The organism is Sporosarcina sp. FA15 (genome assembly GCF_051550195.1).
GTDB lineage: Bacteria > Bacillota > Bacilli > Bacillales_A > Planococcaceae > Sporosarcina > Sporosarcina psychrophila.
Window position 1 is genome coordinate 2,501 of record NZ_CP188818.1, and the last position, 57,671, is coordinate 60,171.

52 protein-coding genes, 20 tRNA genes, 2 rRNA genes, 1 pseudogene and 1 riboswitch (2 of these 76 running past the window's edge) are annotated in these 57,671 nt (G+C 39.7%); of the genes and pseudogenes, 66 read left to right on the top strand and 9 right to left on the bottom strand.

Annotation, left to right across the window (positions count from 1 at the left end):
- From ACP8HG_RS00010 to ACP8HG_RS00115, 22 genes are all read left to right on the top strand, one after another.
- Positions 1-2,468, top strand: a 23S ribosomal RNA gene (locus ACP8HG_RS00010) (it extends 464 nt beyond the left edge of the window).
- 153 nt (positions 2,469-2,621) lie between these two features.
- Positions 2,622-2,737, top strand: a 5S ribosomal RNA gene (gene rrf / locus ACP8HG_RS00015).
- Between the two features lie 66 nt (positions 2,738-2,803).
- Positions 2,804-2,879, top strand: a tRNA-Val gene (locus ACP8HG_RS00020).
- 24 nt (positions 2,880-2,903) lie between these two features.
- Positions 2,904-2,979 (top strand) — tRNA-Thr (locus ACP8HG_RS00025).
- 6 nt (positions 2,980-2,985) lie between these two features.
- Positions 2,986-3,061: transfer RNA gene (locus tag ACP8HG_RS00030), tRNA-Lys, on the top strand.
- 30 nt (positions 3,062-3,091) lie between these two features.
- A tRNA-Leu gene (locus tag ACP8HG_RS00035) sits at positions 3,092-3,173 on the top strand.
- 8 nt (positions 3,174-3,181) lie between these two features.
- Positions 3,182-3,256 (top strand) — tRNA-Gly (locus ACP8HG_RS00040).
- A 7-nt stretch (positions 3,257-3,263) separates the two neighbouring features.
- Positions 3,264-3,349: transfer RNA gene (locus ACP8HG_RS00045), tRNA-Leu, on the top strand.
- A gap of 21 nt (positions 3,350-3,370) precedes the next feature.
- Positions 3,371-3,447 (top strand) — tRNA-Arg (locus tag ACP8HG_RS00050).
- 26 nt (positions 3,448-3,473) lie between these two features.
- Positions 3,474-3,550 (top strand) — tRNA-Pro (locus ACP8HG_RS00055).
- Positions 3,551-3,631: 81 nt separating this feature from the next.
- Positions 3,632-3,707, top strand: a tRNA-Ala gene (locus tag ACP8HG_RS00060).
- A gap of 22 nt (positions 3,708-3,729) precedes the next feature.
- Positions 3,730-3,803 (top strand) — tRNA-Met (locus ACP8HG_RS00065).
- 7 nt (positions 3,804-3,810) lie between these two features.
- A tRNA-Ile gene (locus ACP8HG_RS00070) sits at positions 3,811-3,887 on the top strand.
- Positions 3,888-3,904: 17 nt separating this feature from the next.
- Positions 3,905-3,997 (top strand) — tRNA-Ser (locus tag ACP8HG_RS00075).
- A 42-nt stretch (positions 3,998-4,039) separates the two neighbouring features.
- Positions 4,040-4,114: transfer RNA gene (locus ACP8HG_RS00080), tRNA-Met, on the top strand.
- Positions 4,115-4,117: 3 nt separating this feature from the next.
- Positions 4,118-4,193, top strand: a tRNA-Asp gene (locus tag ACP8HG_RS00085).
- A gap of 59 nt (positions 4,194-4,252) precedes the next feature.
- Positions 4,253-4,328: transfer RNA gene (locus tag ACP8HG_RS00090), tRNA-Phe, on the top strand.
- A 7-nt stretch (positions 4,329-4,335) separates the two neighbouring features.
- A tRNA-Gly gene (locus tag ACP8HG_RS00095) sits at positions 4,336-4,409 on the top strand.
- Positions 4,410-4,413: 4 nt separating this feature from the next.
- Positions 4,414-4,490 (top strand) — tRNA-Ile (locus ACP8HG_RS00100).
- A gap of 1 nt (position 4,491) precedes the next feature.
- A tRNA-Asn gene (locus ACP8HG_RS00105) sits at positions 4,492-4,566 on the top strand.
- Positions 4,567-4,575: 9 nt separating this feature from the next.
- Positions 4,576-4,666, top strand: a tRNA-Ser gene (locus ACP8HG_RS00110).
- 10 nt (positions 4,667-4,676) lie between these two features.
- Positions 4,677-4,748: transfer RNA gene (locus tag ACP8HG_RS00115), tRNA-Glu, on the top strand.
- Between the two features lie 857 nt (positions 4,749-5,605).
- On the opposite strand, the gene ACP8HG_RS00120 is transcribed toward ACP8HG_RS00115, so the two are convergent.
- Together ACP8HG_RS00120 and ACP8HG_RS00125 are read right to left on the bottom strand one after the other, a co-directional pair.
- Positions 5,606-6,334, bottom strand: coding sequence for a TraR/DksA C4-type zinc finger protein (locus ACP8HG_RS00120; protein WP_438298004.1), 729 nt, complete (start codon positions 6,332-6,334; stop codon positions 5,606-5,608).
- A 184-nt stretch (positions 6,335-6,518) separates the two neighbouring features.
- Positions 6,519-7,430 carry a 1,4-dihydroxy-2-naphthoate polyprenyltransferase gene (locus ACP8HG_RS00125; protein ID WP_187046934.1) on the bottom strand — a complete coding sequence of 304 codons (912 nt, stop codon included), beginning with the start codon at positions 7,428-7,430 and terminating at the stop codon, positions 6,519-6,521.
- Between the two features lie 163 nt (positions 7,431-7,593).
- Here ACP8HG_RS00125 and ACP8HG_RS00130 point away from each other — a divergent pair, with 163 nt between their 5' ends.
- From ACP8HG_RS00130 to ACP8HG_RS00150, 5 genes are all read left to right on the top strand, one after another.
- Complete coding sequence (locus tag ACP8HG_RS00130; RefSeq protein WP_438298005.1) at positions 7,594-8,979, top strand: isochorismate synthase; 1,386 nt, start codon at positions 7,594-7,596, stop codon at positions 8,977-8,979.
- Positions 8,972-10,684 (top strand): 2-succinyl-5-enolpyruvyl-6-hydroxy-3-cyclohexene-1-carboxylic-acid synthase, encoded by a 1,713-nt coding sequence (menD, locus tag ACP8HG_RS00135; protein ID WP_438298006.1) that lies wholly within the window; start codon positions 8,972-8,974, stop codon positions 10,682-10,684. Before ACP8HG_RS00130 ends, menD begins: the two co-directional genes overlap by 8 nt.
- Positions 10,677-11,522 carry a 2-succinyl-6-hydroxy-2,4-cyclohexadiene-1-carboxylate synthase gene (gene menH / locus ACP8HG_RS00140; RefSeq protein ID WP_438298007.1) on the top strand — a complete coding sequence of 282 codons (846 nt, stop codon included), beginning with the start codon at positions 10,677-10,679 and terminating at the stop codon, positions 11,520-11,522. Before menD ends, menH begins: the two co-directional genes overlap by 8 nt.
- Positions 11,519-12,337: a 1,4-dihydroxy-2-naphthoyl-CoA synthase gene (gene menB / locus ACP8HG_RS00145; RefSeq protein ID WP_067206491.1), complete on the top strand. Its 819-nt coding sequence runs from the start codon at positions 11,519-11,521 to the stop codon at positions 12,335-12,337. Before menH ends, menB begins: the two co-directional genes overlap by 4 nt.
- 196 nt (positions 12,338-12,533) lie before the next feature.
- The gene (locus ACP8HG_RS00150; protein WP_438298616.1) at positions 12,534-13,979 is read left to right on the top strand and encodes an o-succinylbenzoate--CoA ligase; all 1,446 of its coding nucleotides are present in this window, start codon (positions 12,534-12,536) and stop codon (positions 13,977-13,979) included.
- Positions 13,980-14,487: 508 nt separating this feature from the next.
- Here ACP8HG_RS00150 and ACP8HG_RS00155 read toward each other — a convergent pair.
- Together ACP8HG_RS00155 and yidD are read right to left on the bottom strand one after the other, a co-directional pair.
- Positions 14,488-15,465, bottom strand: coding sequence for a metal ABC transporter solute-binding protein, Zn/Mn family (locus ACP8HG_RS00155; protein WP_187046939.1), 978 nt, complete (start codon positions 15,463-15,465; stop codon positions 14,488-14,490).
- A 160-nt stretch (positions 15,466-15,625) separates the two neighbouring features.
- Complete coding sequence (yidD, locus tag ACP8HG_RS00160) at positions 15,626-15,856, bottom strand: membrane protein insertion efficiency factor YidD (protein WP_067206498.1); 231 nt, start codon at positions 15,854-15,856, stop codon at positions 15,626-15,628.
- Between the two features lie 101 nt (positions 15,857-15,957).
- Here yidD and ACP8HG_RS00165 point away from each other — a divergent pair, with 101 nt between their 5' ends.
- From ACP8HG_RS00165 to ACP8HG_RS00185, 5 genes are all read left to right on the top strand, one after another.
- On the top strand, positions 15,958-16,407 hold the full coding sequence (locus ACP8HG_RS00165; RefSeq protein ID WP_067206501.1) for a Dps family protein: 450 nt from the start codon (positions 15,958-15,960) through the stop codon (positions 16,405-16,407).
- A 63-nt stretch (positions 16,408-16,470) separates the two neighbouring features.
- Positions 16,471-16,653, top strand: coding sequence for a putative motility protein (locus ACP8HG_RS00170; protein WP_067206503.1), 183 nt, complete (start codon positions 16,471-16,473; stop codon positions 16,651-16,653).
- Between the two features lie 88 nt (positions 16,654-16,741).
- The gene (locus ACP8HG_RS00175; RefSeq protein ID WP_231885774.1) at positions 16,742-17,050 is read left to right on the top strand and encodes a transposase; all 309 of its coding nucleotides are present in this window, start codon (positions 16,742-16,744) and stop codon (positions 17,048-17,050) included.
- A gap of 46 nt (positions 17,051-17,096) precedes the next feature.
- The gene (locus ACP8HG_RS00180; RefSeq protein ID WP_067206508.1) at positions 17,097-17,558 is read left to right on the top strand and encodes an NUDIX domain-containing protein; all 462 of its coding nucleotides are present in this window, start codon (positions 17,097-17,099) and stop codon (positions 17,556-17,558) included.
- Positions 17,548-18,339 (top strand): alpha/beta hydrolase family protein, encoded by a 792-nt coding sequence (locus tag ACP8HG_RS00185; RefSeq protein WP_338653325.1) that lies wholly within the window; start codon positions 17,548-17,550, stop codon positions 18,337-18,339. Before ACP8HG_RS00180 ends, ACP8HG_RS00185 begins: the two co-directional genes overlap by 11 nt.
- 175 nt (positions 18,340-18,514) lie before the next feature.
- Here ACP8HG_RS00185 and pckA read toward each other — a convergent pair whose 3' ends face one another.
- Positions 18,515-20,101, bottom strand: coding sequence for a phosphoenolpyruvate carboxykinase (ATP) (pckA, locus tag ACP8HG_RS00190; RefSeq protein ID WP_187046941.1), 1,587 nt, complete (start codon positions 20,099-20,101; stop codon positions 18,515-18,517).
- A gap of 182 nt (positions 20,102-20,283) precedes the next feature.
- Positions 20,284-20,401: riboswitch (SAM riboswitch) on the top strand.
- Between the two features lie 189 nt (positions 20,402-20,590).
- Here pckA and metK point away from each other — a divergent pair.
- Positions 20,591-21,787, top strand: a complete 1,197-nt coding sequence (metK, locus tag ACP8HG_RS00195; RefSeq protein WP_067206517.1) for a methionine adenosyltransferase — start codon at positions 20,591-20,593, stop codon at positions 21,785-21,787.
- 302 nt (positions 21,788-22,089) lie between these two features.
- On the opposite strand, the gene ACP8HG_RS00200 is transcribed toward metK, so the two are convergent.
- On the bottom strand, positions 22,090-22,602 hold the full coding sequence (locus ACP8HG_RS00200) for a gamma carbonic anhydrase (protein ID WP_067206519.1): 513 nt from the start codon (positions 22,600-22,602) through the stop codon (positions 22,090-22,092).
- Between the two features lie 119 nt (positions 22,603-22,721).
- Between ACP8HG_RS00200 and ACP8HG_RS00205 the strand changes: the two genes are divergently transcribed.
- The 7 genes from ACP8HG_RS00205 to ACP8HG_RS00235 all read left to right on the top strand — a co-directional run bounded on the left by ACP8HG_RS00205 (position 22,722) and on the right by ACP8HG_RS00235 (position 29,519).
- Positions 22,722-23,510: an alpha/beta hydrolase gene (locus ACP8HG_RS00205; protein ID WP_067206522.1), complete on the top strand. Its 789-nt coding sequence runs from the start codon at positions 22,722-22,724 to the stop codon at positions 23,508-23,510.
- A gap of 42 nt (positions 23,511-23,552) precedes the next feature.
- Positions 23,553-24,146, top strand: a complete 594-nt coding sequence (locus ACP8HG_RS00210; protein ID WP_335339517.1) for a histidine phosphatase family protein — start codon at positions 23,553-23,555, stop codon at positions 24,144-24,146.
- 184 nt (positions 24,147-24,330) lie between these two features.
- Positions 24,331-26,331: a methyl-accepting chemotaxis protein gene (locus tag ACP8HG_RS00215; protein WP_438298008.1), complete on the top strand. Its 2,001-nt coding sequence runs from the start codon at positions 24,331-24,333 to the stop codon at positions 26,329-26,331.
- 697 nt (positions 26,332-27,028) lie between these two features.
- A complete protein-coding gene (locus ACP8HG_RS00220) occupies positions 27,029-27,466 on the top strand; it encodes a YusW family protein (protein WP_187046944.1) in 438 nt (145 codons plus the stop codon).
- A 396-nt stretch (positions 27,467-27,862) separates the two neighbouring features.
- Positions 27,863-28,390, top strand: coding sequence for a signal peptidase I (gene lepB, locus ACP8HG_RS00225; protein ID WP_067206530.1), 528 nt, complete (start codon positions 27,863-27,865; stop codon positions 28,388-28,390).
- On the top strand, positions 28,387-28,974 hold the full coding sequence (locus ACP8HG_RS00230; protein ID WP_438298009.1) for an AAA family ATPase: 588 nt from the start codon (positions 28,387-28,389) through the stop codon (positions 28,972-28,974). Before lepB ends, ACP8HG_RS00230 begins: the two co-directional genes overlap by 4 nt.
- Positions 28,971-29,519: a GNAT family N-acetyltransferase gene (locus ACP8HG_RS00235; protein ID WP_438298010.1), complete on the top strand. Its 549-nt coding sequence runs from the start codon at positions 28,971-28,973 to the stop codon at positions 29,517-29,519. Before ACP8HG_RS00230 ends, ACP8HG_RS00235 begins: the two co-directional genes overlap by 4 nt.
- A gap of 283 nt (positions 29,520-29,802) precedes the next feature.
- Here ACP8HG_RS00235 and ACP8HG_RS00240 read toward each other — a convergent pair whose 3' ends face one another.
- The gene (locus ACP8HG_RS00240; protein WP_338653314.1) at positions 29,803-30,336 is read right to left on the bottom strand and encodes a hypothetical protein; all 534 of its coding nucleotides are present in this window, start codon (positions 30,334-30,336) and stop codon (positions 29,803-29,805) included.
- A gap of 551 nt (positions 30,337-30,887) precedes the next feature.
- Between ACP8HG_RS00240 and ACP8HG_RS00245 the strand changes: the two genes are divergently transcribed.
- The 16 genes from ACP8HG_RS00245 to ACP8HG_RS00320 all read left to right on the top strand — a co-directional run bounded on the left by ACP8HG_RS00245 (position 30,888) and on the right by ACP8HG_RS00320 (position 43,730).
- Positions 30,888-31,076 (top strand): hypothetical protein, encoded by a 189-nt coding sequence (locus ACP8HG_RS00245; protein ID WP_067206551.1) that lies wholly within the window; start codon positions 30,888-30,890, stop codon positions 31,074-31,076.
- Between the two features lie 615 nt (positions 31,077-31,691).
- A complete protein-coding gene (locus ACP8HG_RS00250; RefSeq protein WP_438298011.1) occupies positions 31,692-32,129 on the top strand; it encodes a hypothetical protein in 438 nt (145 codons plus the stop codon).
- Positions 32,130-32,485: 356 nt separating this feature from the next.
- Positions 32,486-32,776, top strand: a complete 291-nt coding sequence (locus tag ACP8HG_RS00255) for a hypothetical protein (protein WP_187046949.1) — start codon at positions 32,486-32,488, stop codon at positions 32,774-32,776.
- A gap of 477 nt (positions 32,777-33,253) precedes the next feature.
- On the top strand, positions 33,254-33,823 hold the full coding sequence (locus tag ACP8HG_RS00260; RefSeq protein ID WP_067206558.1) for a hypothetical protein: 570 nt from the start codon (positions 33,254-33,256) through the stop codon (positions 33,821-33,823).
- 112 nt (positions 33,824-33,935) lie between these two features.
- Positions 33,936-34,376 (top strand): terpene synthase, encoded by a 441-nt coding sequence (locus ACP8HG_RS00265; RefSeq protein ID WP_342537701.1) that lies wholly within the window; start codon positions 33,936-33,938, stop codon positions 34,374-34,376.
- Positions 34,377-34,520: 144 nt separating this feature from the next.
- The gene (locus ACP8HG_RS00270; RefSeq protein WP_067206563.1) at positions 34,521-34,820 is read left to right on the top strand and encodes a hypothetical protein; all 300 of its coding nucleotides are present in this window, start codon (positions 34,521-34,523) and stop codon (positions 34,818-34,820) included.
- A gap of 123 nt (positions 34,821-34,943) precedes the next feature.
- Positions 34,944-35,327: a hypothetical protein gene (locus tag ACP8HG_RS00275; RefSeq protein ID WP_187046952.1), complete on the top strand. Its 384-nt coding sequence runs from the start codon at positions 34,944-34,946 to the stop codon at positions 35,325-35,327.
- Between the two features lie 201 nt (positions 35,328-35,528).
- Positions 35,529-36,062 carry a hypothetical protein gene (locus ACP8HG_RS00280; RefSeq protein WP_067206568.1) on the top strand — a complete coding sequence of 178 codons (534 nt, stop codon included), beginning with the start codon at positions 35,529-35,531 and terminating at the stop codon, positions 36,060-36,062.
- Between the two features lie 59 nt (positions 36,063-36,121).
- Positions 36,122-36,985, top strand: coding sequence for a CPBP family intramembrane glutamic endopeptidase (locus ACP8HG_RS00285; RefSeq protein ID WP_438298012.1), 864 nt, complete (start codon positions 36,122-36,124; stop codon positions 36,983-36,985).
- Between the two features lie 905 nt (positions 36,986-37,890).
- The gene (locus tag ACP8HG_RS00290) at positions 37,891-38,193 is read left to right on the top strand and encodes a hypothetical protein (protein ID WP_067206574.1); all 303 of its coding nucleotides are present in this window, start codon (positions 37,891-37,893) and stop codon (positions 38,191-38,193) included.
- Positions 38,194-38,333: 140 nt separating this feature from the next.
- Entirely contained in the window at positions 38,334-38,921 is a 588-nt protein-coding gene (locus ACP8HG_RS00295) for a histidine phosphatase family protein (RefSeq protein WP_438298013.1), read from the top strand.
- 309 nt (positions 38,922-39,230) lie between these two features.
- On the top strand, positions 39,231-39,470 hold the full coding sequence (locus ACP8HG_RS00300) for a hypothetical protein (protein WP_438298014.1): 240 nt from the start codon (positions 39,231-39,233) through the stop codon (positions 39,468-39,470).
- Positions 39,471-39,647: 177 nt separating this feature from the next.
- The gene (locus ACP8HG_RS00305; RefSeq protein WP_067206596.1) at positions 39,648-39,881 is read left to right on the top strand and encodes a hypothetical protein; all 234 of its coding nucleotides are present in this window, start codon (positions 39,648-39,650) and stop codon (positions 39,879-39,881) included.
- Positions 39,882-40,194: 313 nt separating this feature from the next.
- Complete coding sequence (locus tag ACP8HG_RS00310) at positions 40,195-41,397, top strand: IS110 family transposase (protein WP_438298015.1); 1,203 nt, start codon at positions 40,195-40,197, stop codon at positions 41,395-41,397.
- Between the two features lie 994 nt (positions 41,398-42,391).
- Entirely contained in the window at positions 42,392-42,853 is a 462-nt protein-coding gene (locus ACP8HG_RS00315; RefSeq protein WP_438298016.1) for a VanZ family protein, read from the top strand.
- Between the two features lie 274 nt (positions 42,854-43,127).
- Entirely contained in the window at positions 43,128-43,730 is a 603-nt protein-coding gene (locus ACP8HG_RS00320) for a hypothetical protein (protein WP_438298017.1), read from the top strand.
- Positions 43,731-44,451: 721 nt separating this feature from the next.
- On the opposite strand, the gene ACP8HG_RS00325 is transcribed toward ACP8HG_RS00320, so the two are convergent.
- Positions 44,452-44,985 carry an ATP-binding protein gene (locus ACP8HG_RS00325; RefSeq protein WP_187047802.1) on the bottom strand — a complete coding sequence of 178 codons (534 nt, stop codon included), beginning with the start codon at positions 44,983-44,985 and terminating at the stop codon, positions 44,452-44,454.
- A 433-nt stretch (positions 44,986-45,418) separates the two neighbouring features.
- On the opposite strand from ACP8HG_RS00325, the gene ACP8HG_RS00330 reads away from it, so the two are divergent.
- The 10 genes and pseudogenes from ACP8HG_RS00330 to ACP8HG_RS00375 form a co-directional block, all read left to right on the top strand.
- The gene (locus ACP8HG_RS00330) at positions 45,419-47,575 is read left to right on the top strand and encodes an ATP-dependent helicase (RefSeq protein WP_338653301.1); all 2,157 of its coding nucleotides are present in this window, start codon (positions 45,419-45,421) and stop codon (positions 47,573-47,575) included.
- On the top strand, positions 47,572-47,949 hold the full coding sequence (locus tag ACP8HG_RS00335) for a fluoride efflux transporter FluC (protein ID WP_067206613.1): 378 nt from the start codon (positions 47,572-47,574) through the stop codon (positions 47,947-47,949). The genes ACP8HG_RS00330 and ACP8HG_RS00335 overlap by 4 nt, the downstream gene beginning before the upstream one ends.
- On the top strand, positions 47,946-48,308 hold the full coding sequence (locus ACP8HG_RS00340) for a fluoride efflux transporter FluC (protein ID WP_438298018.1): 363 nt from the start codon (positions 47,946-47,948) through the stop codon (positions 48,306-48,308). The genes ACP8HG_RS00335 and ACP8HG_RS00340 overlap by 4 nt, the downstream gene beginning before the upstream one ends.
- A 74-nt stretch (positions 48,309-48,382) precedes the next feature.
- On the top strand, positions 48,383-50,422 hold the full coding sequence (locus tag ACP8HG_RS00345; protein ID WP_438298019.1) for a catalase: 2,040 nt from the start codon (positions 48,383-48,385) through the stop codon (positions 50,420-50,422).
- Between the two features lie 112 nt (positions 50,423-50,534).
- Positions 50,535-51,275, top strand: a complete 741-nt coding sequence (locus tag ACP8HG_RS00350) for a thermonuclease family protein (protein WP_342537712.1) — start codon at positions 50,535-50,537, stop codon at positions 51,273-51,275.
- Positions 51,276-51,606: 331 nt separating this feature from the next.
- On the top strand, positions 51,607-52,443 hold the full coding sequence (locus ACP8HG_RS00355; RefSeq protein ID WP_197485374.1) for a metallophosphoesterase: 837 nt from the start codon (positions 51,607-51,609) through the stop codon (positions 52,441-52,443).
- Between the two features lie 130 nt (positions 52,444-52,573).
- On the top strand, positions 52,574-53,221 hold the full coding sequence (locus ACP8HG_RS00360; protein ID WP_067206628.1) for a response regulator transcription factor: 648 nt from the start codon (positions 52,574-52,576) through the stop codon (positions 53,219-53,221).
- A 175-nt stretch (positions 53,222-53,396) separates the two neighbouring features.
- Positions 53,397-54,584 carry a sensor histidine kinase gene (locus ACP8HG_RS00365; protein ID WP_197485375.1) on the top strand — a complete coding sequence of 396 codons (1,188 nt, stop codon included), beginning with the start codon at positions 53,397-53,399 and terminating at the stop codon, positions 54,582-54,584.
- Positions 54,585-54,620: 36 nt separating this feature from the next.
- Positions 54,621-56,927 carry a glycoside hydrolase gene (locus ACP8HG_RS00370; RefSeq protein ID WP_438298020.1) on the top strand — a complete coding sequence of 769 codons (2,307 nt, stop codon included), beginning with the start codon at positions 54,621-54,623 and terminating at the stop codon, positions 56,925-56,927.
- Between the two features lie 91 nt (positions 56,928-57,018).
- Positions 57,019-57,128, top strand: a pseudogene (locus tag ACP8HG_RS00375) (thermonuclease family protein); the annotation flags it as partial.
- Between the two features lie 223 nt (positions 57,129-57,351).
- Here ACP8HG_RS00375 and ACP8HG_RS00380 read toward each other — a convergent pair.
- On the bottom strand, positions 57,352-57,671 hold the 3' portion of the coding sequence (locus ACP8HG_RS00380) for a hypothetical protein (protein WP_187046964.1). The gene runs 868 nt beyond the window's last position; only the last 320 of its 1,188 coding nucleotides appear in the window; the start codon falls outside the window, past its right edge; the stop codon is at positions 57,352-57,354.

The following is a 57,671-nucleotide window of genomic DNA, read 5'->3' on the forward strand; positions in this document are numbered from 1 at the left end:
CCCAAGGCTAAATACTCCCTAGTGACCGATAGTGAACCAGTACCGTGAGGGAAAGGTGAAAAGCACCCCGGAAGGGGAGTGAAATAGATCCTGAAACCATGTGCCTACAAGTTGTCAGAGCCCGTTAATGGGTGATGGCGTGCCTTTTGTAGAATGAACCGGCGAGTTACGATTCCATGCAAGGTTAAGCAGTGAATGCGGAGCCGCAGCGAAAGCGAGTCTGAATAGGGCGATAGAGTATGGGGTCGTAGACCCGAAACCAGGTGATCTACCCATGTCCAGGGTGAAGGTAAGGTAACACTTACTGGAGGCCCGAACCCACGTACGTTGAAAAGTGCGGGGATGAGGTGTGGGTAGCGGTGAAATTCCAATCGAACCTGGAGATAGCTGGTTCTCTCCGAAATAGCTTTAGGGCTAGCCTCAAACTTAAGAATCTCGGAGGTAGAGCACTGTTTGGACTAGGGGCCCATCCCGGGTTACCGAATTCAGACAAACTCCGAATGCCGATGATTTATGTTTGGGAGTCAGACTGCGGGTGATAAGATCCGTAGTCGAGAGGGAAACAGCCCAGACCACCAGTTAAGGTCCCCAAGTATTCGTTAAGTGGAAAAGGATGTGGCGTTGCCCAGACAACCAGGATGTTGGCTTAGAAGCAGCCATCATTTAAAGAGTGCGTAATAGCTCACTGGTCGAGTGGCGCTGCGCCGAAAATGTACCGGGGCTAAACGAATCACCGAAACTGTGGATTGACATCTTAGATGTCAGTGGTAGGAGAGCGTTCCAAGGGCGTCGAAGCTAGACCGTAAGGACTGGTGGAGCGCTTGGAAGTGAGAATGCCGGTATGAGTAGCGAAAGAAGGGTGAGAATCCCTTCCACCGAATGCCCAAGGTTTCCTGAGGAAGGCTCGTCCGCTCAGGGTTAGTCAGGACCTAAGTTGAGGCCGAAAGGCGTAGACGATGGACAACAGGTTGATATTCCTGTACCACCTCCCCGCCGTTTGAGCAATGGGGTGACGCAGTAGGATAGGGTGAGCGCGCTGTTGGTTATGCGCGTCTAAGCAGTGAGGTGTGGAATGAGGCAAATCCCGTTCCTATAACATTGAGCTGTTACAGCAAGGGGATTTATCCCTGAGTCCCTGATTTCACGCTGCCAAGAAAAGCCTCTAGCGAGGCGGGAGGTGCCTGTACCGCAAACCGACACAGGTAGGCGAGGAGAGAATCCTAAGGTGATCGAGAGAACTCTCGTTAAGGAACTCGGCAAAATGACCCCGTAACTTCGGGAGAAGGGGTGCTCTGGTAGGGTGTTAAAGCCCGAGAGAGCCGCAGTGAATAGGCCCAGGCGACTGTTTAGCAAAAACACAGGTCTCTGCAAAACCGCAAGGTGAAGTATAGGGGCTGACGCCTGCCCGGTGCTGGAAGGTTAAGAGGAGAGGTCAGCGCAAGCGAAGCTTCGAATTGAAGCCCCAGTAAACGGCGGCCGTAACTATAACGGTCCTAAGGTAGCGAAATTCCTTGTCGGGTAAGTTCCGACCCGCACGAAAGGCGTAACGATCTGGGCACTGTCTCAACGAGAGACTCGGTGAAATTATAATACCTGTGAAGATGCAGGTTACCCGCGACAGGACGGAAAGACCCCGTGGAGCTTTACTGTAACCTGATATTGAATTCCGGTGCAGCCTGTACAGGATAGGTAGGAGCCTTGGATTCCGGAGCGCTAGCTTCGGATGAGGCGTTGGTGGGATACTACCCTGGCTGTATTGGACTTCTAACCCATGCCCCTTATCGGGGCAGGAGACAGTGTCAGGCGGGCAGTTTGACTGGGGCGGTCGCCTCCTAAAGAGTAACGGAGGCGCCCAAAGGTTCCCTCAGAATGGTTGGACATCATTCGTAGAGTGCAAAGGCATAAGGGAGCTTGACTGCGAGACCTACAAGTCGAGCAGGGTCGAAAGACGGGCTTAGTGATCCGGTGGTTCCGCATGGAAGGGCCATCGCTCAACGGATAAAAGCTACCCCGGGGATAACAGGCTTATCTCCCCCAAGAGTCCACATCGACGGGGAGGTTTGGCACCTCGATGTCGGCTCATCGCATCCTGGGGCTGTAGTCGGTCCCAAGGGTTGGGCTGTTCGCCCATTAAAGCGGTACGCGAGCTGGGTTCAGAACGTCGTGAGACAGTTCGGTCCCTATCCGTCGCGGGCGCAGGAAATTTGAGAGGAGCTGTCCTTAGTACGAGAGGACCGGGATGGACATACCTCTGGTGTACCAGTTGTCTTGCCAAAGGCATCGCTGGGTAGCTATGTATGGACGGGATAAATGCTGAAAGCATCTAAGCATGAAGCCCCCCTCGAGATGAGATTTCCCATTACGCAAGTAAGTAAGATCCCTCAAAGAAGATGAGGTTGATAGGTCTGGGGTGGAAGCACGGCGACGTGTGGAGCTGACGGATACTAATCGATCGAGGACTTAACCAATTTTGAAAAGGGCTTGATTACCCTGATTCTGTGTAGCACAATGTCTGTTTTATTCAGTTTTGAGCGAATAAGTACCGTTCATAAAAAAAGTACTTGCAATTAATTAGATGATATGTTATAATAATTATTGTCTTTGAGAAAAGATCATACAAGTCTGGTGACGATTGCGAAGAGGTCACACCCGTTCCCATCCCGAACACGGAAGTTAAGCTCTTCAGCGCCGATGGTAGTTGGGGGTTTCCCCCTGTGAGAGTAGGACGTCGCCGGTCTTGTAACAATTATTACATAGGTTTATGAATAGGACGAACAACTGAAGTTTGTCGCACTTATACCCAGGAGGATTAGCTCAGCTGGGAGAGCACCTGCCTTACAAGCAGGGGGTCGGCGGTTCGAGCCCGTCATCCTCCACCATTTTATTTATAATGAAAACTATTAGCCGGAGTAGCTCAACTGGTAGAGCAACTGACTTGTAATCAGTAGGTTGAGGGTTCAAGTCCTTTCTCCGGCACCACTTTTCGAGCCATTAGCTCAGTTGGTAGAGCATCTGACTTTTAATCAGAGGGTCGCAGGTTCGAATCCTGCATGGCTCACCATTTTTATGACTTAGTGTCATAATTTATATTGCGGGTATGGCGGAACTGGCAGACGCGCTAGACTTAGGATCTAGTGCCTTCGGGCGTGGGGGTTCGACTCCCTTTACCCGCACTTATAATGCGGAAGTAGTTCAGTGGTAGAATACGACCTTGCCAAGGTCGGGGTCGCGGGTTCGAATCCCGTCTTCCGCTCCATATTTTTGCCGGGGTGGCGGAACTGGCAGACGCACAGGACTTAAAATCCTGCGGTAGGTGACTACCGTACCGGTTCGATTCCGGTTCTCGGCATTAATAACTTTTCACTTATATGCGCTCGTAGCTCAATTGGATAGAGCACCTGACTACGGATCAGGAGGTTGTGGATTCGACTTCTGCCGGGCGCACCATTATGTTTTTAAACTTTATAATTCTTCGGGACGTAGCTCAGCTTGGTAGAGCACTTGGTTTGGGACCAAGGGGTCGCAGGTTCGAATCCTGTCTTCCCGACCATTAAGCTTTTTAAGCAGATTCGCCGCTTAAAGAATATACCATTTTAAGTAGATTTGTGCTTTAATAATTGCCAGCTATAATGGGGCCTTAGCTCAGCTGGGAGAGCGCCTGCCTTGCACGCAGGAGGTCAGCGGTTCGATCCCGCTAGGCTCCACCAACACAATTTTAATAAAGATCCTGGCGGCGTAGCTCAGCTGGCTAGAGCGTACGGTTCATACCCGTGAGGTCGGGGGTTCGATCCCCTCTGCCGCCATCTTAAAGGACCTTTAGCTCAGTTGGTTAGAGCAGACGGCTCATAACCGTCCGGTCGCAGGTTCGAGTCCTGCAAGGTCCACCACTATTATATACAGCCATGGAGGTATACCCAAGCCCGGCTGAAGGGATCGGTCTTGAAAACCGACAGGGGAGTCAAATCCCGCGGGGGTTCGAATCCCTCTACCTCCTCCATTTTTAACTAGTGGTGAAATTAAATAGTACTTATATTGTTGTCGCGGGGTGGAGAAGTGGTATCTCGTCGGGCTCATAACCCGAAGGTCACAGGTTCAAATCCTGTCCCCGCAACCAAATGGTCCCGTGGTGTAGCGGTTAACATGCCTGCCTGTCACGCAGGAGATCGCCGGTTCGATCCCGGTCGGGACCGCCATTTTTATTAATACTATAAGGTTTAGAATAAGTTAACGACTTAATGTAAACTAAATACGTGGCTCAGTAGCTCAGTCGGTAGAGCAAAGGACTGAAAATCCTTGTGTCGGCGGTTCGATTCCGTCCTGAGCCACCATTGTTATGCGAGTGTAGTTTAGTGGTAAAACCTCAGCCTTCCAAGCTGATGATGAGGGTTCGATTCCCTTCACTCGCTCCAAAAAGGGCCTATAGCTCAGCTGGTTAGAGCGCACGCCTGATAAGCGTGAGGTCGATGGTTCGAGTCCATTTAGGCCCACCATTCCGCAGTAGCTCAGTGGTAGAGCAATCGGCTGTTAACCGATCGGTCGTAGGTTCGAGTCCTACCTGCGGAGCCATTTATATATGGGGAAGTACTCAAGCGGCTCAAGAGGTGCCCCTGCTAAGGGTATAGATCGCGAAAGCGGTGCGAGGGTTCGAATCCCTCCTTCTCCGCCATATATAATTTGGCCCCTTGGTCAAGCGGTTAAGACACCGCCCTTTCACGGCGGTATCACGGGTTCGAATCCCGTAGGGGTCATACATAAAAGTAGCTTTACAAGTTCTTAATGAACTTGTAAAGCTACTTTTTAATTTGTTTATATATAGTTTTCTAGTTCACTTAAATTCTCACTATATATGTTGAATTAAAGAATCCCATTGAATCTACTGTGGCGCTCAATAAGGAGAGAGTTATAATTCGGGGTGTGGATTGTAGAACGCTTGACGCTTTGGGGATGCCTTTCACCGTAAGCCTGGATATCGCTTCGCATCCAGTCTCACGGCTTCGGCGACCCCTTTGCCGCGCCTGCACTAGGGTGTTCATTATCGAGAGAAATGTGATTTTGAGATGTATATGCCGAGATTATAAGGTGATTACTAGTTGATACTGCTTATATTCAAGAAAGACGTACTCCAGGTTGCAGATTTCATCACAGATAATGAAATGCTCTTTCTCATATAGACCATCCAGCGTCGAAGCGATATTGGTAGGAGTTCTGTTTCATTCTTAAATAAAAAAGACAAGACTATGTAGAAGACTTCAGCCGCCAAAATTATATCTTTGGCGGCTTTTATCCAGTTAAGAAGCCCCGCTATTCTTTCGTCCCAAAAAGCTCTAGCATTTCGTGTACTTATGCCTTTGGAGAGCAACGGATGGATAACCACCAAACGATTCCCGAAAAATGTGTAGGGTGCTACGAAGTCGCATCCCTACACATCAAGATATCTCGATAATAGTAAAGAGGTCGTTCTATCTAAAGCAACTCAAAGGCAACTGCACACGCAGCGCCTAGTGTTTGATTAAATCATTTACTGGTTACTTTTGGTTAATTAACATACGTGAGCTAAAATATCCTGAAAAGAAACACCATAAGCAATGGCCTATGGTGTTTCTTTTCACTTCTTCTGATCCTCTATATAACTATCTTTTTCATGATAAGGAATATCTCCGAGAGGGGATTCGATTCCTTCATCATCCAGTTCCGCTTCATATTTCTCTGAGGCATCGGACCTGATGAAACCGCGTGACTTTCCATTTATATCGGTTCCTGTGAATTCTTCAAATTCTTCGGTTGCACCATCTGAAATTCCGCTGTCGTATAACGTATTGTAGTCATCGTGATCTCCGCTGAAATCGGAAGGAGTTTCTGATGTTCCAGATTTTGCGATTTCCTGAAAGCTGTCTTCGCCATCCCGGGCCGCTCCGGAAAATGAATTTGGGTTGGCCATGGTAAGCGTATCTTCTTCGACAGGTCGATCATTGGGGATTTCTTGCTCAGTCGCATGGTCGATGCAAAGAGTTGTGTAAGGAACTGCTTCAAGTCGCCCAAATGGTATATCTTTTTGGCACACTTCACATTTCCCGTAAGAACCGTCCACCATCGCTTGTAAGGCGCTTTCTACTTTATCTAATTCAGAGCCGGCATGAACGTTTAAAGCCATGTCCTTCTCTCTTTCAAACAGTTCTGTACCCATATCACCGGGATGATTGTCATACATCGACAGCTCGCCGGCAGCTTCTTGTGCACTTTCCTTAATATCTGTTTCTTCTTCTGTTTTTGTTAAGTGATCCTTCATTTCATATAGTTCTTTTTTTAGAGTGGCTTTTTGTTTATCGTTCAACAAGTTTTGTCACGTCCTTTTTAGTAATGGCATTAGTCTGCACATACACACCGTACTTAATAAACAAAAGTACAGATTGTTGACTATCGTTACTTAACTTTCCTTTATTTCGTTCCATCTAAACATATAAATCAGAAAAAGCGTAAAGCTTCGAGTTAAATCGAGGCTTTACGCTTTTTTTTATTAGTTAGAGCAGATGCCCAATGAGTATTCCGATCCCTAATAGTAAGCCGAATAAAGTGTTCGTAACTGCAGTGTTTTTCATCGCAGGCATCACATGTATTGGGATGTGATTTTTTCGGAACACAGTAATCGCTCCAATCGGCTTTTTGACACTAAGAAATACAAGCAGTGCCCATGGAGTAAGATGACCGAAGAGAATCATTGCAATAATCCAGCCATAGGAAATAATGAAAAATAGCATTAGGATTGTAATTGCGTTGTAGCGGCCCACAAGAATAGCGAGTGTTTTTCGTCCGCCTTCCTTATCGCCTTCTAAATCACGTATATTATTTGCTAGCATAATACCTGCGACTAGCAACATACTTGGGATAGATAGCAGAACCGCTTCTGTCGTTACTGTTTCTGTCTGGATATAAAACGCAATAAGGATAAGTAACATTCCCATGACAACACCGGAAAACAGTTCTCCAAATGGCGTGTAGGCGATAGGATACGGTCCTCCAGTATAAAAGTAGCCTACCATCATTGACAGGATCCCGACGACTGCGAGCATCCATGAGGTTTCCATACATATATAGATACCAATAAGGACGGAAATCCCGTAAAGCATAAAGGCAAGATTCAACACGGTTTTTGGTTTTACACCATTACGGACGATTGTACCGCCGATACCAATGGACTGTTCTGTATCAAGTCCTCTTTTAAAATCATAATATTCATTGAACATATTCGTTGCCATTTGGATGAAAACACTCGCGACGAGCATGGCGATGAATAAAGGAAAATGTAATTTTCCGTAAGTTAGTGCAATCATGGTACCGAGAAATACAGGTGCAAAGGCTGCCGTTAGTGTATGTGGACGTGTAAGCTGCCACCAAATACGCCAGCCTTTATCCGCTTTTATTGTCTGTTGCAATTTGGCTCTCTCCCTATCCTTTTAATGACCCTATCTATTGTACTCCAAAATGGGTGGAGTGAACATATGGACTGCTTATTATGTGCTGAAACGACATTGATTCGGTATGATAGACTATAGGTATTGTTTTAAATCAGTCGAATGAATGTACGGAGGGAAAATAATGAATCGGAAGTTGACCGCTACCCGTGAATCTCAATTAAATGTTAGGCAGAATGAGCTGCGTTTTTTTACAGAAACTGTCGATGCGGGGAGAATCTCACCACTTGCGTTTTTTGAAGCAGGGGATTCGTGTTACAAAGATGAACGTTTCTATTGGCAAAATGCAGATAAAACTTTAACGCTTGTTGGTATTGGACATGCTACGGTATTAACAAGTGATGGAACGAATGATCGTTTCACACATATTTCAACAAGTTGGAAAAAATTATGTAGTGCGCTTATTAAAGAAGAAAATGATCGGGAACCTGTTCTTTTTGGAGGTTTCTCGTTTGATCCGAAAAGTGTTAAGCAATCAGAGTGGGATGCATTTCCATCGGCCCATTTCGTTGTACCTTCTTTCCAGTTGTCGATTACGAATGGCAAGACAGAAATTTCCATTAACCTCGTAACAAAAAGCAACGATGGGGCAGAACAGTTTGAGAAGTTAAGGGATGAAAGAGACCGTCTAATTCATATCGCGCAAGTCGAGGAATCCGCTCTGCTTACAAAACCGGAAGTTGTGTCAATAGAGGAACTTTCGAAAGAACATTATCTGGAAACCGTTGCAGATGTCACAAAGAAAATTAACAATGGTGAAGCGGAAAAAGTAGTAATTGCACGTTCGGTTAAACTAAACTTTGCAGATGACGTGCCGGCTGTCACTGCACTTCATCATATATCAAATGAACAGCAGGAAAGTTATCACTTTGGATTGCAAAAAGACGGCCAATTATTTTTTGGTGCTACACCTGAACGTTTAATTGAAATATCAAATGGCCGTGCGTATTCGGCATGTGTCGCGGGTTCCATTAAACGAGGCAAGTCGGCAACTGAAGACCGCGAACTTGGCGATGAACTTCTTGAAGATAGAAAAAACCGAGAAGAGCATCAATATGTCGTTAATATGATTTCACAAGTGTTTAAATCATTTTGCACAGACATCAAAATTTCGAAAGTACCGAAACTGATGAAAGTCCGTGATATTCAGCATTTGTTTACGCCAGTTGAAGGAAAAGTTGAACAAGGAACTGATATTTTTAGTTTGGTTCAAGCACTTCACCCGACACCGGCACTAGGCGGTGTCCCAACTGATATAGCGATGGAAATGATTCGTTCTGAGGAAAACTTGGATCGGGGTTATTATGCTGGACCAATTGGTTGGACAGATACTGCTGGAAATGGTGAATTCGCTGTTGCAATCCGTTCCGCACTTCTTGACGGCAATAGTGCGTACTTATACGCAGGTGGAGGAATTGTGGCAGACTCTGAACCAGATAAAGAATACGATGAAACATGGGTGAAATTCAGACCGGTTATGCGGGCGCTTGGAGGAAAACTGAATGGATAACCGTACAGTTTTGACTGATTATGTTCGTAGAATGACTGCTGCTTTGATGATGGCTGATGTGAAAACGGTAGTTATTAGTCCAGGCTCTCGTTCGACACCACTGGCTTACGCTTTCGCTTCAACAAAAGGCCTTGATGTCTATATGCAAGTTGATGAACGATCGGCTGCCTACTTTGCATTAGGTTTGGCGAAGGCATCCGGTAATCCTGTCGTCCTTCTCTGTACGTCAGGTACTGCAGCATCGAATTATCATCCTGCTATAACAGAAGCGTATTATGCGCGTATTCCTCTTATTGTTATCACGGCTGACCGTCCGCATGAATTAAGGGAAGTCGGTGCGCCACAGGCAATCGATCAAATTCGAATGTATGGTAAGCATGTGAAATATAGTGTAGATTTCCCACTTGCTGAAAACAATCCGGATATCGAAGACTTTATTGATCGCCATATTAGCCGTGCACTGTCAGTTGCGACTACAGTTCCACGCGGACCCGTTCACTTAAATGTGCCGTTCCGGGAACCACTTCTGATCGATTTTGATCGGGAAACGCCGAAAATGACTTTCAAAAAACGATTTAAAAGTGTAGACAGTTTGGATGCATCTACTGCCCAACAAATTTCACAGTTGCTTGCAACGTCGGAAAAAGGCTTCATCATTGCTGGTGAAATGCCGATAGGGTTCGATAAAGCAGCATTTTGGAACTTTGCCAAAGCACTGGAATGGCCAGTATTATGCGATCCGCTATCAAATCTTCGCACGGAAGTACCTGAACAATGCATAGCGCTCTGTATTGATCATTATGATGCGCTATTAAAAAGTGATGCATTCAAAGAGAAAGTCGTACCTGATACTGTCATTCGTTTTGGTGCACAGCCAGTAGCGAAGCCGCTTTCGCTTTACTTGAAAAAAGTAAGACCAGCTACAGTTATAGCGGTGGATGAATCGCCGGAATTTAGGGATTCGCTCGGTGTCGTTACGCATCATATCCAGACTTCATCCGAAACAGTCATGAAAATTATTGTGGATAAACCGAAGACATCTTATACAGAGTTGTGGACGATGGCGAATGAGGCGGCATCAGCGATTACAAATAAGTATGAGGGTGTTGCTGGCGATGAAGGGATATTTGCAAAAACATTATTTGAGCACCTTCCCACAGAGAGCGACCTCGTAAGTGGCAGCAGCATGCCAATCCGTGATGTAGACACGTTCTTCAGGAAGACGGATAAGGATATTACAATTTTTGCGAATCGCGGGACGAATGGTATCGATGGTGTTGTATCGACAGCATTCGGTATCCAGGCGGCAAGAAAGCGTCCAACATGGCTGTTAATTGGCGATTTATCGTTCTTGCATGATGTCAACGGATTAATTGTTACTCGTTTCCACGAGGCAGATTTAACCATTGTCATTATTAATAACGATGGGGGTGGAATATTCTCGTACCTTCCGCAAGCTGATGCAGGTAATCATTTCGAAGAGCTGTTTGGCACACCAACAGGCTTAACATTCGGCCACATTGCTGCGATGTATGATGCGCAGTATGCGGCAATCCACACGCCAGAAGAGTTCGGAATGGAGCTCGATAAAGCGAAGGAAAAACCAGTGCGTATTATCGAAGTGTTCACGAATCGTCAAGCGAATGTGAAAGCGCACCGAGACCTATGGAAGCAAATCACGGACAGGCTTGATCGTAATGAATGAAAAGACTATTCGTATACGTGAAATTAATATGCATGTGGAAATCCAAGGTGGAGAAAATCTACCTGTCATCGTATTTCTACATGGTTTTACGGGGAGCACCACATCATGGCGTGAAATTACAAAGTTGCTAAAAGGTAACTACCAGACAATAGCTGTCGATTTGACGGGACACGGCAAATCGACTATTCCGGAAGACATTGGCCGCTACTCTATGGATCAGCAAGTAGAGGACCTTGAGGAACTGTTTACTGAGCTTTCTCTTGATCAATTCATCTTAGTTGGCTATTCAATGGGGGGACGTATTGCACTGGCTTATACGGTGCGACATCCAATGCGGGTCTCGTCATTGATTCTCGAGAGTTCTTCTCCAGGATTGAAGACGGAAGTGGAAAGAGAAGAACGACAAGCAGCTGACAGGCGGCTGGCAGACAGAATCACAAGGGACGGATTGCCGGCATTCATCGATTTCTGGGGAAATATTCCCTTGTTCGCGTCTCAGAAGACTTTGTCGGAAGAAAAGCAGCTGGCAGTGAGGAATGAACGGCTTAGTCAGAGTGAAATAGGCCTTGCGAACAGCTTACGTGGTATTGGAACAGGTAGCCAAGCTTCTTATTGGGAGAGCATAGGAACAGTCAATCTTCCGGTTTTGCTCATAACGGGAAAACTCGACACGAAGTTCGTAAATATTTCCCGGGAAATGCAGAGGGATTTCCCTAATGTCCGCCACGAAACGATAGAACATGCTGGACATGCAATTCATGTGGAAAAACCGGCTACATTTGCTACAATGATAGAGGAGCATATTTCAGAGTTGAAAAATCGAGGAGGATCACTATGACACGTCAATGGGAAACGATACGTACATACGAAGACATCAAATACGAACAGTATGGCGGGATTGCAAAAGTAACAATCAACCGTCCGGAAGTGCGCAATGCATTCCGTCCTAAAACGGTATCGGAGTTAATCGACGCATTTTCACGCGCACGGGACGACCAAAGCATTGGAGTCATCGTCTTAACAGGCGAAGGCGAGAAAGCATTCTGTTCAGGCGGAGACCAATCCGTACGAGGGCATGGCGGTTATGTAGGAGACGACGAAATTCCACGTCTCAACGTCTTGGACTTACAGCGTCTAATCCGTGTTATTCCAAAACCGGTTGTGGCAATGGTTGCAGGATATGCAATCGGCGGCGGACATGTTCTTCATGTCGTTTGTGATTTGACGATTGCAGCAGAAAATGCAGTTTTCGGACAAACAGGACCTAAAGTTGGTTCATTCGACGCAGGTTACGGTTCGGGCTACTTGGCACGAATCATTGGCCATAAAAAAGCGCGCGAAATCTGGTTCCTTTGCCGTCAATACAACGCACAGGAAGCACTCGACATGGGTCTAGTCAATACAGTAGTTCCTTATGAACAACTGGAAGACGAGACGGTCCAATGGTGTGAAGAGATGCTTGGCATGAGCCCTACGGCACTTCGTTTCGTGAAAGCGGCTATGAATGCGGATACGGACGGACTTGCTGGTCTTCAACAATTGGCTGGCGACGCAACACTTCTTTATTACACAACAGACGAAGCGAAAGAAGGCCGCGATGCATTCAAAGAAAAACGCAAACCGGACTTCGGACAATTCCCACGTTTTCCTTGATTAAAGAAAAGCGTAAGGCGCCGTTTAGCCCCGACAAGCGCTGGAAGTCTTGAAGATAAAGGCGTACTTTGCCTTTTCAGCAAGACTGAAGCGACTCAAGGGGCTGGCGCCTGAAGCCTAGACAGTAATCAAACTGGATAAAAACTAAGAAAGCTGCCTCTAATCGGGCAGCTTTTTCTGAATGGATGGTGATGGCATGATTCCAAATTGGTTAATGCAACGGGCTTATTTAACGCCTGATAAAATAGCTTTATCGTTCGAAGAGGAAAAGTGGACATTCGCACAGTTAAAAGATGATGCTGTGGTTCTTGCACGAAAATTGAGGGCTAACAGTTTAAATGAAGGGGAACGGATCGCCTTGCTTGGGTCCTCCAATTCTGAAATGGTAGTCATCATTCATGCATGTATGCTGGCCGGCCTTGAGATTGTTATGCTAAACAGTCGGTTGTCGAAAAAAGAAATCGCATATCAATTGGATGATTCAGGCGCCAATACGGTAATTGTGTCGAATGAACTGAGTAGTGTTGTTGCCGATACGCCGGTACGTCAGCTACTATTTTCTACGATCAAAGAAAGTGCGGAACAGGCTTTTGTCATCCAGGAAAGTTGGCAATCAGACAGAACCATTACGATTATGTATACATCGGGCACGACAGGATTTCCGAAGGGGGTCCGTCAGACTGCAGGTAATCACGTCTCGAGTGCACTGTCGTCTGTTCTAAATTTAGGGCTTGATGAAGACGATGTCTGGCTCTGTGCGATGCCTTTATTTCATATTAGCGGGTTCTCGATTCTCGTTCGTTCTGTTCTATACGGAAATGAGGTTCAGTTGCATGAGAAGTTTGATGCGGTCAAGTCGGCGATTGCGGTAAGGGATGGGTCCGTCACACGGATGTCTGTTGTATCTCTTACATTGGATAAAGTTCTGCGTGAACTGGAAAAGGATAATAGTGTCGCACATTCATCATTTAAATCAATGCTGGCAGGTGGTGGCCCCGTTCCAATCGATTATTTGAAGCGGGCAAAAGTACTTGAAGTTCCTGTTCTCCAAACGTACGGCATGACAGAAACTAGTTCGCAAACAGCGACCTTAGCAGCAAGTGATGCAATGAGGAAAATGGGTTCAGCAGGCAAACCATTGTTTTTCAATCAAATCAAAATCAAAGATACAGAAACGCCAGGTGAAAAAGGTGAAGTATTTATATGCGGTTCACATGTGACACCTGGATATATTGGTCGTTTTTCCGAAGTGGATCCATTGGAAAATGGCTGGCTTCCAACAGGTGATATCGGTTATCTTGATTCGGAAGGTTATTTGTATATCGTCGATAGAAGATCCGACTTAATCATTTCAGGAGGAGAAAATATTTACCCTGCTGAAATTGAAAATGTACTGATAGCGCATCCGAATATTCGAGAGGTAGGCGTTTGCGGGAAAGAACATTCCGAGTGGGGAAGTGTCCCAGTTGCGTTTGTCGTAGTGTCAGGAAATGTGAAAGAAGCTGATTTGATAGCGTATTGTGAAGAGCGATTGGCGCGTTACAAAGTACCGAAATCATTCCGCTTCGTAGATGAACTGCCGCGTAACGGGTCAAATAAGTTATTGCGTCGAAAATTGAAAGAGTCAGTGGATTTGGAGTAAGGTTGAAGTCGAAATTAAAGTCAAACTGTCACGGCAACTCATCAATCTGTAAGGACAATTGCTTGAACTGTCCTGGCAACAGATTAAACTGTGAGGGTAACTCTGAACTGTCCTGGCAACTCCTCAAACTGTAAGGACAATTGCTTGAACTGTCCTGGCAACAGATTAAACTGTGAGGGCAACTTTGGACTGTCACGGCAAGTCATCAATCTGTAAGGGCAATTGCGTTAACTGTCCTGGCAACAGATTAAACTGTGAGGGCAACTTTGGACTTTCATGGCAAGTCATCAATCTGTAAGGGCAATTGCTTGAACTGTCCTGGCAACAGATTAAACTGTGAGGGCAACTCTGGACTGTCATGGCAAGTCATCAATCTGTAAGGGCAATTGCGCTAACTGTCATGTCAAATGATTAAACTGTAAGGGCAACTCCAAACTGTCACAGCAAAAACAAAAAGGCTGTTCCATATACCAGATTAAATCTGGTATACGGGACAACCTTTCTTCATTTACTTTCCACTTAACGCTTTCTTCAGCGTTTCAATGTTTTGTTCCATCAAAGAAAAATAGTCTTCGTTGTTTTTTACATCATCCACTGTCAATACGCCAAGATTGTGGAGCATGAGTGATTCAGCACCAATTTCTTTCCGCACGACATTAGTTAGTTTAGATGATACATTCTGTTCAAAAAGTACATAGTGGATGTTGTGATTTTTTGCCTCTTTGACAATTTGTGCTAATTGCTTTTGTGACGGCTCGCTTTGTGAGTTCAGTCCCGCAATCGCGACTTGTTCCAGTCCATATGAATCGGCTAGATAACCAAATGATGCATGTGAAACAAAGAACGTTTTGGAAGGGACAGTGGAAGCCATCTCTTTGAATTTGCTATCGAGTTCGACTAGTTCTACTTTCAGTTGTTCAAAGTTCTTCTCGAATTCGTCTTTCATTTCAGGTTTTGATGCAATCAATGCATCTTTGATAGAAGTTGCAAGTTCGACACTAAGCAGTGGTGAGATCCATACATGGGGATCAATTCCCCCATGATCATGACCTTCGTGTCCATGTTCATCATGTTCAGCATCTTCGTCGTGACCTTCATCACTATGACCTTCGTCTAGCATCTCATCAGGAATTGCCTCTGCTGTTGCAACCATTTTTACATGTTCGTTTTTCATGGTTTTTTCTGCATTTTCCACAAAACCTTCAAGGCCGAGTCCTATATAGAAAAACAAATCCGAGTCCGCGAGTCCCATCATATCTTTTTGTGTAGGATCAAAAGTATGTTCATCCGCGCCAGCAGGATAGATGGATTTCACATCGACGTAGTCGCCGCCGATTCGTTCTGTAAAGTATTGAAGCGGGTATACTGTTGTATAAATAGACAATTTCTCTGTCCCAGTTTCCGAGTTTTCTGTGGATTTAGCGCCACAAGCACTAAGTAGCATAATTGTTAGTAATGACATGATGAAAAAAAGTTTCTTATTCATTAGATATATCCTCCGTATTATTAATAGTAATCATTCCGATTTGTGCAACTGACTTTTTTATCATACAAGAGTGTTTCTAATTTGGCAACTAAATAAGCGAATTTCTTTTAATCGAAAAAAACGGCTCGACAATTATGTCAAACCGTTCTATCTAAAAAGATCACTTTTTATGCATATCATTGTCTGGTACAGGATCAAATCCACCCTCGTGGAACGGATGGCATTTTGAAATTCGACGTACCGCAAGCCATGAACCTTTTAGTGCTCCATGCTTTTCGACTGCCTCAATCCCATAGTGAGAACAAGTGGGATAGAAACGGCATGAAGGTGGTGTAAGGGGTGAAATTACTTTTTGATATAGTTTAATAAAGCCAATTAAAATCTTTTTCATTTAAAAAACTCCTTATTAATGCCTCGATGTTTATTGTAGATGCTTCGGTGGTAAATTAACAGAGAGATGAATTATATTTAACAATAAGGGGAGAGATTTATATGTCGAAAGAACTTATTAATGAATTGAATGTCCAAGTTTCTACATGGTCGGTTATGTATGCGAAGCTCCATAACTATCACTGGTATGTTAAAGGTCATCATTTCTTCACGTTACATGTAAAGTTTGAAGAACTTTATAATGAAGCGACGTTACATATGGATGAAATCGCAGAACGTATTTTGACACTTGGCGGAGATCCTGTAGCGACGCTGAAAGAACATCTTGAACAATCTGTTGTGAAAGAAGCAACGGGAGATGAAAAAGAAGACAGCATGGTGAAAACTGTCGTAAATGATTTCGGTGAAATTATGAAATCGTTGAAAAAAGGCATGCAGCTGGCTGCGAAAGATGGCGACGATATGACGGAAGATTTGTTGAACGCGACATATCAAAGTATCGAAAAACATCAATGGATGCTGAATGCATTCCTGGGTGAAGATAACAAGTAATCATTTTTTATTAAAAATACTAGAAAAATGCCGATAATAAGCTTGTGGAAGGAGTGATGGCAAATGGATATGAGCTCCATCATGGCAAGTCAATTGAGAAGTTTGCAATCGACTGTTCAGTTGAGTGTGTTAAATAATGCACTTGCAATGAATACTGCAGCGGCAACAGATATGTTGAAAAGTTTATCTAATCAGTCTGTTGCAGCCCATCCTCATAAGGGAGCTTCGGTTGACGTACAAGCGTAAATTGCGGTAAAGCATGTATCTCCAGTAAAAGGGGATGCATGCTTTTTTCATACTAAGCCATGCTAAAAAGAAAAAAGGATGGTGTAGCATGGAGAAATACAAAATGTACGTTTCTGTCGTAAATCAGCAAGTATACCATTACCCAGATGATTCACCGTGGGAATATGAGGTTAATGTAGAAAGTCAGTATGTTCCTGTTTTTCATCGGTTATTTAGTCAGATAGATGAACTCGAATTCCGAAACTTCCTTAGGTCACATTTACCGTTTTTGCCCTATCATTATGGTCGGAACAATTTCAACGTCGATCAACGTACGATGAAGATCTATGCGCTCATTCATGAATTTACAGATGATAAGTCGAAGCGATTTATCGAAAAGCTTCCGTATTTTCGTTGAAAGGATTGCTGTCCTTCGCTACACTGGTTGAAAGGACGTGAGTGCAATGCTTATTTTCAATGATGTTAATGGTGGTCGTGTTGAGCTGACTTTCGGAGAAAACCAATTTGGAATGCCAGCTCGGCATGTCCTTGTTATCCTCAAACATAATGGTAAATGGTTACTGACTCGACATTTAGTTCGAGGCGTTGAGTTTCCAGGTGGTAAAGCAGAGCATGGAGAAACGATCGAGGAGGCAGTTATACGCGAAACGATTGAAGAAACAGGTGTGAAAATTACGGATCTTGTGCAATTTGCAGAGTATGTCGTTCGAAGTAATAGTACATTTTGCAAAGCTGTATTCACAGGGAAAGTTGCGGAAATCGATGAGCATCCAGCCCTTTACGAAACAGAAGGAGCTATGTGGATGACTAATGAAGAGCTTGACCAGTGTGAAGAATTGAGTTTCCTTATGAAAAACACGGGCATGGAAACATTAAGAAAGTGGGTGGAAGAGCATGAGTCATGATGGTACGATTATTCATAGAAGGCCCTATCCGTCTCCAAATCCACATGTTTCGCTTGAAGAAATTACATATTTTTCAGATGGGTTAAAAGTGAAGGGACTCATGGCAGAACCAATTACAGAAGGGAACTACGAAGGCATCATCTATTTGCGAGGGGGCATGCAGCATATCGGTATGGTTCGTCCTGCCCGAATTGCACAGTTTGCTTCGCAAGGATTTGTTGTCTTCGCTCCTTATTATCGGGGGAACCGTGGAGGCGAGGGACGGGATGAGTTTGCTGGGGCCGATCGTCAGGATGCGGTGAATGCCGTTGATGTGCTGAAGCAAAATTCGAAGACAAACGTGGAAAAAATTCACTTGTTTGCATTTTCACGGGGCGGTATAATGGCTCTTTGGACAGCAATTTTACGTGAAGATATTACGTCGGTAGTTACATGGTCTGGCGTATCCGATATCGTATTTACATATAAAGAACGGAAAGATATGCGGCGGATGATGAAAAGAGTTATCGGCGGGACACCGAATAACATGCCGGATGAATACAGAAACCGTACGGCGCTGTTCCGCGTGGATGAAATTGATGCTCCCGTACTCATCATTCATGGCATGATCGACGAGAACGTGTCATTTCAACAAGCAGTTTTGCTGGAAAACGCACTGCGTGAACATAAAAAAGTATATGAGACATGGTATTTCCCTGAGTATACACACTTCATACCGCCTGTCATGAATGCACAACTTGTTCGCGATTTATGTGGTTGGATGAGAAGACAAGGGGAGTGAATGGTATTTTGAATAAAATGAAGTTGCAATTAGAAGTACGGGTTTGCAATTAAAACGCCAAATTTGCAATTAGACGAAATAAGTTGCAGTTACAACTCCATTTTTACAATTACAAATCCCAGGTACAAAAAAACAGTGTAGCACATTCAATGTGCTACACTGTTTAATTTGAAAATTATGCAATCGGTCCGCCTTTAAGCGTAATCTCTTCAGAAACCATACCGAATTTTTTAAAGTTTTCATGGAACATGTTTGCCAATTCATTTGCTTTTACATCGTATGCTTCGCCGTCTGCCCATGCATTGCGCGGGTTCAACACTTCTGTTGGAACACCTTCAATGAATGTAGGCATTTCGAGGCCGAATACGCCGTTAGTTTCTGTTTCAATGTTGTTCAATTCTCCAGCAAGAGCTGCCTGTACCATAGTGCGTGTGTATTTAAGATCCATACGTTTACCAACGCCGTAGACGCCGCCAGTCCAGCCTGTGTTAACAAGGAATACTTGTGCATCATGTTCATCAATTTTCTTCCCAAGCATTTCAGCGTATACTGTCGCTGGAAGTGGAAGGAAAGGTGAACCGAAGCACGTTGAGAACGTTGCTTCAGGTGATGTGATACCACGCTCAGTTCCGGCAAGCTTCGAAGTGAACCCGCTTAGGAAGTGATACATTGCTTGTTCTTTTGTTAACTTCGAGATTGGAGGTAGCACGCCAAACGCATCTGCCGTTAAGAATACAATCGTTTTCGGATGACCAGCAACAGAAGGGTCAACGATGTTATCAATTGCTTGGATAGGATAAGCTGCACGCGTGTTTTCAGTTAATGAACCATCATCGTAGTCAGGAATGCGTGTTTCCGGATCGACGACAACGTTTTCTAGTACGGAACCAAAACGAATTGCACCAAAAATTTCAGGTTCTTTTTCTTGTGATAAATTAATACATTTTGCATAGCAACCGCCTTCGATATTGAAGACACCAGTGTCAGACCAGCCATGCTCGTCATCGCCGATTAATTTACGGTTTGCATCTGCCGAAAGTGTTGTTTTACCTGTTCCAGAAAGACCGAAGAATAGGGCAACATCACCGTCTTCACCAACGTTTGCCGAACAGTGCATCGGCATAATTCCATTTTCAGGAAGTAAGTAGTTCATGATTGAGAAGATTGATTTTTTCATTTCGCCAGCGTATTCAGTTCCACCGATAAGAACAATACGTTTTTCCATTGATACGATAATGAATGTCTCTGAATTCGTACCATCGACCACAGGATCAGCTTTAAATGAAGGAGCCGAAACGATTGTAAATTGTGATTCATGTTGTACTAGTTCTTCTTCAGTTGGGCGGATGAACAAGTTGTGAACAAACAGGTTATGCCATGCAAATTCATTCACAACTTGAATGGATAGTCGTGAAGCTGGATCTGCGCCTGCAAAACCTTTGAAGACGAACAGTTCGTCTTTTGTTCTCAAATGAGTAATTACTTTATTATATAATGAATCGAAAATTTCAGAAGAGATTGGACGATTGACGTTGCCCCAATCGATTTTGTCTTTGGAGGACGCTTCCTCAACAATGTATTTGTCCTTAGGTGAACGACCTGTATATTTGCCTGTCTGAGCTGTAACCGCTCCGTCTGATGTCAATTGAGCTTCACCACGTGAAATCGCTTTTTCAACAAGTTGTGGAACTGAAAGTTGAACTTTTACATTTTTCCCAGAAAGAAGTTTGTTGAGGTCATCACTAATTTTCGCAGATATCATAAGTATGTACCGTCCTTTGCATATAGTCCCAATCAATTGGGTGTCATCACATTATTGAATTAGTATAACACATTAAGAATAATAATCTATACTAATTCAAACCTCAAGGATTTATACGCAAAATGGGTAAAAAGATTTGACATGCAACAAGATTTTTCGTAGCATATATAGTTGAACGGATACTCTTATCCCGAGCTGGTGGAGGGGTCAGGCCCTATGAAACCCGGCAACCTGCACAGACGTTTTGTCTGCGCGAAGGTGCCAAACCTGTAGCAAGGCACAGTCCTTGTATGATAAGAGTGAAAGGTGCTTATGAAATCATGCCTTTCCTCATGTATTATTACGTGAGCGAAGGGCTTTTTATATGATATCGCCCTTAATCCTCGTGTATAGAGCTCGCAATGGCTTGTAGTCTTTTCATTTAGAAAAGACTCTACATGGGACATATGAGTACCGTATCAATCTCGTAGGATATAAGGAGGAAATAACATGACAAATCGCCGACTATTTACTTCAGAATCGGTAACTGAAGGACACCCGGACAAAATGTGTGACCAAATTTCGGATGCTATTCTAGATGCTATATTGGCAGAAGATCCAAATGCACGTGTTGCATGTGAAACGACAATTACAACAGGACTTGTCCTCGTTGCAGGAGAAATTACGACGACAACATATGTCGATATCCCGAAAGTTGTGCGTGAAACTGTTAAAGAAATTGGTTATGTACGCGCGAAATACGGATTTGATTGGGAAACATCTGCAGTTTTGACTGCGATCGATGAACAATCAGCCGACATCGCTGCAGGCGTTGACCAGGCACTTGAAGCGCGTGAAGGTTCGATGACAGATGATGAACTTGAAGCAATTGGAGCTGGTGACCAAGGTTTGATGTTCGGTTACGCTTGTAATGAAACACCGGAACTGATGCCGTTACCAATTAGCCTAGCTCATAAATTATCATTCCGACTTGCACAAGTACGCAAAGATGAAACCCTTACGTATCTGCGTCCGGATGGAAAAACACAAGTGACTGTTGAATATGATGAAAACAATAAACCAGTACGCATCGATACAATTGTTATTTCAGCGCAACATCACCCTGAAATAACACTTGAGCAAATTCAGCGTGATATTAAAGAATTCGTCATAAACCCGGTTGTACCAACTGATTTAATCGATGAAGACACGAAGTACTTCATCAACCCAACTGGCCGCTTCGTAATAGGGGGACCTCAAGGAGATGCAGGTCTTACTGGCCGTAAAATCATCGTTGACACGTACGGTGGTTATGCGCGTCATGGCGGCGGTGCGTTTTCTGGGAAAGATGCGACGAAAGTGGACCGCTCGGCTTCATATGCGGCACGTTATGTTGCGAAGAACATTGTCGCTGCAGGACTTGCAGATCGATGTGAAGTGCAACTTGCTTATGCAATCGGTGTTGCACAACCTGTATCGATTTCTATCGATACATTTGGAACAGGCACAGTCGAGGAAAGTAAACTTGTTGAGCTTACGCGTGGACTGTTTGACCTTCGTCCAGCAGGCATCATCAAAATGCTTGATCTGCGCCGCCCAATTTATAAACAAACAGCTGCATACGGTCACTTCGGCCGTACAGACATTGATCTACCGTGGGAACAAACGGATAAAGCTGATGCATTGAAAGAGTTAGCAGGGAAATAATGTAGTGTAAACACTGAAAGGCAGGATTTCCCTGTTTTTTGGTGTTTTTTCTGTTTAGGATGTTTGATTTAGCGGGCGTCATAGAGTGTAGCGAATCTGTCGTACACTCTCATCACAGGAGCTATAAACAAATGATACAATTGTTATAAAGTGAAACCTGATCGGAGAGGAGAGAGCGTCGGGCTATGAGTTTAATAGGTTTGTTACTACTGGTTGGGGTTGTTGCGTTATTTGTGTTAATTGGTTTAGTAATCTTTTTATTTATAAAAAAATAAGAGCTGCCTTCAAAGGCAGCTCTTTTATTACTGTTGTAAACTCTTGTAATACTGCCCTTTTTCGGCATACTCCTGAACAATCCGTTCCATGTCCGCACGATCGTCGTCATTCAGCTCACGCACGACTTTTGCTGGCGACCCGAGTGCTAGCGTATTCGGGGGAATCTTCTTACCAGGCGGCACGAGACTGCCTGCGCCAATGAATGCCCCTTCGCCAATTTCAGCACCGTCCAAAACAATGGAACCCATACCGATAAGCGCTCCTTTTTTTACCGTACAACTATGTAACGTTACTTGGTGCCCAATTGTCACCTCATCTTCAAGAATAAGCGGAAACTTTGGGCTTTGATGAAGGCAGCATAAGTCTTGAATATTTACTTTACGTCCAATAATTGTTGGAGATACGTCACCCCGGATTACGGTATTAAACCAAATTGTCGATTCAGGACCAATTGTCACATCACCTGAAATCGTCGTGAAGTCGCCAATGAAAACGGACGGATCAATTACAGGCGTTTTTCCTTTATAAGGATAAATCATGATGCTCTCCTCTTTTCTTTAGGTAGTGTATAATTATCGTAACAAAGATTAGGTTTTTATTGTAGATAAATAGGGAAATATATAGATAAAAGAACTAGATAGATGAGGGGAAGATGACCATGTGGAAATGGGAAGCGGAAGGGCCACCAAAAGCTGTCGTGGCCATCGTCCATAATGTGTACGAACATCATAGTAGAAATGCATGGCTTATTCAGAAACTAAGAAACAGCGGTTTTCATGTCGTGACAGGAGATTTACCTGGACACGGGGCGGAAGGTGTCGGAAAAATTCACGATGAACAATTTGATGCCTACGCTAAATTTGTGGAAAAATTAATAGCGGTCGGTCTCGATGATAATTTACCTTTGTTCATTATTGGACATGGAATAGGTGCCACCTTCGTAATGCGTCTTTTACAGCGAAAGAAAATTGAATGCGCAGGGGCTGTTTTTAGTTCCCCATGGCTAGCATTGCGTCATCAGCCACCTAAATTTTCGAACGTATTGACAAAATTCTCGTCATCCATGAAATTGAATCATGAAATTGACATTGAGATGTTAACACGCAATAGTGATTTATATGAAGAAGCTAAGCAAGATGACTTTTATAACGATGAATTCACCGTAGCCTGGTATAAAGAGTTACAATCATTCATGAAATTGGTTGCGCAGAGCGAAAGAAGTGTTCATGATATCCCAGTGCTTATGCATATTGCGGAAGAGGATAAAATAACAGACATAGTGCTTGCTAAGAAATGGTTTATCCGACAGGAACTTTCTGAGTTTCAATATAAGCAATGGAAACGGCTGTACCATGACGTTTATCAGGAACCAGAGCGCGAGGAAGTATACTTATATACGGAATCATTTATGAATAATGTTCTAAGGTCGCTAGGGTATGTCGTATAGGGAATACTTGGAAATGGTTTGTGAGTAAATGTGAAGAGGGAGGTGTTTACGATTACGATAATTGGGTTTGTACGACATGGCGTTACCGCGTGGAATAAAGAAGGAAGGGCACAAGGAAGTACTGATGTCCCACTTGATGATGAAGGAATTGAGATGGCACACGGTGTAGCTCAAAGACTTTCTGGTGAACAATGGGATGTCATCTACACAAGTCCTTTAATTCGTGCTGCAAAAACAGCTGAAATCATCGCGGACAGTATGCCTGATATCCGTCTCTTATCGGACAATCGCTTGCGGGAATCAGGGGGTGGCCTGGTTGAAGGATTGACGGAAATGGAGCGAGTAAAAAAATGGGGGCACTCATGGAGACAGCTGGAACTCGGTTTCGAACCGCAGGAAGAAATTATTTCACGCGGACTTAATTTCATAGAGGAAATAAAAGAATTGCATCCAGATAAACGAATCTTAGTCGTCAGTCATGGAGGATTTATTGGTCGATTGATAAAAGAGCTTGTCCCTTACAAGGATTTAGCTATGGATCTGGAAAACACATCAGTCACTATTATTAAACTGCAAGAAGATCGAAACCTATGCGAGCTGTTTAATTGTACGAAACATTTACAACGTATTAAGTAAGCATTTAAAACGCCAGAGAATGGCGTTTTTTATTTTGCGTATATTTAATAAGTCGAAATACATTATATTATTTAAAATATTCTATCATTCTAGTGACTATTAGACTATAATCAAAAATATAGTCTAATGAGGTCAGAATTTATGAGTGAAGTATGTCGAATCAAAGTAGAAGGAGGTAAGTGAAATGAAATCGATTAAAGCAAAAATTATTGTCAGTGTAATAGCGTTATTTTTCATTATCCTTACGGTAGTAAACTTGTTCGTTAATCTTCAAATGCAAAAGCAAACGGAAAATGTACTTATAAATCAAAGTGAAGTTGCCGTGCAGGAGATGAGTCGATCGATTGAAAACAGTATGTTGCAATATGAAAAAACGCTATATTTGCTTACCGAAAATCCGGAAGTCACATCATTTATAGAGACGCAGTATGGCACTGGAAGTGATAGCGAATTAAGTCGAGGCATCGAAAAGGTCTTTAATGATTATATGGGACAAATGACGGATACGGATTTAATGTATTTTGGATTCGAAAACAAATATACCAAATTTGTTCCCCATCTCGTTATCGATGGATTTGATCCGACTAGCCGCGTATGGTATACAGCAGCTAGCGACCAACCAGACAAAGTTGTATGGTCGAATCCATATGTCGATGCAGCGTCAGGTGGATATGTTATTACGGCATCTAAAGCGATGAAACGAAACAATTCACTTGTTGGTGTTATTGGGGTAGACATTAGTTTGGGAAATATTACTGATAGTGTATCCAAAAGTGAATTTGGATTTGGAGGCTACCCATTCTTATTTGATAGAAATGATGGGGCAATCGTTCACCCTCATTTACTAACAGACAAAGAGGAATTGGCGGATTTATCTTATTTAACGGCATTATTTAACGAAGAAAAAACTAAGGGAATCGGACAATACAATGAAGATAAGAATGAAATGGTCGGCGTTTTTACCGAAGTCCCGCATTTCGGTTGGACAGTTGGTGCCGCGTTCAATCAAGATGCAATTGATGGTTCAGTTAGTCAAACTAGGAACTTAATCATCATAACTTTCATATTAGCAGGAATAGTAATGATTGTTGTTCTTTGGTTCTTAATATCAAGAATTGTTAGTCCTCTCGGTGAAATTCGTACAGCAATGGATAAGGTGACGGAAGGAAACCTTAACGCATACGCGGATGTGAAATCGAAGGATGAATTTGGTCAACTTGCAAACAATTTTAATGCTATGACTTCAAAAGTTCGTGATGTTATTACATTGGTTAACCTTTCTGTCGATGAAGTTCGTTTAGCGGCAGAAAGCTTAAGTGCATCCGCAGAAGAGACGAATGCCGTTAGTGAGCAGATGGCGGGGGCTATCGATGATATCGCATCAGGTGCAACGAAATCCGCACATGATACAGAAGATGTGACGCAAACAGTTGGCTATTTAAGCGAACAACTAATAGGGATTCAAGAAAAAGCGAGCATTATGACAGGCATTGCAATAGAAGCTGAAGAGGTCAACAAAAGTGGAGTCAGCCAAGTCAATCAGCTACAATTGTCGTTCGATGGCTGGAAGACAAATCTGCAATCGATGGCGGATGTCGTTGGAGATTTGGAAACGAAAGTTGGAGCAATCGGAATTGTCATGGAAACGATAACTCAAATTTCCACGCAGACGAACTTGTTGGCGCTTAATGCGAGCATTGAGGCAGCACGTGCTGGCGAACACGGTAAAGGCTTTGCGGTCGTTGCTGATGAAGTGAGGAAACTAGCTGAACAATCTGCACGAGCAACAGATGAAGTAAAAGCGACCGTTCAAGAACTTCAAAATGGCTCCCACCAAGTTTCGAGGCAAATGAGGGAAACGGGGGAGACATTTGAGGAACAAGGAAAAGTCGTGCTGGCTACACAAATGACGTTCGGAGACATTTCCAAACTCATGAATAAGCTTGAACAGTCCATCAGCAGTGTCTATGACGAAGTAAATAAGGTCGTTGAACATAAGGAGACGGTTATGGAGACAATTGAAACTATGGCGGCGACAGCTGAAGAAACAGCTGCGGCAAGTGAAGAAATTAGTGCATCGACGGACGAGCAGCTTCGGGCAATCCGTGAGGTAGCACAAGCCGCGGATACATTGGCGGGGTTAAGTGACAATCTGCACACCGCCATGAGCCATTTCAAAGTTTAATAACAATTAGCTGCCGGGAAATTGGAAGGTTTTTGTTTAGAGTTAAAATTAATCTTAATCATCTTGCGGTTCTGTCTTTGGACGGAGCCGCTTTACTAGTAGGCGGTATAACGGAATCGGTAAAATACTTAATGGTTTTGCTACTATAATCTTTGTACTATACAGTCGGCGCTTAACGAATAGAAGATTCTTCCAACAACGCTTTGTCGCTTTGTTATGGTCTCACGCAATAAGCCCGATAGTAGATTGCTGAGGAGGGATTGAACTGCATCCCTCTACTTCGTCTCACACTTGTTGCTCATTCGCTAAATTCGTTCGTAAAACTGGTGAGGTATACCACCTTGTTAATCTTAATATGTAGTGCAGATATTACTTTTAACTTTTTTGGATGCCTTCAATGACTATCACTAAATAGCAGGCGACCTCTATTTCAAACGATGTATATTTTTGGGTCCATAATGGTACCGACAGGATAAGGTATGCTATATTTATGTATAAGTATCAGTTTTTCTGTCGAACATTGTAAGACAGTTTCTGAGAATGCTAGGTTATATATGTATTCTTATTTATCCTTTCAACACCGTTTGTTCATGTACCCTACTAATCAGTGGATAATTCGTCTCAACGTGATAGGTGAACTTACTTGAAAAGATGAATTATGAAGCATGGATAATACATTGAAAAGGGGAATTATCTTTTGAACACTAAAAAACTTTCGTTATACGCTACAGCACTATTATCGACGGCACTTATATTAGGTGCGTGTACCGATAAAGAGATAGTAAAGAACGCTCCTACGAATGAGGAAATTCAGAGCGAGTTCGGTTTCCGTTCATTTGACTTAGATATAGATACAGTCAAGAAGAGAGATGCAATTGAAGCTTCATTTGACTTGGATATGTCCGAAACCGAAGCAGAATACAAGAACAAATTAAATAACATTAAGCTATCAGGAGATAAAGCTTATAGTGAATTGCAACCGATTTTTAAAGAGCTAGGTTTAACAACAGACATGTCGAGAGAAGAAGTAATAGAAAAGGTGTCCAAAGCATTTGGTGCAGAAGATTACGCGGAGTTTGATCTGGAAATTGAATTCACAGATGGAAGTGAGCAAGAATTTTCGGATATGAAATAATAAACTACCGGGAGAATTCTAGTTTTCGGGGTAAATAGTACGCAATATTCAAAGCGCCGAACCTCAAAAGTTCAGTGCTTTTTGTTTTTATCATATACAACTAGTATTAGCTTCTGCATTACTAGTTACTTTGCCTAACCAATAATTTTACGACCGGAATAAGTGGAAAAGTAACACGGAATTAAAGATATGAATGATTAAGTTTTATTGAATTGACGGAGACATTTTTTCACTTACCTAACATTGTGGTGAACGAAGCGCGATTGTTATAATAAGAATCTTTTAAGTTGGGCAGGAATTTATCATAAAGAATAGAATATAGAGCATAGTAGTCTATAAACGCATAGTACGTTATATGGTAAATAATATGAATTATATAGTAGACGGGGGTATTGTATGAAAGAAGGCGGCAAAAGTGAGCTCATTTCGTGGATACAATCAGTAGCAATTGCATTCGTCATTGCAATCGTCATACGCCAATTTTTATTTACACCAGTTGTCGTATCGGGTCAATCGATGCAGCCGACTTTTGAAAATGATAATAAAATTGTCATCTCAAAAGTGTATAAGATTGATCGTTTTGACATGATTGTTTTCCATGCTCCGGATTCAGAGGACAATTTCATTAAGCGGGTAATTGGTCTTCCGGGAGATGTCGTCGTCATGAACAACGACAAGCTTTATATAAATGGCGTGGAATATGAAGAGGACTATGTGCAAGAGAATAAAGCTGGGATTTTCGAAGGCCAGAAGTTAACACAAGACTTTAAAGTGGAAGTACCTGAAGGCTATTTATACGTGCTTGGAGATAATCGAAGAAACAGTACAGATAGTAGAATCATCGGTTTCATCGATGAAAAATCAGTTATTGGTTCAGTGAAGTTCAGGTTCTATCCATTTCGTGAAATGGGAATACCAAAATGAAAAATCACTCTAAATGTTCCGTGCTCATTGGAATTGACGGTCTTGGCGGATCGGGAAAAACGATGTATGCCTATAAATTGCAGCAACAGTTAGAGGGCTCAGTGATCTTGCACCTTGATGATTTTGTGCACAAAAAGGAAGTCCGTTATAACGAGAATTATGAAGAATGGTATTGCTATTATCATTTACAATGGCGGTATGATTATTTAATACAAAAATTACTGCTACCATTGAAAAGTGGTTTGGATGTGAATGAGACAATCGAAGTGTATAACAGAGAAACTGACAGTTATATACTGCGGGAAATTGAAATCCCCGCGGGAACAACAGTAATCGTTGAAGGGGTTTTTCTACAACGTCCTGAATTGAGACCGTATTTTGAAATAGTCGTCTATCTAGAGTTGGATCAAGAGACGAGGTTAAAAAGGATTACAGATAGGGACATCTATATGGGGAATAAGAAAGAAATCGCTTTAAAGTACGACCAACGGTATTTCCCTGCGGAAGAAAAGTATATAGAACAATGCAATCCATTAGCTTTGGCAGATAGAGTTGAAAATGAAGTGAAAGAGGGGCTAGTATGACATTTCCAGTTTTAAATACGCCGCGACTTCGATTGACTAAAGTGGAATCAGGTCATGCGCCTGCACTATTTACCATTTTTTCAAATCCACAAGTAGTTAAGTATTATGGGATGGATCCGATGTACGAGTTGGCTCAGGCGGAAAAAATTATTGAGCATTTCAGAAGTACTTATGAAACAAAAAGAGGAATGCGCTGGGCGATTACGATAAAAGACGGGAACCAGTTTGTAGGCACAATTGGATTGAATAACTTGGCACTTGGTATGAAAAGAGCGGAAGTTGGATTTGAAATACATCCAGACTTTTGGAGAAGCGGTATTACCTCTGAAGCATTACAAGCAGTTTTGGATTATTCATTTGATGAACTCGGATTGCACCGTATGGGGGCAGTCACATTTCCTGCTAATAGTGCATCTATCGGACTGTTAGAGAAGAATGGATTCATGGCAGAAGGAAAGTTAAGAAGTTATTTATTCCAAAATGGGCATTCCCACGATGCATTGATATTTTCAATTCTGCACACTGAATGGAAGATAAATCAGTAACAACACCCCAAGTACTCTGCATATAATTTTGAGACCACTGAAAAATGGATTCAGACTTACGAGTAGCTTTAATTGAAAATCATTAAATTAAGAAAGGTCTATTTCTCTTACAAGAAATAGACCTTTTCAAGTGTGTATACCGCATGCACCTTAGTTAACACCTCCCTTAACGTAAGTAGTTAAATCCATTGCACAATAAGAAAACATACTAAGATCAGTAGTACTAACCATTGCCTTGGTCTGCACTACTGTTCTTAGTATAATTTATAACTTGCGTCCTCTGCTACTTAATAGGCAATAAACCATTGCCAGTTGTAATATAGATTTTTCCATCTATTTCAACCGTTTTCACTATACTTTCCTTCAAGCGAATTATGCCACGTTCCTCCACTACTGTTGATTCTTTTTTAAAGAGAACGGGGGTAATGGATTTATATATAGTGTACTTGGTATAAAAAACATCTTCAATTAGTGGTGTTTTTGAATTCGTCTTTTCAGAGATAAAGTATGGTTTTGAAAGAATATCATTACTTTCTACATACGCATAAAAATAAGTCGGTAGTAAAAACGCCCTAAAACAACACGTTGTTACAATGATTATTACAAAAAATGATAATGTATCTGCTGCCCGTATATTTACATCTTTTTTAACTGAAATTATGTAAATTGCAGAAGGAAAAGAAAAGACAGCGATCAATAAAAGCCATTTATCAATACTAGTTCTATTGACCACAATAGTCCATCCAAAAAACTTCATTATAAAAAGAAATATAACGATGGAGGCTAAGCTTAATAAAGCAATATAAATCTTTTTCATTTTTTCACTCCCTTAAAAATACTAGTTATTCCCAATAATAGCATACTCATTGTCTTCTCTTACAAAGACTACCGAATAACGCGAATATACCAAAAAATCAATTCGGTTATACCTAACCAAGTCAAATAGAAATATCGAAGAGAAGATAAGGGGGAAAGAGATATGTCTTATACTATCACCAACAATTACATCCCGGAGTCCTTATCCCCCGCAGTTACAGTCTTTGCTACTAATTGGTTATTTTAATGATGGTGAGATGGAATTGCTGGATACAAATCAACTGAAGCAATATTTTGCTGTATCGGTCAAGCATTTAAAACCAGCCAGTCTTGCACATCGCATTATTACACATTAATGGTATACTTTGTATAAATTGAAATAGGGAAAAATGACATCAAATCTAAATTATTGATAGGTTCTATTGTTCTTGTGATTGGTGTTGCATTCGTTGGGGTACGTGCCATTTTTACTTACGGGTAGGTTTGTCATTTTATAGTAAATGTAACTTTTAGCCGAACGCTACGTATATATTAAAAAGGGGAGGTAATGTAATGCATTGGATAATGTGGATTTTCTGGGGGTTCTTTGTAACTTTAATTGTAGGCGTCTATCTTGTGGATTTTTTGACTAAAAGGAAATATAGTTTTCATGAACAGGAAAAGTCATTAAATCAGAATTCAGCTGTAAACGATACTCTACGAGAAGTGGGACGGATTGATCAACAAATTGGACCGTTTTAAATTAAGGAAACCTCATAAATACTTCAACTAATGAAAGCTTTAGTTGAACAAGTAGCTGCCTGTAAGGGTAGCTTTTCTTATTGAACTCTCATGAAAATTAAACGCAGCTCTTTTTTTTAAAAAAAAGTACAGCGTCTAGATTATGGAACAGATTACTTGTTGTCTTGCGCGTTCTTCAATAATGCTTCGAAGATAGCGAACTAACTCCTTTAGAGAAGGAGTAATATAGGGAAAAAAGTACGTTACTTATTCAATAATTTTTATCTTTGGTTTAGTAAGCGGGATGTTTATTGTTATCCCTTTATTTGGTGATGTGTTTAGGTGAGTGTTTTTTATGATAGATGAATTGATGAAATTGCAGCAGAGAATGGGTGAAAGTTACCTGTTCTTTTTTATTTGACTAAAAGGAAGATTATCGGGAAGTGTTTGCAGACGTTATACGCAATATAAACCTTAGCCTTATCACCTGCCAAAAAGATGACAAATTAGTTGGAAAGTGACATTGGATTTTTGTAGTCTGATTAATCAATACGCATGCTATAATATATAAATATGTGAACATATTCCAAATAAATAAAAAAATGCAATTTTAGAGATTAAAAGGAGAATATGATAATGAAAAAAACAATGCTGTTAATGTTAACAGTTATTATTATAGCTGGTTGTAATGGAATATCTTCAAACAATACTTATAAGCAAGCAGAAGGCAAAGTTATTGTGGGTACTCACGATTATATAATGATGATAGGTGAGTTCGAATGGCTAGATACTGACGTGAAATTTAGAAAAATTGGTAGTTCAGATATAAATGACTTAGCAGTTGGATTCAATACATTACAAGTTGAAAAAGGTGGTAAATTAAAAATTGAAATTGAAGAAAATCCTTCATCTATCATCCTAAAACAATGGAACGAAGATGAAACAAGTGATGTTGTTGAACTTAAAGATAATGAAATAATCCTTCCATCGGAAGAGGGATATTATATTTATGAAGTTATCGTAGAATGGAACAAAGGAAAAGCAACTTATGTTTTTGATATTAATATAAAATGAAACAAAAATTCATTGGGATGGTTGTTAGTATACAGGATTTTGGGAGGTATTCTATTTTCTTGTTGTTTAGTTAAATTTACATAACTATAGATTTAAACGGACCTGGCGTTCAGCGGAAATCCTGTTAACTCAACGATGTATAAAATTGGATGCATACAAAAAACGAAGGATCGCAGGGGGAAACTGAGAGTTTATAGGGTTATGAAGTATAATTACCTGCCGAGAATTGACGTTTTGTTAACCTCGTGTGCATGGTTATACAAGGCTGTTCAGCGATCGAATTCCTTGTTGAACTAACTGGCAGTTTAGTGAGATAAGAGATATTGTGAAATTAAAAAAAAGAAGGGGATGATAAAATGGTGCTTTTTGTAGGGTATGTATTTGCATTCATAGGAGCACTTGCTGCTTATCATCTAAGCGAAGGTAAGTCAAAGAAAAGGAAATACATTGTTTGGGGAATCACTTTTATGTTGGTAATCTCACCATTATTATCTTTTCAGATTGGTTTAACCTATGGCTTAATTATTAGGAATATATGGGCAATACCAGTAACAATTATTATACTGTTTACGATTGGTTTCATCATAGGACTAATTATACTATTAATAGGCATATTCAAGAAGAAGGAAACGGACGTTCCTGTATAAATCATTAAACTCCCATGAAAATTTAAAAACGCTCTAAATCTATAAAACCGCATAACAAAAAAACTCAGAAAAAGTTTTTTGAAAAAAGGCTGAGCCTACAAAATGATTATATAAGTTGAAAGTTAATCAAGAACCAACTCCATTCTTCATAGAATAAAGGCAGGCTGGTGTAATAACCAGAGTAGGATTAATCTCCCATGTGTGCTACTCGTATAGAGTGCGACAGTCTGTGATGCACCGTGGTCGTTGGAGTCAGACTAACGGATGGGCTCTATGGCACCATAGTTAATCGACCTTCCTCTCCCAGCCGTAATATCCAATACCCGTACTGTACACATTTTCATCCCCTATGGTGTAGCGCTGATTTTGCGCTTCATGTATGGCTAATGGGGCAGGTTCGTTCGAGAGAAAATTTGAAACATTTTGCATTATAAAACGTATTACAGGTGGTAGGATTTATATTATGGAGGTGTTTTTTTGAAAAGAATTTCTCTTTTTATAATTTCTTTGTCTTTAATTATCTCACTGATGGGATGCAGTTCAAGTGTTCAAAGTAGTATAAAAGATTTTAATGACAATGATATTGCAGCTATTGTCAAAGACAAAGAAATTACGATAGGTGAATTAAGATTTTTGTATCCAGATGAAGAGGTGTTGGAAAGTATTGAGGGAACTGTAAAAATCGAATTAATTCTGCAAGAAGCTAAAAGAATGAATTTGGATGTTTCCGATAACAAAGATCTACAAGAGGAAACAATGATGTTGCTACCTCTTAGAGATAAAGAAGATCCATTCGGAAAATCTATGATTGATTTTATCGAAATGCAAGCTCAAAAGTTAGGTATGGAACCTAAAGAATATTATAAGAAGTACGTAGAAATCAGGAGTGAACAAATTGCTTATATAGATGCTTATACGCAAGAAATGTTTGGTGAACCAGACGCATACAACGAAGATGGGTTAGAGGTATACAATAAAAAAGCCAATGACTTTTTGAATGAATTTGTAAAAGAACATAAAAATGAGATTAAAATACTAATTAAGTAACTTTAATATGCATCTCTTTTTTATTGTTTCAGAAGGAAAATTTGTTTAGATTAAGAATATGTACAGATATAACTGCGGGTTATATCTGTACATATTTGAATAGGTGAAAAAAATGATTTCAATCGATAGAAAACTAAGATTACGAGATTTAGAAATTTTTCGTTTCTTTAAAGACAATAAAATGTTGGCTTATGTCATTATTGAAGATACTAGAGGACCATTTACAGAAGAAGATAAAAAGTTAGAGCCACTTTGTTTTTTAGATGACGAAGATATAAATATAATTGTTAATGTATTCAAAATTTATTTCTTGTCAGATGAACCTTTAGAAAAAGAAGATTCGATGATGTTAAGACAGTTTTTTGGAGAATTAGTTGACATTAGTTCTGTTACAAACTATATTACTCAAGAATTTATACAGAAAGACTTATATGAACATGTGGATGATTCGTGGGATATTAAAACTCATCAAAGAATATTAGATATAGTTGGTTCAAAGTATAAGATCCAATCAATTGATGAAAAAAATTGGTTAAATTTATCTCAAGAATAATGTCAATTTAGTTAAAAATGGGTTACTTAGGTAACTCTTTTTTCTTGTTGAACTAACGGGGCAGGTTAGTTCAACAAACTTTCATATTAATTATGATGCCGAAATCCAATAAATGGTATGATTTGAAAAAGTAGGAGGAACACAATGAACAAAAAATATAGCAAGTGGTCTGCCATATTAAGTATTATTTGTGCAATAACTATTTTTACTTCTTATGCAATTGCACCACAAGAGCCTGAAGGCTCGATGGTTGTACTTCTAAAAATATTATTTTTCACTTTCATTATCGCGGGTGTTCTTAGTCTGATACTTAGCTATTTGGCGTTTAAAAACAAAGAAGAAGGCTTTCTGAAGAAGATAGCCCCTATTATAATTTTATTGATATTGTTAGTGTTCGCCCTTTCACTTATTGGAATAGTAGTAAGTCTGGGTGATTTATTTTAATGTCGCTTATTGCACTAACTGGTGCGATTGCTTTATAAGCGATTTCGTCTATATCGCAATTGGGCCAGATTGACGAATCTTATTTCGAGTCAAAAACGTTCAAAAGGTAAAGGAGTTTTTTTGATGAGCATTTCTGAAGTTACTATCCTGCCACTGATTTACAGCGGAATGTTTATTTTCTTTTTAGTTCCATCTGCTAAGAAGGAAAGTAGAAAAGTGCATAAAGGACAATCAACCTTTCTATTTGTTTTTAAAGACAACTTAGCTAAGATGGTCTTTCAAAAAAAGGCTGTATTGGCTTTAGCATTGTTCGGAATTACGTTATTCATTATCCAGTCAGTGTTTGCTGGTGCAGAATGGCATTATAATGCGCATAGCGGCTATCCACCGATTAGTTATAAATCATCAGCGCTATTCACCATGAGCGGTACGATAATATATACAGCCATGCTCTTGCTAGCACTTGGATACGGGAGAACGATAAAAAGTATGAAGAATGCAAAGTAACAACAATCGGGCGCGATTGTTGAATAAATTGCCTTAAGGCGAGCTGGCTGCCCTTAAGGAAACCATATAAAGCAAACGGGCCAAATTATAGAATAACTATGTATTTGAAACTTAATTTTGCTTAAATCGTAATAAATATAAGAGTGAGGAATATAAAAAATGTATAACCATGAATAAGCCACTAAGAAAGGTGGGATATAAATGAAAAAATATCAATTCAATGATGTGAGATACATGAAAAAAAAGAATGCTATTCAAGTGGAAAACAGGGAGAAAGAGAGTGTTGGAACCATTGAAAAAGCAGATATTACAGGATGTGAAAAGAGAAGTGTAGTGTCATTTACTGCTCACAAAGGATCCGAAATTAAGATAGGGATTAAAAAACGAAATATCAAAAACTTACTTGTTGCTACATATATCATTGAAACAGAAGAGAAGACCTATTTTTTGAAAGATAAGCCAGGGAATAGCCTACTCTACTTTTGTGTTGTAGGAAAAATTGATGAACAAGACATACGTATTGAAGAAAATTGGAGCAGCGAGATAGAAGTGAAAATAGACCAAATTCATATCGCTACTATCAAAGCAAATGAGTTCACGCTTAAAACAACTATACTCACTGAAGACAATATTTACGAATCAACTTTACTTTTTGCTGTTACTATTTTGATGTACTTTATGTATAAAATTTATAAGAATGAATCCGAATTCGTTGAAAATATATTGTTTGATTAATGCGGACATAACTAGGTACTCATGTATAACCTTAAGTCTTAATATAAAGGAGCAACCAATTGGATTCATCGAAGTTTAGGATTAGTCGATTGTTTTTGTATTTTCTACTAGTATCGGTATTTCTCTTTGTATCGGGTAATGTCGGACGATATTTAATAGAAACTCACGATATTGAACGAAAAGTAGCCATGCTTCTACAAGGGGGGATTTTTACTGGATTAACGCTCATTGTACTCTATATACTGAAGAGAAAAAGTCCCGAATCGTTTAAAAGTATCGGCCTAAAAGGTGTAAATTCATCATCTAAGATGGCTATTGGAATTGCATTGCCTTTTATCTTACTTGGAGTAGGTATTTTAACGGCCTATTTATTCGGCGGGATTGAAAATCTCAGTATGAACTTGACAACAAGTGCTGTAATTTCCGTTTTAATCAATACAATAACAGCATTTATATACGAAGCATTTCCAGAAGAAGTCTTTATACGTGGTTTAATATTTGAAGAGTTGCAAAAAAAGTTCCGCTTTTTTACTTCGTTAATTTTGCAACCGTTAATCTTTATTTGTGTACCGATAACAGTGATGGCGATGGAATCAATATTCTTTGATAAGCCATTTGCAATAACTATAGATTATTTTATATTACTCTTCGCTTTTGGAATTGCTCTACAGCTTTATAGAGCATATACCGGTTCACTATGGATGAATATAATATTCCATTTGGTTTACCTTGAAGTAGCTAGATATATTTCTCTGGGAGGTCTATATGAATCAGGTGTTGCGCTTTTAGAGTTTGATGAGACGTTTGAAGGCTTCATGTCGCTATACTTATCATTTTTGTTTATTGTAATACTTAGTGTCGTGGTGTTATCAGTTTTAATATTAAATGATAAAAGAAAAATAAGACGTAACCGCTCTTTGTGATTAGGATTTAATAAAAAATACTTTAGAATAACAAATCTACTACAATCGGGCGCGATTGTTTAATAAGCGTCTCTGTTCTTATTAAACTAACGAGGTGCTTGTGCGGCCGAGCCTAGGTCGTATCATATAGCGGGTGGGATTCCCGTCGAGAAAGAACTAGCCATTCACTCGTAGCGAGTCTTGGAGGGCTATTGGTAACAGTAGCCTTTAAGCGTAGACAGTTAGGTGGCGGGCCGAAAGCCAACTGGTTGAAGGGATTGAGCTCCATAATGTTAGTAAATCGAGAGGGCTTATGCCTTAAGCACAGCAGAAAGCTACATTTTATCCATCGTTAAAGGCAAGAAGGATAAAACCTCTCTGGAGTCAGAGACCTTGGCACGTGTCACATTGATAGGATACGGCAACTCGGGAGACCCTACCGGTCTTTTCTGCTTATAGAAGAGTATGGTGTACAAGCGATAATAAGCAAGGAAGCCAAATGCCGTTGTAGGGAGTCGGATAGCAGCGTAGTACCAATGAAGTTGGGTAATGCCGATGGAGGAAAGGCTGCTACCAAGTTATCACCCTTATTAGGGACACATTTACTACACACAGAGGTAGGGATACTAAATGGAAACAAAACTAGTAAGGATAGCAGAATCAGCAAAAATCCGAGTGAAAGAGATTAGCTATTTTTTGTGAATGGTGACTAGGAAGAGCCGTGTGCGTAAATAGCGCAAGCACGGTTCTGTGAGGGGGGAGGAACACAATTTACCGTAAGGTAGAGAGGTTCCCTTCTACTCGACTACTGGAACAACAATAATGCTCTTCTTATTGTGCTAACGGGGGAGTTTAGTTTTTTAAAAAGATGACAATCACTTGTTACACTCTTCAGGGGAGTTTGTGAGGTAGGATGGTGATATCAATTGAGCATTCCAGTTTTAGGGTTGATTTTACAAGTGTTTTTTATGTTATCTATTTCTGTTTTTAACTTTATTAGAATTTTTGTAATGGAACAGTTTAATGTATATCCAGTAGCATTTTTTGAGTTATTTCTTGGATTAGCCAGCTTTGTTAGTGGGATATATGGTATTTTGAAAAGAATTAATCCTTTAATTTCTATATTCGTTTCTCTTTTTGGGGTACTAATTTGTGTATTTTTTGTCTTTGTTTATCTTGTACCTGAAGCAGGAATACCACCAGTTATCCCTTGGTTGTATTCTGAATAAATTTAGGCCTTTGTTTACTAACGGGCGCTTTAGCGGAAGATTATTGAGTTGCTTTGGCAGCTCTTTTTGCTTATTGAACTAATGCCGTAGTTTTGTTTAGGAGGAAAAAAAGAGGAAGTTATTGGGGGAGACATTATATTATGAGTACATTTGTTTATATGGTGAGACACGGTGAATCGCCAAAAGAAGGAAACGATAGAACCAGAGGATTAACCGAAAAAGGTTATTTAGATGCTAAACGAGTGACTGACATTTTGAAAGATAAAGAAATTGATGTAGTTACTTCAAGTCCATATATACGCTCAATTTTAACTGTAGAACAGTTAGCCCAACAAATAGGAGAGGAAGTTTTAGTTTTTGAAGATTTAAAAGAGAGGATATTCTCTTCAGGAAACAATCGAGTATCAGATAAAGAATTGGTTCCACTTTTAGAGAAGTCATTTTTTGAATCAAATTTCTCTTTAGAGGGAGGAGAATCAAATGCTGATTGTCAAAAAAGAGCTATAAAGGTCTTAAAAGAACTATTAGAAACTTTTAGAGATAAAAAAATAGTGATAGGTACTCACGGGGCTGTTATGACCTTGATGATGGAATATTTCGATAGCACTTATGACTTGGATTTTTTACATAGCACATCAAAACCTGATATTTATAGAATGGAATTCAATGAAAAGAAATTAGTGAATGTTCAAAGACTATGGGGTGTAAATGTTGATGTTAACCAATAAAAAAAGTTTTTTGTTCTTAAACTATCGGGCGTTTTAGTTTAGTAATCATCTGCCTTTACAGGGCAGATTTTCTTATTGAGTAATGTAGTTAACTTCCGTGAACTTGCTAGCGTAATGTTAACTAGAGGTGTATGGCGCATACAAGTTCTTACATCGATCGAATCGAAGGTTTGCGGGTGGAGATAATCGAGATTCTTGTTAAACTAACGGGGCAGGTTAGTTGAAGAGTGTTGTTTAACTTGTGTTCAACAATCGGACCAGATTATTGCATGAATTTCACATAAATACTCTGAAAGGAGATGTTCTTATTTGTTTCAGAACACAGACGATAATTACAAAAAATACTTTTGGAAAAGATTTTTTATTCTATTTACTCCAATTTTCTTAATCGGTATTATTTCCGAGCCTTATATATCTAATAATCCCTTTTTTGAGCTCGAAGATTATGGGGCATTTATTTTCTTTTTACTGTTTTATGCCCTTGTTTTGGGTGGAATATCAGCTTTCATCATTTCATTTGCGTGGAGATTAAAACAATCAAAGGAATAGTTTTGTATTTAGTTCAATAAGGAGTAAAGCCTTTTTCCTTATTGAACTAAAGGGGCAGGTTAGTTGAATAAAGTACATTAGGATGAATATGGTAAAATGAAAATAAAAAATAACTCAAATGTTTTTGTTCAGCTTCCTCTATTGAGCTAAGAACGTTATATTTTAGGGGGATTTTAAATGGAGAAAATCTTAGTGAAAACAGGGATATATTCATTGGTTTTATCTTTCTTCTTATTCGTAGTCTTTATGAAAAGAGAAGTAAGCACAACTGATTTTGAGGGGATGACTTCATTTGTTGTAACGCCTTATCCAGAGTTTTTCTTTCAAATTATTAGATATTCTATTATCACTTCAATCATTGCAGTAATATGTGTATTGCTATATATACTGTTAAATAAGGAAAAAGAGTAACAAACTCAACAGGTGTATTACTACTTTATAGATATTGTGAAGGTTTGTACTTAAACTAACGGGTGCTTTCGTATTATAAGGTTAACCAGTTTTTACTGGTTGACCTTTTTTTAATTGGATTTAATATATCAGTAGCCAGGGTAGGACGTACGGGTGCGTGGGGCATTGATCCCGTCAAGTAAACTGTCCACCCCCTACTTGTAGAAACATGTTTGAGGCTGGTTGGGACGTAGATCTCGTATAACAAGCGAAGCTATGACACTACAAGAAGGATTAGGGGTACTGGCAAGTAGAAATTAGAGGAGGAATAAAAATGAATCCAGTAGTTGGCCTGGATGTGGCAAAAGGAGAAAGCCAAGTTCAGGCATTCTTAGATAAATCAAAACCGTTTGGAAAGAGCTTTTCTGTGAAGCATACCAGAGAGGAATTACATCGCTTTATTGGATTTTTAAAAGAGATAGAAAAGATGACAGGACAAATGCCTATGGTCATTCTAGAATCCACTGGTCATTATCATACCCCCGTTGTTCAATTCATGGAGGAACATGATGTTATATATATCTTGCTTAACCCTATAATTTCTTATCAGGCTAAGAAGTCCAGTTTAAGAAAGGTGAAAACGGACGCAATCGATGCGTATCAGTTGTGTGTACTTTATTACAAAGAAGATTTTGAACCTCATAAAAACAGAGGGCTTCAGCTTTTAGACCTTCGAAATCTTTCAAGACAACAGGAGATCGTTACGAATATGTATGTAGAAGCAAAACTTCAGTTTCATACTATTTTAGATCAAGTATTTCCTGAATATCGGAAGGTTTTTGGTGATCTATATTCAAAGGTTTCTTTATTGATGTTAGAGGAATTTCCGACTTCAGAAGCCGTCTTATCAGCTGGGGAAAGTAAAATAGCCGTGCGTGTTGCAGAGTTCTGCCCTAGTCGTTCTGTCCAATGGGCAAGAGAAAAGGCAAAAAAAATAATGGATGCCGCAATGCGAAATCCATTTCAAAAAGTCGTGTATCAAAGTCACTTAATCAATCTTCAAATGTATATTGAGATGCTTTTTCAGTACCAAGGACACCTTTCAATTTTAGAGAATCGTATTGTGACCTTGGCAAATGAGCTAGAAGACTACAAGATTGTCCAATCGATTCCTGGAATAGGAGAAAAAATCGCTGCAACGATTATCTCCGAAATTGGTGAAATCGATCGGTTTAGTCATCCGAAAAAACTGGTTGCCTTTGCAGGAGTAGATCCCAGAGTTTACTCATCAGGAAAGTTCACAGCAACAACCAACAGTATTACTAAAAGAGGTTCAAGCAGACTGCGTCAGGCCTCGTATCTAGCAGTATTATGTGGAATAAGAAGTTCAAGGAACAAAAAGCTTAAAGAATTCTATGATAAGAAAAAGTCAGAAGGAAAGCCTGCCAAAGTAGCGATTGTAGCCTGTATTAATAAATTACTTCATTGGATTTATGCATTATTAAACAGAAAAGAATCTTTCCTTGATATAGCTTAATTAACAGTTTTAATAATGAGAGAGAAAATCTTCCAAAAGGTTTTTGGAGGGCTGTTTGGCATGCTCAAAATAGTATAACATAGGGTTAATAATTATTTTAGAGAAAAATATTGACATCCTATTAGCTGGTTTAGTGTAACAACAGTAATTCTTTTCTTATTGTGCTAACGGGGCAGGTTAGCTTAACAAAACGTATGAACAATTATGGTAATATGGGCTTGAAAAGGGGAGTGACTGTGACCTATCTAACCATTCTTTATATGTGTTTGTTAGCGGTGTTTATCAGTGCTATTGGTGGTTTCCTGAGCTATAAAGTAAGTCGTAAATTTTTTAACACTGAAGCACTTAGATATATATTGGGAGGCATAGTAGCTTTACTTTTAAGCTACCCAATGACAATATTTCTGCAACTTGGTGGAGTATGGTTCTATCACTTGCCTATCGCAGTGCTGGCGATAGTTTTATATGTCGCGTTCTATTTGAATTCGAAGGGTAATTGGAAATTGATAGCGTGGTTCGGTTTAGTTGTGTTAACTGTAATTATTGCAACACACGTTTATCTAATCATAATCTCTATCTTCTTAAGCTAACTGGGTACGCGCGATAAGTTCTGTTATAAATGAAAACAGCGTGAAAGACAGGAGATTCTGTGATTTAAAATCTCAACTTTACAATGGAGGGTAGGAATGAAGGAACCACGTTACCTAAAACCATCGCGTTAATACTTCTGCTTGCATTATTACTGATAGGTTAGAAGTTCTGAAGCCAGATGAAGTCGACAGAACAAAGGCTAAAGACATTCCTAAGGAAAAGGTATGCCGAGCGGCTGAAAAGCTAGACATGGTGAGAATAGTTCCTTTATAAAGGAACTGACGGACTTTCCAAAAGGTTTAAAGTTAGAACATGAGGAAACTCATATACCATCCAACGACGGGCTAAATGGTGTAAAGTAAAAAAAGTACCTTATGAATAACAGCAAGTGCAGGGGGAGAAAATGAAGAAAGAAATTAAGATTGTATTTAGTATAAGTTTTATATTTTACTTATTGGTATTGGTGTTTATATTATTCTTAGGTTTTAGGGGTTATAGGTATGACCTACCATTCTTAGAGTATATGAAAAACTCTTCAAATTTCGTTCCATTTAAAACTATAAATACATATTTTCAAGCAATACTTGATAGAAGTATAAATTTGGATATCCCTATCAAAAACCTTTTTGGTAATTTTATTTTGTTTTTACCAATGGGTATTTATTTACCATTTTTCATAAAGAAAACAAACAAAGTAATGGTATTTTCTATTTCAATGATTGTATTATTATTTATTATTGAGGTAATGCAATTAGTTACAAGAAAGGGTAGTTTCGACGTTGATGATTTCATCCTAAATATGCCTGGTGCTTTAATAGGGTTTGGAATTTGGAGAACAAAGTTTGTTCAGAAACTACTTAAATAGAACTGTAATTATTCTTCAACTATCTGGGGCTTTAGTGAAGAGTCGGCTGCCTTTCACGGCGGCTTTTTCTTATTGACTAATGGTGACGTGGGTTATTGTGTTTATAATGGCTTTATCCGGTAAGAAAAGAACAGATGAATTTAAAAAGATTACATTTAATCAATTTGTAATTGCGATCCTAATTTCTATTGGTATAATGATTTTGACTATTAGACATATGGATATAATGGGATAAAAGCAAATGTAGGATTAAGCGAAGCTAGGATGTGATTGAATGTTTCAAGATGGATTTCCAAATTATTTGAGAGATGATGTGGGCACAGCGGTTGGAATGATTCCTCATGAAAATTATGAAAATGTCACTAGTGGTGTGTCCCAGGATACTATTCAATACTTTCTAGATGATACCATGATTAGGTTTCCTTATCGCATATACTATATTGATAGTTTAGATGAAGTTATAGACAATTTAAGTCTACGACAAAAAATGATTTTGCATTGTATTTATTCAAGAAGTTGTGACGGATTAGTTCGTCAAAAGCATATCTCTTCGTTGCTTCAGATGGATTATGAAGATTGGGCTATTCCTTATATCGTAAAAATATGTGATGAATATGTCGTAGAGATAATAGAAATGACTTATGATACTTTAAAAGAACAGGATACAGAACGGATTAAGAGATTTTGTCTTGAAAATATTGTGCTGTTTTGCAAAAGTTACAATAGAATGATTAGCTATTGGAACGAATATTACAGATATAGAAACAATGATTTCAAAAAATATATTGGCAGGAAGTTATTTAGAGATTGTTTTGGATACTCTAAATCCATGGAACGCAGGAGAAAAGAAGTTTGTGAAACATATCACTTAAAGTAACGAGTGCTGGTTTAGTTAAACGAGAATTGGCAGCCTTTTCTTTGAATTAAAGGGTAAGAATACTTCCGTAAAGGGGTATTACGTCAACCAGTAGTAAATAGTATATACATTAGTTATTGGGGTTTTTTTGAAATTAAAAATACATAAAAGTGAAACGTAAAATTACTGAAAAAAGGAGTTTTCATATGCGGAAATTATCTATACTTAGCATAGTTCTATCAGCAATATTTTTATTAATACATATAGTATTTGATTTTAAAAACCACATGTCGGTTTTAATGGCCAACATTTTAATAGCCATTTTCACTTTTGTTTTAATTTTATCTGGAATTTATTTACTCAATCAAAAAAAGAAACCAACAACTAAAAAAAGTGACGCTTTTTTCTTTAACTCATCACATCACGCTCTCCAATGAATTCCGAAAGTTCGTTATATGATTCACATTCACCGATTACTTTTCCCTGAACACTTCGGGTGTATGCAGCATCCAAACTCGCATTAGAACAGTAAATGTATAAAAGTATGCTTGGGAAAATTGCAAAACTATCACAATACAAATATGTTAGATTTGCGAAAAGTCTCACTTTTATTTAGAAAGGGAGACTTTTTTATCTATTGCTGGTGTCATAACTTAAAAATCACGACACTGTTATGATGTGACAAAATCTGATAAAAGGATTGGCCATTTTGCTCAACTAATCCGATAGCACAATAATTTTTTCAGTTTGAACTTAAATAATTGAGGACTATATTCACTCGCTCTTTTACCGTATCGTCACCTTCTATTCTCAATATCGGGCAAACTAAGTCCGACATCCAATGTACGTGTAACATTTTACTTCTGACTTCCATTCCTGCTTCATCATATAAGGAAGCCCACTTCAAAAAAGCCTTGGATTCGTCGTATTTACTACCACCATCCAATATTTCATTCCCATACCTTTGAAATTCCCTTTGTTGCAATCTCTCAAGTCTTATATTTTGGGGAAGCTGCAAAAATATAACCAAGTCAAAATGGGCTTTAAATTCGTCACCCCAACCACATATTGCCCCCGAAAGAATACAGTTTTGATATATTGTTAAGTCATGCTTTAGCATTTTTGTTCTTTCAGGTATTGGTCTTTGTTCTGTGAACTTAGTTAACCAAAAATAGTCGTCTGTATCAAGAAGAGTATAAGGAAGTGCCTGTGATAACGCAGTTCCGAGTGTCGAAGTTCCAGAACCAGCAGCACCAAATATATGTATTTTTGTAATAAGAATTTCCTCCTCTAATAGGCCATTTCATTATTTTTGATTATACAGATAAAATTCATCTTTAGTAAAACTCCCTTATTCAACTAACGGTGGTAATAGGTAAGTATTTGATGTTATCTTCAAATTTTCCCAGTCGTAGAATTGTTCTGCATACATTTTCATCCAAACAAAAGAAGTTAAACACTATAATTAATATTGAAATGAAACAAGACAATATGTGAGGTTTTGAAAGTGAAGAAGTGTGCATATGTAAATTTAGTACCTTGGTTCTGTTTAGTTTTGTCCTTCGCGGTTATATTCGACTAAATTAAGGTAACCGTCACCTTTGCTTACTCAGGGGAGGTTTTTTGATATGAATGATGTTTGATTCCTCTACAAATAGGCGTTCGTATGGTAAATTAAGTACAGTGTAAGTAAAAGGAGTTACGGTAAAATGAATGATTTTTTTGAACGAAAAAAGAAAGAATTGAATATAGATTTGAATGAAGTGCAAAAGAAAGCAGTGCTGCAAACAGATGGCCCGCTTTTGCTTTTAGCATGCCCTGGATCAGGGAAAACGACGACAATGATCATGCGAATCGGATATTTGATTGAAGAAAAAAACGTCAATCCGAAGCGTATTAAAGCAATTACATTTAGCCGGGCATCTGCGCGCGATATGACGGAGCGTTTCACAAGGTTTTTCCCGCACAGTGCCCGCGTGGACTTTTCCACAATCCATAGTTTGGCATTTATGATTGCGCGTAGCTACTTAGAGAAAATAGGTACAACATACGAGCTGATTGAAGGAAGTAAGACAGGGCGTCAGTCTATCAATAAGGCATTTTTATTGAAAGGCATATATAAAGACGTATTGAAAGAGGATTGCACTGATGACGAACTGTCGTCTCTTTCGACATTCATCAGTGGGATTAAAAACCGCATGATCCCACTTGGGAAATGGGAGGAGCTTGAAGGGCCTGTTGATAAGGCAGGACGCATTGCCAGGAAATACGAGCAGTACAAGACGCGTACAAGTGGTCAACTGCTTCTTGATTTCGATGATATGCTGACAATTGCGGAACAGGCACTTCGAGAAGACGAACAACTTAGCGAGCACTTTCGAAACCTCTACGACTACCTCCTAACCGACGAAAGCCAGGACACGTCCCTTGTTCAACATAAAATTGTGGAGCATCTTGTGGCGCATCACGGCAATCTTTGTGTGGTTGCTGATGATGACCAGTCGATCTATACGTGGCGCGGGGCGGAGCCGGATTATCTTCTTGATTTCAAGAGTGTCTATCCAGATGCTCAAGTGCTGATGATGGAGCGTAATTACCGTTCGTCAAAAGAAATCGTGGAGATGGCTTCGAAGTTCATCAAACGGAACAAAAAGCGCTATCCGAAAGACATGCATACGGAAAACGGCAAGATCGAGCCAATTTATATCAAACAGCTTACTAGCCCGAAACAGCAATTAGAATACGTAACATATGAACTGCTGAACGAGAAGAATTTGAATGAGGTTGCTATTTTGTTCAGGAACAATTCATCGTCAACGATGTTCGTGAGCGAACTACACAGGCGAGGTATCCCATTTTATATGAAGGATGCAGATGACAAGTTTTTCACACATTGGATTGTCGAGGATATTTTGAACTTTATGCGTCTCAGTTTTAATATGGAACGGAAAGATATATTTGCGAAGATCATCATGAAAATGAATGCCTTTATTTCACGAAACATGCTCACCCAGTTTGAAAATACTGCAACAACGGGGAATGTATTCGATGCATTTATTCAAACGGTTGAAATGAAAGACAGTCAAGTCAAAAAGTTAGCTGACTATAAAAAAGGATACGCTGTGATTCCAGAGATGCGTCCGGAACGAGTGATTCAACTGATTCGGAATGATTTTGGGTATGAGGCGGCGCTTAAAAGTAGAGCTGAAAAGTTTGGATTCCGTTTTGAAAGCCTGCTTAGCATTTTAGATACACTTGAAGGAATTGCATCACAACTCCGAACGATGGTGGAATTTGCGACGCGTTTGAAAGAACTTGAACAGGCAGTAAAAAATGCGAAATTCAATGCACCTGAAAATGCGGTGACGTTATCGACATTTCACAGTGCGAAAGGGCTTGAGTTCCGGCGTGTGTTCATGATTGATTTACTAAAAGGGGTTATTCCATCAGAGGAAGATGAGAGTGATGTAGCGATGTTGGAAGAAGCGCGTAGGCTCTTCTACGTCGGGATGACACGTGCGAAAAACCGACTTGAATTGCTGTCATATGGTCAGGACGAAGGGAAGCCGAAAGAAGATTCTAGGTTTCTGAATGAAGTAAGGGGCCTTCTTTTGAAACCGGGTGAAGCGAACAAAGAGCAGAAACCAGTGAAGATTAAGAAAGCGTCGATTGCACTAAATCCTGATGGTATTCAAGATAGTGACGAGCTAGCGGTTGGAACAGCGGTCAAACACCGTGTATTCGGGCAGGGTGAAGTCACACGGCGTGATGGTGATGAAATTCATATCCAATTTGGTAAAATCGAGAAAAGGCTTGATCTTGAAACGGTTCTTTCCCTTAGGTTACTTGAGAAAGTTGCCCTATGAAAAAGCTCTTATGGATTGGATTGGCAGGAGCGGCAGGAGCAATTATACGCGTGGCGATTGGCCATGTCGTTTCCAATGATTCAGGATTTCCCTTTTCGACGCTAGGTGTAAATATTGTGGGAACGTTTTTGCTATGTTTTATAGTAGCAGGAGCTTTTCGCAAACTAGCAGCGGATAAACAATTGCAAGATATCGTAACGTCGGGTTTTCTAGGTTCTTTTACCACGTTTTCAGCGTTAAGCATGGAGACTGTACTACTGATGGAAAAAGATCAAATTCTCTTGGCTGGATTGTATATCATTCTTAGTATAATCGGCGGACTTACTGCCGGGGCGCTCGGCTTTCATCTAGGCAGGAAGAAGGTTCGTACATGACTTTCGTGGATTTATTGATGATTGGAATCGGAGGCTTTTCCGGTGCAGTCATTCGGTATTATATTTCAGCAAAGATGAATAAGCAGGATGGGTTTCCAGCTGGGACATTGCTCGTCAATCTGGCAGGGACACTAATGATTGGAGTCGTTTTCGGGCTGGAACTACCTTTATGGGCGACTCTGCTGATTGCCTCCGGTTTCGCAGGGGCGCTGACGACCTTTTCCACGATGAATAAAGAGCTGTTAATCATGTGGGAAAACGGTAGGAAAAGGAATGCGGTACTCTATCTTCTGCTAATATATATATCGGGAATCGGCCTTGCATTTCTAGGCTACCTGGCGGGAAGGAGTGTTTACTAAATTTGTCCGTTTGAGTTGAGTACATTTGGGAATAGAGTAGTAGACTACTAAAATTCCGAATGGAGGAAACGACATTGGACAACAAACATAATGATGAAAAGAATAGGCAGTTAGAGACGTACCGTTCACATGATGCGGGTAAAAAGATGACGACGAACCAAGGACTTAACGTGTCAGAGGACGAACATTCCTTGAAAGCAGGATTGCGTGGTCCGACATTGATGGAGGACTTCCATTTCCGTGAGAAGATGACCCATTTTGACCATGAACGGATTCCTGAAAGAGTCGTTCACGCTAGAGGCTACGCGGCACACGGTGAATTCGAATTATTTGAATCGATGAAAGACTATACGAAAGCGGCATTCCTGCAGGAACCCGGTTCGAAAACACCGGTATTCACACGGATTTCCACCGTAGCCGGCAGCAAGGGATCGGCAGAAACAGTACGCGATGTACGCGGATTTGCGGTGAAATTCTATACCGAAGAAGGAAACTATGATTTAGTGGGTAATAATATGCCAGTTTTCTTCATCCAGGATGCCATCAAATTCCCCGATCTTATCCATGCCGTAAAACCTGAACCGCATAATGAAATGCCGCAGGCGGCTTCTGCACATGATACTTTTTGGGATTTCGTTGTAAGTAACCAGGAGTCTGCGCATATGATCATGTGGCATATGTCCGATCGCGCGATTCCTCGGAGTTTCAGGATGATGGAAGGATTCGGGGTTCATACATACCGTTTGGTGAACGCTGAAGGGAAAGCGCATTTTGTGAAATTCCACTGGAAACCGAAACTCGGCGTTCACTCCCTCGTTTGGGATGAAGCGCAGAAGATCGCCGGGAAAGATCCAGATTTTCATCGCCGGGACCTTTGGGAGTCCATTGAAAAAGGGGACTTCGTCGAATTTGAATTCGGCGTCCAATTGATTGAGGAAAAAGATGAATTCATGTTTGATTTTGATATCCTGGATCCGACAAAGCTATGGCCGGAAGAGAAAGTACCCGTCAAAATCATTGGGAAAATGACGTTGAACCGCAATGTCGATAATGTATTTGCGGAAACGGAACAAGTCGCATTCCATCCGGGAAGTGTTGTTCCCGGGATTGATTTCTCAAATGATCCATTGCTGCAAGGTCGCTTGTTTTCATATACGGATACGCAACTCATTCGCCTTGGCGGACCGAACTTCCATGAGTTGCCGATTAACCGTCCAGTGTGTCCAATCCATAACAATCAGCGTGATGGCTATGGCAGACAGGCAATCAATGTGGGGCAGGTCAGCTATCATAAAAATTCATTGGCAAACAATACACCGACAACATCTACCGAAGAAGAAGGCGGTTTCGTCCACTATCAGGAGAAAGTGGAAGGACGCAAAATTCAAGCACGCAGTAATTCTTTCAGTGACCATTTCTCGCAAGCACGTCTTTTCTGGAACAGTATGACATTGCCCGAGAAAAAGCATATTGTCGATGCGTTCAGTTTTGAAGTCGGTAAAGTGAAAGATAAGAATGTCAAACAGCAAGTCGTGGATATGTTTGTCAATGTCGATAAAGGCTTGGCAACCGCTATTGCTGAAGCGGTGGGGGTCAATCATCCCGAGGGCAAGGAATCGGACGTGACCGAATCGTCACCAGCCCTTAGTCAGGAATTAACGGTGAAATCGCCGGCTACACGAAAAATCGCCATTCTCATTGGTGAAAAATTCAATGGCGGCGAAGTGGAAGCGGTTGTCAAAGCCTGCCTGGATGCAGGAATGACTGTGGATATCGTCGGCGAGAAGTTCGGTTTCGTTTATGGTGAAGATAAACTGGCAGTCGAAGTGACGGAAACATTCCTCACTGTCCATTCCGTTTTGTATGATGGACTATACGTCGTCGGAGGCGAGGCGGATAATCCAAGGAAGCTTAAGAAAGATATCGTCAATTTTATCAACGAAGCTTTTCAACACTATAAACCAATTGGTATCGCCACAAACGGCAAGCCTTTCTTCGATGCTTCAGATGCAGAAGAAGGTCCAGGTATCGTACTGTCTGACATAGCAGATTTCACTGGTGAATTCATCGCTGCAATCGCTGAACACCGGCACTGGGAACGTAAAATCTATTGATAAAGTGAAAGTGAAGCGGTCGTCACTTAGGTGACGGCTGTTTTCATTTGGTTGCAGAACTGGTAACATATGAATGTTACAACTAATGAACTAGTAAAAGGATGACGGATACATGAAACAAAACAAAAAGAATACTAGTACCTTACTGAAAAAACCAGCAGGCATTGTGAGTATCGGTGTCGTCTTACTCGCATTGATTGTGTACAATATTTTCTTTCCTGAACAGGAAGCCGAACCGAGCCGAGTCGGTTTAATCCCGGTGGAGCTTGTGAAAACGATTGACGGCGATACGGTAAAAATTATGTATGAAGGTAAAGAACAGAATGTCCGGTATTTACTAATTGATACACCGGAAACGAATCATCCACGTCTCGGAAAGCAGCCGTTTGGCGAGAAAGCAAAAGAGCGTAATCGTGAGTTGATGAACAGCGGGAAATTAGAAATCGAATTCGATGTCGGTGGGAAAACAGATAAATATGATAGATTGCTTGCTTATATTTATATTGATGGTGTGAGTGTTCAGGAAAAACTGTTGGAAGAAGGGCTAGCCCGCGTGGGGTACGTTTATCCGCCAAATACACGACATCTAGACGCTTTTAAGAAAGCAGAAGAGAAGGCCAAAAAAGCGGGAATTGGCATCTGGACGCTTGAAGATTATGCGACTGATCGCGGATTTGACAGCGAAACGTATGTAGAAAAGAAACCTGAAACACAACCAGTATCCGGTGCTAAAGAAGCGTTTAAAAACTGTACGGAACTACGTCAGAAGTATCCGAATGGCGTGAAAAAAGGGCATCCTGCTTACTCAGAAAAAATGGATGGCAATAAAGATGGTAATGCGTGCGAGCGTTAATATTCGATGGAAAAGATAGAACTATACTTAACTTCTCGTTTTTTGTAAACGGGGAAAGATGATAGGCACAGCAAATAAAACAAAAACATCCTTAAATCAGTTATCGATTTAAGGATGTTTTTAATTGTGTAACCAATTATCACAAATGAATACTTAAATATGTGATTAAAAAAATTCCATCTACTTTTTTGTGAAAGGGTACCCGAGTTTAGCTGAGCTTTTCTTCCGTACGTAACATTGGTGTCACAATGAGATTGTATAGTACTAGCAAGAGGTACCTAATACTTTGAAACAATAGCTAGTACTAATGTGCAAGAAAGGCAGTGGAGAATTGAAAAGAGTAGTTCTTGGCAGTATAAAATTCTTGATTATAGTAAGCATAGTAGTAGCAGGAATAGTTGTATACTCACTTAAAATAGAGCCAAAACGTCTGATCACAAAGGAATATGAACTTAAGTTCTCGTCGGGAGGTGAGAATTCTATAAGGGTAGTACAGTTTTCAGATGTCCATTTAGGTCCGAATTATTCGCTAGAGCAGCTGGAGAGACTTGTAGACCGAATTAATAAACTCAAACCTGACCTAATCGCTTTTACAGGCGATCTCATAGATGTAGCATCCGAGTTCGAGGGGCGATCAGAGATAAGTGGAATACTTGATAAGCTAAGTAGTAGATATGGAAAGTACGCCATTTGGGGGAACCATGACTATGGAGGTGGCGGCGTCAGGTTTTACGAAAAGATTATGATAGAATCAGGATTTAAGCTACTTACAAATCAGAATAGCAAAATAGAACTTGAAAGTGGAAAAGTATTAACTATAATAGGGGTGGATGATGCCATGCTTGGAAACCCCGATGTTCAAAAGGCGTATTCAGGTGTTGACGATCAGGGGGCTAAGCTTCTTCTGTTGCATCAACCGGACCTTGTGGACGAAATAGGGTATGATAATTTTGATTTGGCACTGGCAGGACACAGTCACGGAGGGCAGGTCATTGTTCCGACGCTTGGTCCCGTGGTGACACCTCCTCTTGCAAAGAAATATAGAAAAGGAATGTATCAACTAGGAATTCATACTCATCTTTATGTGAATAGCGGAATCGGCACTACGAGGATACCTATTCGATTTTGGAGCCCTCCTGAGATATCCGTGTTTGACATAGCTATATAAAATTTCTTTTAGATTGTTTTTGTACTTTTGAAGGCTTCTCCTGAGTTGACCAAACTTTTGTGATGCCTTTTTTGTTTTTCTTTTGTAATAATATGGTTTTGGTCAAAGTTTCTAACTCAAGGGGGAAAAAATGAATATTCTAATCGCAGATGATGAACCGCAAATGGTTAAGATACTGTCAGCATATTTCAAAGAGGAAGGCTTCAATGTCCTGGGAGCTAGGGATGGACAGGAAGCATTGAATATAGCTGAATCAACCAAGATTGACTTAGCCGTTTTAGATTGGATGATGCCAAAAATTGGTGGAATAGAAGTATGTAAATATATAAAGGGAAATAGTCAAACCAAAGTTCTGATATTAACAGCTAAAGGTCAACATGAAGATGAAATAAAGGCCTTAAATGGAGGGGCTGATGAATATATTAAGAAGCCATTTGATCCACGAATCGTAATATTAAGAGCTAAAAAGCTCCTGAACATTGGTGAGGAAATTAAATTCAGAGGTATTAGGATAAAGGAGAATGAAAAAAAAGCATATAAGAGCAATGAACCCTTACAACTTACCAAGATTGAATATGATTTATTACTGTTCTTCATTAATAATAGGGGTGTTATTTTATCGAGGGATAGGCTTATTGATATAGTTTGGGGTATGGATTATGAAGGGGATCATCGAACAGTAGATACTCACATCCGAAGATTAAGAACTAAAATAGGGGATGACCTTATCAAAACCTATAGAGGCATTGGGTACTGCCTGGAGGTGAAGGAAGATTAAAATCGGAAGCAAGTTTTCAGTTGGCATATCATCCATTGTAATTTGCACGTTTATTTTTTCAATACTCATAAATATATTCCTGGTAGACAGATATTACATTTATGAGCAAAGAAAGGTTTTAGACAAGGTAGCTAACGAGATAATCAGTGTACCTGAAAGTGGTTTCTTAAACGAATTGAAACAGATAGAAGAAGAGTACGCCGTAACTATTGTTCATTCAGAGATTAGTGGAAGTTTGAATCAACTTAATGAAAAAATAAAATTAGAATTTGAAATGAAAAAAATAAAGTTAAATAAATTTTGGATTACTGAAAGTACGTTAACTACTTTGCAGGAGAAAAGCGTCAATAAGATATACGATCAAGGTGTAAGCAAATATAAAGTTTTAACTAAATTTATAAAAATTGATAATACGATTATCGCCATAGGATTACCATTACCACATATGGAAGAAGCAATCATAATCATAAATAGATTTAATCTATTTTTGATGACCATTTCAGTCATATTAATTGTTTTCTTAGTAGTAATCATATCTAAAAAAATTACAAGGCCTTTAGAATCCTTGAAAAGTTTGTCTCAAGATATAGCTAATTTAAAGTTCAGGAAAGAAGAGATTACAACCAATGATGAGGTAGGAGAACTTGCGAAAAGTATAAACAGTATGAGTGGAAAATTAGAGAAAGCCCATAATGAAATCAATGGCCAAAATAAGCGATTGAAAGAATTAATGTCAGATGTGTCCCATGAACTAAAAACGCCACTATCAATAATGAAAGTGTATGAACAGGGGATAGTGGACGGTTTGGATGACGGAACATTTAGAGATGTAATTGAAGAACAGATTGAGAAAATGGATGTATTAATCGAGAAGCTTCTGTTTTGGACAGAGTTAGAAAATAGTTCATTAAACAAATCTACTTTTGATTTAGGTAAAAGGGTTATAGACATGACGGGAAAATACATGCTGATACTACAGGAAAACTGTATTGATTTTTCATTAAATGTAGATGCGGACAAGGAATATTTTATCAATGCAGAAAAAGAAGCAATAGATGTTGTACTCGATAATTTAATTACTAATGCTATTAAATATTCCGATGATAAGCGTATTGAAATTACATTAACTATAGACACTAATATCGTCAAGCTTACGATTGCTAACGGGGTTGGCGCAATTGACGAAAATGATTTAGAACATATATGGAGACCTTTTTATGTATTAGAAAAATCAAGAAGTAAGGAGCTTTCAGGTACAGGTTTGGGCTTACCTATTATCAAGACCATTTTGGATAATCACAAGTTGGATTTTGGGTTTGAATTAAAAAATAATAAGTTAGCTTTTTTTGTAACATTCGCGTAACACACCCCGGTTACTCTAGTTATGGAGGTGTGATACATGAAAAAAATTCTATCAATCATGTTAATTGCTGCAATTGTAACAAGTGTTCTAGTAGGGTGTGTGAACGACAAAAAGATACCAATCAAAGAGGTTAATTCAGGAAAAGATAATGTGGATTTTAACTTTAGTGTGGATCCAGAGACCCTTGCGTTTGAGGTGGAGTCCAATGGAATTACTGAAAGAGCATCGGAACCACTGGAGAAAATGAAAGTTTCAAATTTAAAAGACAGTGGAGATACTATAACTTGGACCTATTTAGAAAAGGCAATTGATGTTGAAATAGAAAAAAAAGATAAGTATGTAGATGTAACCATAAAATCCAACAAAGATGAAGACAACATGTTTGCATGGCCAAAAGTGAAAGGTGATGGATATATGCTCCCATTAAATCAAGGGAAGCATATTCCAAGCAATGATCCAGTCTGGAAAGATTATTTAAGTGAAGAAAAAATGAAGGTGATTGAGGCTTTCTCTATGCAGTTTTTTGCAGTTGATAAAAGTGCGTATTCGCTAGTCTATATAATTAAAAATCCTTATAATAGTGAAGTTGTTTTTAATACAGAAAATGATATTGAGTTTACTTTTAATCATGAGTTTCCAGCGATTAATAAAGTGAAGGAATATGGTTTTAGAATATATGTAACGGAAAAAAATCCAGCAGATGTTGCAAAGACCTATAAAAAGTATTTGGTTGAACAGGGTGACTTCAAAAGCTTGGCGGATAAGGCTAAAGAAAATAGTGAAATTGAAAAGCTTTACGGTGCACCCCATGCTTATTTTTGGGACAGAACTGTTATTTCAGAGGAAAATATAAAATGGGCAAAACTAAGAGACAGTTTCCCCGAAAAACTAAGATTATGGATTCAGGAGTTATTAACTACTAAAGTTGAAGATGGATCAGATCTTTCATCGGCCTTTGATGATTTAAATAACTTAGATTATGTAGACAAATACACTAAAAATAGAATAGTAAAAGGCTTAAGTGCCGTAATGCAACTAAAAGAATTCTATAATCCGGAAATATTTACTGAAACAGATAAAGAAACTCAGGGGCTATTAAACAGGAAAATAGAAAATTTAAATCCTGTTGAATTAATTGACCTAAATAAGAGATTATTAAAAAGCGTACTTGGAAATGTAGTTGACCCAATAGAGAAGTGGGCAGATGCAAATACTGTAGATGTGATAAAGGATATGAAGGATTCAGGGTTAGAAAACATGTGGATTGGACTTGATGACTGGCAGGAAGGATTTATTAAACCAGAGTTAGTAAAAGAAGCAGAAGACCTTGGCTATTTAATTGGCACCTATGATTCGTATCATTCAATCCATGAACCCGGTAAAGAGAAGTGGGAAACTGCTAAGTTTAGGGATACTTCACTTTACGAGAATGCAACTGTAACCAATAAAGATGGAAACAAGATTGAAGGATTCCAAGGTGAAGGTAGAAAGTTGAATCCGACGCTTGCAATGCCTAGTGTAGAAGAAAGAATAACTTCGATTCTAGATACTGGTCTAGCATTTAACTCATGGTTTCTAGACACCGATGGCACTGGGGAGATCTATGATGACTATTCGCCAGAACATATTACTACTGAAAAGGATGATATCCAGGCTAGAATTAAGAGAATGGAGTATCTGCAACAAGAATGGGATATGGTAGTTGGAACTGAAGGCGGAAATGATTTTGCAAACAAAACGATTGCCTTTGCACATGGAATAGAAACGCCAGCATTTTCTTGGATGGATGAGGATATGAAAACAAATAAAGAAAGTGAGTACTATGTAGGGAGATACTATTCGAGTAACGGCGGAGTTCCCGAACTGTTTTCTAAACAAATACCTGTAAAGGATAAATACAAGAAGTTATTTTTGGATTCAAACTACACGATCCCATTGTATAAGTTGGTTTACAACGATTCAGTAATCACGACTTATTGGTGGGGATGGGGAACCTTAAAATTGGAAGATGAAATATCAAATAGGATGTTGTATGAGATACTTTATAATGTACCTCCTTTATATCATATAGATAAAAACGAGTGGAAAAAACATAAAGAAACAATCGTAAGACATTCTAAGGTATGGTCAAATTTTAGCAAAAAAGCAATAACAGAAGAAATGACGGATTTTAAAATCATATCAGATGATAGATTAGTTCAAATGACTGAATATGGTGAAACATTAAGTGTAGTAGCCAATTTTTCAGAAGATGAATTTAATTATCTAGGCGAGACAATACCAGAAAAGTCATTATTAATTATTGATGGAAAGAGTAAAAGTATCTATACGCCGAAAAATTAGATGTTGCATTTAGCACATTTTAATTGCTTATTTTTAATGAGACTTAAAAATAAATCAGATGACTTTTGACATGGAGATATTTGTGATGAATATCCGTTATTTACTGATCGATACGCCTGAAACGAACACCACCTTCGACTTGGGAAGCAGCCGTTCGGAGAGGAAGCGAAAGAACGTACTCATGAGCTATTCAACAGCGGATAGCGAGAACTATCCAAACGGCGTAAAGAAAAAGCATCCCGCCTATTCGGAAAAGGGGTGGCTTTACGTGTGAACGTTGATGTTATTGAGGATTCCCATTGAACCCCGAATTGTGTTAGAATCCGTTACTCAAAATGAAAGAGATGAGAATGACAGCAATAATGCTGTCATTCTCATCTCTTTCTAATTAAAAGGTGGTTGACCAAACTACCCTTTTATTTTTTTATTGAACATTCTCGATACCATGAAAGTAAAGACGATAATTCTTTTGAACTTCTTCTTGGTTTTTCACTTTCAACTTGCCTTCATATAGGGATTCCCCTGTTATTAAATCGCCTATAAAAATGGTATGCCCGTTAGTTGTTGCATGAATAATATAGAATTTTCCATTCATTACCTTAATGTAAGGAGCCTCCTCATCATCCTTATTATCTACTAAATCAAATGATAGTTTTTTGCCCCATTTGTCGCTTTCAATATCATACAGATTGACTTCTATACGATTCGCTGTCTGTGAAGGAATAAAGAGTGTAGAATTATAGA

Coding starts and splice junctions, on each gene's coding strand:
- ACP8HG_RS00305 (WP_067206596.1), top strand. CDS start 39,648: ATGGAGAAAATCTTAGTGAAAACAGGGATATATTCATTGGTTTTATCT.
- ACP8HG_RS00280 (WP_067206568.1), top strand. CDS start 35,529: ATGAAAAAATATCAATTCAATGATGTGAGATACATGAAAAAAAAGAAT.
- ACP8HG_RS00315 (WP_438298016.1), top strand. CDS start 42,392: ATGAAGAAAGAAATTAAGATTGTATTTAGTATAAGTTTTATATTTTAC.
- ACP8HG_RS00200 (WP_067206519.1), bottom strand. CDS start 22,602: ATGATTTATCCTTATAAAGGAAAAACGCCTGTAATTGATCCGTCCGTT.
- lepB (WP_067206530.1), top strand. CDS start 27,863: ATGAAAGAAGGCGGCAAAAGTGAGCTCATTTCGTGGATACAATCAGTA.
- ACP8HG_RS00175 (WP_231885774.1), top strand. CDS start 16,742: ATGGAGAAATACAAAATGTACGTTTCTGTCGTAAATCAGCAAGTATAC.
- ACP8HG_RS00235 (WP_438298010.1), top strand. CDS start 28,971: ATGACATTTCCAGTTTTAAATACGCCGCGACTTCGATTGACTAAAGTG.
- ACP8HG_RS00270 (WP_067206563.1), top strand. CDS start 34,521: ATGAACAAAAAATATAGCAAGTGGTCTGCCATATTAAGTATTATTTGT.
- ACP8HG_RS00205 (WP_067206522.1), top strand. CDS start 22,722: ATGTGGAAATGGGAAGCGGAAGGGCCACCAAAAGCTGTCGTGGCCATC.
- ACP8HG_RS00230 (WP_438298009.1), top strand. CDS start 28,387: ATGAAAAATCACTCTAAATGTTCCGTGCTCATTGGAATTGACGGTCTT.
- ACP8HG_RS00265 (WP_342537701.1), top strand. CDS start 33,936: ATGATTTCAATCGATAGAAAACTAAGATTACGAGATTTAGAAATTTTT.
- ACP8HG_RS00180 (WP_067206508.1), top strand. CDS start 17,097: ATGCTTATTTTCAATGATGTTAATGGTGGTCGTGTTGAGCTGACTTTC.
- ACP8HG_RS00320 (WP_438298017.1), top strand. CDS start 43,128: ATGTTTCAAGATGGATTTCCAAATTATTTGAGAGATGATGTGGGCACA.
- ACP8HG_RS00185 (WP_338653325.1), top strand. CDS start 17,548: ATGAGTCATGATGGTACGATTATTCATAGAAGGCCCTATCCGTCTCCA.
- ACP8HG_RS00350 (WP_342537712.1), top strand. CDS start 50,535: ATGAAACAAAACAAAAAGAATACTAGTACCTTACTGAAAAAACCAGCA.
- ACP8HG_RS00240 (WP_338653314.1), bottom strand. CDS start 30,336: ATGAAAAAGATTTATATTGCTTTATTAAGCTTAGCCTCCATCGTTATA.
- ACP8HG_RS00245 (WP_067206551.1), top strand. CDS start 30,888: ATGCATTGGATAATGTGGATTTTCTGGGGGTTCTTTGTAACTTTAATT.
- ACP8HG_RS00170 (WP_067206503.1), top strand. CDS start 16,471: ATGGATATGAGCTCCATCATGGCAAGTCAATTGAGAAGTTTGCAATCG.
- menB (WP_067206491.1), top strand. CDS start 11,519: ATGACACGTCAATGGGAAACGATACGTACATACGAAGACATCAAATAC.
- ACP8HG_RS00295 (WP_438298013.1), top strand. CDS start 38,334: ATGAGTACATTTGTTTATATGGTGAGACACGGTGAATCGCCAAAAGAA.
- pckA (WP_187046941.1), bottom strand. CDS start 20,101: ATGATATCTGCGAAAATTAGTGATGACCTCAACAAACTTCTTTCTGGG.
- ACP8HG_RS00150 (WP_438298616.1), top strand. CDS start 12,534: ATGATTCCAAATTGGTTAATGCAACGGGCTTATTTAACGCCTGATAAA.
- ACP8HG_RS00310 (WP_438298015.1), top strand. CDS start 40,195: ATGAATCCAGTAGTTGGCCTGGATGTGGCAAAAGGAGAAAGCCAAGTT.
- menH (WP_438298007.1), top strand. CDS start 10,677: ATGAATGAAAAGACTATTCGTATACGTGAAATTAATATGCATGTGGAA.
- ACP8HG_RS00370 (WP_438298020.1), top strand. CDS start 54,621: ATGAAAAAAATTCTATCAATCATGTTAATTGCTGCAATTGTAACAAGT.
- ACP8HG_RS00155 (WP_187046939.1), bottom strand. CDS start 15,465: ATGAATAAGAAACTTTTTTTCATCATGTCATTACTAACAATTATGCTA.
- metK (WP_067206517.1), top strand. CDS start 20,591: ATGACAAATCGCCGACTATTTACTTCAGAATCGGTAACTGAAGGACAC.
- ACP8HG_RS00250 (WP_438298011.1), top strand. CDS start 31,692: ATGAAAAAAACAATGCTGTTAATGTTAACAGTTATTATTATAGCTGGT.
- ACP8HG_RS00335 (WP_067206613.1), top strand. CDS start 47,572: ATGAAAAAGCTCTTATGGATTGGATTGGCAGGAGCGGCAGGAGCAATT.
- ACP8HG_RS00330 (WP_338653301.1), top strand. CDS start 45,419: ATGAATGATTTTTTTGAACGAAAAAAGAAAGAATTGAATATAGATTTG.
- ACP8HG_RS00165 (WP_067206501.1), top strand. CDS start 15,958: ATGTCGAAAGAACTTATTAATGAATTGAATGTCCAAGTTTCTACATGG.
- ACP8HG_RS00275 (WP_187046952.1), top strand. CDS start 34,944: ATGAGCATTTCTGAAGTTACTATCCTGCCACTGATTTACAGCGGAATG.
- ACP8HG_RS00215 (WP_438298008.1), top strand. CDS start 24,331: ATGAAATCGATTAAAGCAAAAATTATTGTCAGTGTAATAGCGTTATTT.
- yidD (WP_067206498.1), bottom strand. CDS start 15,856: ATGAAAAAGATTTTAATTGGCTTTATTAAACTATATCAAAAAGTAATT.
- ACP8HG_RS00255 (WP_187046949.1), top strand. CDS start 32,486: ATGGTGCTTTTTGTAGGGTATGTATTTGCATTCATAGGAGCACTTGCT.
- ACP8HG_RS00340 (WP_438298018.1), top strand. CDS start 47,946: ATGACTTTCGTGGATTTATTGATGATTGGAATCGGAGGCTTTTCCGGT.
- menD (WP_438298006.1), top strand. CDS start 8,972: ATGGATAACCGTACAGTTTTGACTGATTATGTTCGTAGAATGACTGCT.
- ACP8HG_RS00360 (WP_067206628.1), top strand. CDS start 52,574: ATGAATATTCTAATCGCAGATGATGAACCGCAAATGGTTAAGATACTG.
- ACP8HG_RS00130 (WP_438298005.1), top strand. CDS start 7,594: ATGAATCGGAAGTTGACCGCTACCCGTGAATCTCAATTAAATGTTAGG.